Here is a 55504-nt window from a genome sequence, read left to right as displayed (position 1 = left end):
ACCTTCCCGGCCACCACATTAGGCTCACCGCACACCGCCGTGATCGTGGGCGCGAGTCACGGCGACTCACCAGGAGGATCTTCCCCATGGCCATCCAGCAGTCCGATGTTCTCTACACCGCCGTCGCCACCGCCGAGAACGGCCGGGACGGCCGCGTCGCCACCGACGACGGCCTGCTCGACGTCGTCGTGAACCCGCCGAAGGTGATGGGCGGCAGCGGCGCCGGTACCAACCCGGAGCAGCTCTTCGCCGCCGGTTACAGCGCCTGCTTCCAGGGCGCGCTGGGCGTCGTCGCCCGGAACGAGAAGGCCGACATCTCGGGCTCCACCGTCACCGCCGAGGTCGGCATCGGCAAGAACGACGAGGGCTTCGGCCTCATCGTCAAGATCTCGGCCTCGATCCCGAACGTGGACGCGGCCACCGCCAGGGAGCTCATAGCGAAGGCCCACGAGGTCTGCCCGTACTCCAAGGCGGTCCGGGGCAACATCACCGTCGAGCTCGCCGTCTGATCCACCGTTCCCCTGCGGACTGCGGACTGCGGACTGCGGACTGCGGACCGGGTCGGCCTCGGGGTCGGCCCGGTCCACGGCCGCCGGCCGTGGTGGGTGGGAAGCGGCGGGCCGGAAGCGGGTGCGGGTGTGCCCAGGGGCGGGCTCGAACGGGGGTGCGTCTCTCGCCGTAGACTGGCGCCATGCGTGATCTTGCGGGGGGATTCCGGTATCTGCTGGCCGGACAGCGATGGATGTTCGGGCACGGTCGCCAACTGGGCTTCGGGCTGCTGCCCGGCCTGGTCGCGCTGGTCCTGTACGCGGGCGCGCTGGTCGGACTCTTCTACGGTGCCGACGACCTGACCGCCTGGGTCACCCCCTTCGCCGACGGCTGGTCCGCGCTGTGGTCCGGACTCTTCCGGGGTTTCCTGACCGCCCTGGTCATCGGGTTCGGGCTCTTCCTCGCGGTGATCACCTTCACCGCCGTGACCCTGCTCATCGGCCAGCCGTTCTACGAGTCCCTCTCGGAACAGGTCGACCGCAGCGAGGGCGGTGAGATCCCCGAGTCCGGGCTCACGCCCTGGCGGGAACTGTGGATCTCGGCCCGGGACAGCGTCCGGGTGCTCGGACGGGTGCTGCTGTTCGGCGTCCTGCTCTTCGCCCTCGGCTTCGTGCCGGTGATCGGGCAGACGGTGGTCCCGGTGCTCGGGTTCTGCGTGTCCGGCTACTTCCTGACCCAGGAACTCACCTCCGTCGCGCTCCAGCGGCGCCGGGTGGACCTGCCCGGGCAGCTGGCGCTGCTGCGGTCCCGGCGGATGCTGGCCCTCGGGTTCGGGGTGCCGCTGGTGCTGGCGTTCCTGGTGCCGCTGGTCGCGGTCCTCCTGATGCCGGGCGCGGTCGCGGGGGCGACGCTGATGGTCCGGGAGCTGACGGCCTCCGACGACCTGCCCGCCACCGAGGCCCCGGAGGCGGGTTTCGGGCCGCCGCCGCCGGTGTACTCGTGACCTGTGTGACCGTCACTTCCCCCTGACGCGTCACGGACTCTGACGCACCGTGCCGCCCCGGCGCACCCGGCGGCCCGGCCGGCAGCCACGACCTGGTGCCGCGTCGGGCAACGTTCGCCCCGTCGCGGCGCCCGGCACGCACTCCCGCCGTACCGGCCGAAAGCCCAGGTACGTCCCGTACGAGGACGTCCGGCCGGCGCACCCGGACCACGCCCCGGGACCACGCCCCGGACGCCGCTCCTCGACGGGCGAACGTCGCCCGACGCGGCCCTAGTAGACGGCGACCGGGCGCCCCTCGATCCGGTGGACGCGGACCGGGGTGTCGAAGATCTCCGTCAGTGTCTCGTCGCGCATCAGCTCCGCCGGGGTTCCCGACGCCGCGATCCGGCCGTCGCGCAGGGCGATGATCCGGTCGGACCAGGCGGCGGCGAAGTTGATGTCGTGGACGATGAGGACGATCGTCCGCCCGAGTTCGTCGGCGGCCCGGCGCAGCTGGCGCATCATCCGGACCGAGTGCTTCATGTCGAGGTTGTTCAGCGGCTCGTCCAGCAGGATGTAGTCGGTGTCCTGGGCCAGCACCATCGCCACGTACGCGCGCTGGCGCTGGCCGCCGGAGAGCTGGTCCAGGTACCGGTGCCGGAGCGCGCCGAGGTCGAGGAAGTCCAGGGCCTCGTCGACGACGGCCTTGTCCCGGGCCGTCGTCCGCCCCTGGTTGTGGGGGAAGCGGCCGAAGCCGGCCAGTTCCTCCACCGTCAGCCGCGCCGTGAAGTGGTTCTCCTGGCGCAGCACCGAGAGGATGCGGGCCACGTCCCGGGAGGGGGCGGTGTGCACGTCGAGCCCGTCGACGGTCACGGTGCCGGCGGTCGGCTCGGAGATCCGGCCGAGGATCGTCAGCAGCGTCGACTTGCCCGCCCCGTTGGGGCCGACGAGCGAGGTCACCCCGCCCGCCGGGACGGTCCCGGAGACCGGCCCGAGGACGGTGCGGCCCTGGTAGTCCTTGCGGATGCCGGAGAACTCGATCACAGGGAGCCCTTTCGGAGCAGGTGGACGAGGAAGAGGATGCCGCCGAGGAACTCGATGACGACGGTGAGCATGCCGGCGGCGTAGAAGACGTGTTCCATCACGAACTGGCCGGTCACCAGCGTCAGCAGCCCCAGCAGGAAGGCGAGCGGCAGCACCACGGCGTGCCGGTGGGTCCCGGCGAGCTGGTAGGCGAGGGTCGCGATGACGAAACCGAAGAAGGTCATCGGGCCGACGAGCGCGGTGGAGAGCGCCAGCAGGACGGAGACCAGGACCAGCGCGCCGGTCAGTTCCGCCTTGTAGGCGATGCCGAGTCCGGCGGCGGTGTCCCGGCCCAGCAGCAGGACGTCGAGCCGGTGCCTGCGGCGCCAGACCAGGACGCCGACGACCGCGCACACTCCGAGGGCGAGCGGCAGATGGGTCGGGTCGGCCGCGCTGAGCCGCCCGTACAGCCGGGTGGAGAGCACGTCGTACTGGGACGGGGACAGCAGCCGCTGGAGGAAGGTGGAGAGGCTGGCGAAGGCGAGCCCCAGGGAGACGCCGACGAGCAGCATCACCTGGAGGTTGCCGAGCCGGCTCGCGAAGAGCCACCGGAAGAGCACGGTGGCGAAGCAGACCATCAGCGCGGTCTGGGCGAGGAGTTTGGGGAGCCCGTCGGTGGCGGCGAGGACGCTGCCGCCGAACACGAAGACCATCAGGGTCTGCATGAGGGTGTACACGGACTCGAAGCCCATGACCGACGGGGTGAGCAGCCGGTTCTGGGTGACCGTCTGGAAGAGCACGGTGGCCACGGCCTGGCAGAAGGCCGCCACCGCCATCGCGCCCAGCAGCGTGAGCCGCCGGTCGAAGGCGAAGGCGAACGAGCCCCGGACGAAGAGGAGGAGGAAGGCGGCGACGGCGGGCACCAGCAGGGCGGCCAGGATCAGTACGCGGGTGCGCGGTGCCGGCCCGCGCCGGGGCGGGCGCGTGCGCGGGCACCCGGTCCGGGACCACCGCGCCGCCGGGCCCGCGCGAACGCCCGTACGAACGCCCGTGCCCGCGACGGCGCCCGTGCCCGCGCCGTCACCCGCGCCGTCACCTGCCGTCGGGCGCCCGGCCGGGCGCGGGGACAGGAGGGCGGAGAGGTGGGAGCGCAGCCGCAGGCCCGCCCGCCGGGCCGCTGCGGCCGGGGAGAAGTCAGCCATGGAGGGTGTTCCGCTTCCGCAGGATCATGCCGATGAAGAGGGTGGCGCCGACGGCCCCGAGGATCACCGAGGCCGGGATCTCCAGCGGGGAGACGACGACCCGGCCGATCAGGTCGCAGCCGGTCATCAGGGCGACGCTGCCGAGCACCACCCAGGGCAGGTTGGCCCGTACGTCGTCCCCGCGCGTCAGCGAGACCAGGTTGGGGACGACCAGGCCGAGGAAGGGGATGAACCCGACGACGACGGTGGTGACCCCGGTGGCCAGGGCCACCATCGACACCCCGGCGAGCACGATCCGCTCGTGGCGCAGCCCCAGACCGGTGGCCACGTCCCGCCCGAGCCCGGCGATCGTGAACCGGTCGGCGGCGAGGTACAGCCCGGCGACGATCAGGCCGACGATCCAGAGCGGTTCGTACTGGCCGCGCACCACCGAGCTGAAGCCGCCGGAGCGCCAGGTGGCGAGCATCTGCAGCAGGTCGGCGCCGGAGGCGAGGTACAGGGTCACGGCGCTGACCACCGCCCCCAGCATGATGCCGACCAGCGGGACGACCACGGAGGAACGCAGTCGGACGCGGCGCAGCACCCCGAGGAAGACCATCGTCCCGAGGAAGGCGAAGGCGCTCGCGGCGGCCATCCGTCCGAGGACGGGCGCGGCCGGGGCGAACATCGCCAGCAGCAGGACGCCGAGGGCCGCCCACTCGCTCGCCCCGGTGGTCGTCGGCTCGACGAAACGATTCTGCACCAGCATCTGCATGATGACCCCGCAGACCCCCATCGCGGCGGCGGCCAGCACCAGCGCCAGGGTCCGGGGGACGCGCGAGATGAGGAACATGTTCAGCGCGTCGGGGTCGTCGAGCAGGGAGCGGAGGGAGAGGTCGTACCCGCCGACGAACAGCGAGGTGACGACGAGGACGGCCGTGCCGAGGGCGGCGGCGAGGAGCGGGAGTCTGCGCATGGGCGGGGCGGGAGGCGGCGGGGTCGGTTCGGCCGGGTCAGTTCTTGGTGAAGGCCTCGGCGACCTGGCCGAAGGCGGCGGTGTACGCCTGGATGCCCTCGGTGACGTAGAAGTCGGGCGCCAGGTAGACGATCTGGTTCTTCGTCCGGAAGGTGGTCTTCGCCCATGCCTGCTGGCTCTCCACGAGGGCCTGGGCCGGGGTGGTGCCGCTCGTGCCGACGGCGGCGTCCCGGTCGAAGAGGATCATCCAGTCGGGGTTGAGCTGGGCGATCGTCTCCGGGGCGAGACCCGAGTTGTTGTGCACGGAGCTGCTGTCCTGGCCCTCGGCGCCGAGGACGTTCTTCAGGCGGAGCGGGGCCATCAGCCGGCCGATGCGGCTCGCGCCGTTGTCGACCTTGCCGGCGCTCGCGACCCCGAGGAAGACGCTCTCCCCGTTCGTGGCCTTCCCGGCGGCCGAGGTGGCCGCGTCGAGCGCGGCGATGAGCTGCCGGGCCTTCTCCTCCTGCCCGAAGATGGTGCCGAGGGTCGCGGTCTGCTTCTTCAGGGATTCGACGTAGCCGCCCGGGGCCTCGTCGGAGGGGGAGACGTCGATGGTCTTGGCGATCTTGGAGAGCTTCTCCGTGTGCTCCGTGAAGCGGTAGCCGCCGATGATCAGGTCCGGCTCGGCCGCGTTGACGGCCTCGAAGAGCGGTTCGCGGTGGGTGCCCGCGTCCGCGATCTTGCCGTCCTTCGCCCAGTCCTCGTAACCCGCCTTGGGGAGCAGCGGCTTGGGGGCGGCGACGGGGGTCACGCCGAACGCCTTCAGCGTCGCGAAGGAGGTGTTGTCGAGCGCGGCCACCCGTACGGGCTTCAGCGGGACCTCGGTCTTCCCCTTGCTGGTGTCGACGGTGACGACCTGGCCGGAGGCGGCCTTGCCCGCACCCTGGCCCGAGGCGTCGTCCGTGTCCTGGCCCGCGCAGGCGCCGAGCCCGAGCACCGAGCCCATGGCCGCTGCCGTGATGATCGCCGTCTTGCGGAAACGCGGGTGACGCACGTGTGCCCAACTCCTCGGAAAGGGGACGGACCAGGGCACTCACCCTGGAGCTTAGGTGAGCCTAACCTTATTTGATCGTCCGTTCGTGCCATCCGGGGAGAGGAGGGCCTGAAGTCCCGGCAGGAGGGGACCAAGGTCCCGCCCGGGCCCGGCGGGCGCCGATCCCGCACACCTCACACCTCGTACGCCTCGTACGCCTCGCACGCCTCGTGCACCTCGCACACCTTGTGCGCCTCGTCCTCCGCCGGCACCTCCACCGTCACCACGGACGGCGTGCGGTCGTCCGCCTCGGCCAGCAGCGCGCCGCCCGGGGCCCAGACGGCCGCGCCCCCGCAGCCGGTCCACGGTCCCGCCGGGCCGACGTGGTTGGCGAGGACCACGTACAGCCCGTGCTCCCGTGCGATCCCGGGGTGCACGGTCGCCCGCTCGTGGACGCCGCCGCCCGTCCCGTAGAGGGAGGAGGCCAGGTGGACCCGGCAGCCGGCCGCCGCGCCCCGGGCGGCAGGCCCGGGGAAGTGGTTGTCGTAGCAGACGGCCAGGGAGAAGCGGACGCCGCCGAGCGCGAAGTGCCCGTCGCTCCCACCGGCCGCGAAGAACTCCCGCTCGGTGTCGTAGAGGTGCCGCTTCGCGTACGTCGTCACGTGCGCGCCGTCCGCGTCGTGGACCAGGGTCGCGATCAGGGGGCGCGGGCCGCCGGTGCGCAGGGCGACGTTGACCGCGGTGGCGACGCCCGCGGAGCGCACCGGGTCCAGGCGGGGGTCGTCGCGTTCCAGCCACAGTCCCGGGTCGGCAACCAGCGCCCGCGGCTCGTAGCCGGTGAGGGCGAGCTCGGGGAAGACGACGAGCCCGGCGCCCTCGGCGCGGGCCCGGGAGGCGAGGGCGGCGACCAGCGCGGCGTTGGCGGGGACGTCGGCGGGCACACAGGTCAGCTGGGCTGCGGCGATCTTCATGGTGGCCAGGGTGTCAGCACGGGTCTCGACGCGGGCGCGCGGTCCGGGCGATCCTGTGACGGCACGCGTGCGTACGGTAGTTGACGGGGGGTTGTGCGATGCGAAGGCCAGACCGTTCCCCATCTCGTGAGGGCCGTTCCGGATGACGGCCACCGACTGGATCATGCCCGTCCTGACCGCGGCCTTCCTGGCCCTCTCCTACCGCGTGGTCCGGGTCAGCGGCGCCGGGCTGCGGGTGTCGGTGCTCTTCATGGCGGTGATGAACGCGGGTCTGCTGTGGCAGGTGTGGGCCTTCGGCCCGCCCTGGTCCGCACCGGCGGTCGCCGCGGTGTCGCTGGTGGCCGCCGCCGTCAGCGCCCGCACGGCGACCGTCTCGCTGATGGACCGGGTGCAGCGGGTGGACACCGCCGGGTTCCGGGAGCTCGTCCGGTCCGTGACGGAGGCCGAGGGGCCCCAGGTGATGGGGGTGTGCGTGACCTACACCGGGACGCTGGCCCTCACCGCCTTCGCCACCGATGCCCACCCCGAAGGGCGGCAGTTCCATCTCCTGCCCGGCGCGGACTGCCCGTTCTGCCTGGTGGAGGAGCAGATACGGGACTTCCTCGGGCCCGGGGACCCGCTGCTCGGGAGCTACCGCTCCCATCTGGCGCGGGGCAGCAGCCGCCACCTCCTGGTCAAGCGCCGCTCGCGGGCGGAGCCCTGGACGGGCCGCCTGCGCGACCGCGTGTTCTACCGGGTGCCGCGCGGCCGCCCGCCCTGCCCGGTCCACGATCCGCTGCTGAGCGGGAGAACCTCCTAGAGGCGTCTCCCGAGCCACCGTCGCCTCCCGAGCCGTCGCCGCCCGCCCGCCGTGGCCGTCGGCTCAGCGCGTCGGCTCAGCGTGGCGGCTCGGGCGCCGTCACCTGCCGGTGCGCCAGCTCCGCCAGCCGCGCCTGGCCGTCCTTGCCCGGGTGGAACCAGTCCCAGCGGCTCAACTGCTGCGCCGTGAAGGGGTACTGGAAGACCGCGCCGCCGTCGTAGCGGCACAGGGCGTCCCGCCCGCAGACCTCGCGCAGCACCTCGTTGTACTCGACCACCCGCGCCCGCACCTGCTCGCGCCGGGCCGTCGCCTCCGGCGCCGCCGACAGCGGGTCGGCCAGCATCGACTGGCAGATGCCCAGCTTCCAGACCTGCCGGACCATCGGGAGGTCCTTGCCCTGTTCCCACAGCCGCTGGAGGTCCGGCACGCTGGAGACGTACACCTGTGAGGCGGGCGAGGCGGCCCGCAGCCCGGCGAGAGCCTGCTCGAAACCGGACCGGAACTCGGCCACCGGGGTCATCGCGGCGGCGGTCGACCGGCAGACGTCGTTGGAGCCCGCCATCACCGTGACCAGGCCGGGCCGGTGCGCCGCCGCCGAGGCGAGCTGGCCCGGCAGGTCCGCCATCCGGGAGCCGGTCACCGCGTAGTTCCAGCTGAGCGCCGGGGCCCCGCTCTCCCCGAGCAGCCGGACGGCGAGCGAGCGGACCGCGGGGTCGTCACCGGTGGCCCAGGAGACCTCCGGGCAGTCGGCCAGCACCGAACAGGCGTCGAAACCGCGGGTGATGGAGTCGCCCACGGCGGCCACCGAGGCCGGCGCCGTGTTCCAGCGCGGCGCCGCCTGCGCCCCGCGCTCGCCCTCGCCGCCCGCCCCGTCCGCGCGGCATCCGGTCACCGCCCCGGCCAGCAGGAGCACCGCCGCGCCCGCGCCCGTGAGGGTCCGGCGCGCGCGGCGGCGCGCAGCGGTGGTGCCCATCGGGTGGTCCCTCCTCGTCGCCCGCGCGTGGGGCGGGGCGTCCTGCTGCGTGAAAGCTCGGTGTCGACCGGCTCGGGACCGACCGTACGTCACCCTGCGGCCCCTGGGTCACGGTAGCTTTCCCCCGCGGCGTTTCGGCCGCAGGTTCTGCTGCGCGATGCCAGAAAGGTTCCGTGTCCCGGCGGACCGGCTGCGCACCGCCCTCGCCCGGTCCGCCGGTTCCACCCGGTGGTCCGGGCCCCGGCGACGCGCGAGGCCCCGCCCGGCGGCAGCCGGGCAGGGCCTCGGTCCGTACGCGACGCCGGACGGATCACCCGGTCGGACAGGTCGGACAGGTCGGACAGGTCGGCCGGACCGCTCGATCAGACGGATCAGACGGATCAGACGGATCAGACGAAGCGGCCGGAGCGGACGAAGCGGCCGGATCAGACGGAGCGGAACGCCAGCGTGACGTTGTGGCCGCCGAAGCCGAAGGAGTTGTTGATCGCGGAGATCGGGCCGTCGGCCGGCAGCTTGCGCGGCTCGCCGCGCACGATGTCCGCGTCCACGTCGTCGTCGAGTTCCTCGATGTTGATCGTCGGCGGGGCCAGCCGGTGGTACAGCGCCAGGACGGTCGCCACGGTCTCGATGCCGCCCGCGCCGCCCAGCAGGTGGCCGGTCATCGACTTGGTGGCGGAGATCGCGATGTGGTCGAGGTCGGCGCCCAGCACCTTGCGCAGCGCCTTCAGCTCGGCCGTGTCACCCTGCGGGGTGGAGGTGGCGTGCGCGTTCAGGTGCACCAGCTCGGCCGGGTCCAGGCCCGTGTTGTCGAGCAGGTTCTGCACCGCGGCGGCGACGCCCCGGCCGGTCGGCTCCGGCTGCGCGATGTGGTGGCTGTCGGCGGACAGACCCTGGCCCAGCACCTCGCAGTAGACCCGGGCGCCCCGCGCGGCGGCGTGCTCCGCGGACTCCAGGACGACGACGCCCGCGCCCTCGCCGAGGACGAAGCCGTCACGGCCCTTGTCGTACGGGCGCGACGCCTGCTCGGGGTGGTCGTTGTTCTTCGACATCGCCATCATGTTGGCGAACGCGGCGATCGGCAGCGGGTGGATCGCCGCCTCGGTGCCGCCCGCGACGACCACGTCGGCACGGCCGGTACGGATCATCTCGACGGCGTAGCCGATGGCCTCGGCGCCGGACGCGCAGGCGCTGACCGGGGTGTGCACGCCCGCCCGCGCGTTGACCTCCAGGCCGACGTTGGCCGAGGGGCCGTTCGGCATGAGCATGGGAACGGTGTGCGGGGAGACCCGGCGCACACCCTTCTCCTTCAGGACGTCGTACTGGTCCAGCAGGGTCGTCACGCCGCCGATGCCCGAGGCGATGACGGTGCCCAGGCGCTCGGGCGCGATGGACGCGTCCTCGCCCGCCGGGGCGGTGTATCCCGCGTCGGCCCACGCCTCGCGGGCCGCGATGACGGCGAACTGGGCCGAACGGTCCAGCTTGCGGGCCAGCGGCCGGGGCAGTACCTCGCCCGGGTCCACGGCGGCGAGGGCGGCGATACGGACCGGAAGTTCGGCGAAACGCTCGCCTTCCAGGGGCTTTACGCCCGAACGGCCGGCGAGCAGACCGTCCCAGGTCGAAGCGCTGTCGCCACCCAGCGGAGTGGTTGCGCCGATACCGGTGACGACCACGGTGCGATTGGTCTGGCTCACAGGAATTCTTTCTCCACGTCTCAGGGGGTGCTGAATTGTCACGGCGCCACCGCCAGGTGGCGACAAACGCTCGTCAGGCTCAGACGGCCTGGTGCTTCAGGATGTAGTTCGCGGCGTCGCCGACCGTCTTGAGGTCCTTGACGTCCTCGTCCGGGATCTTGACGTCGAAGCGCTCTTCGGCGGCGACGACGACCTCGACCATGGACAGCGAGTCGACGTCCAGGTCGTCGGTGAACGACTTCTCCAGCTGGACGTCCTCCTGCGGGATGCCCGCGATCTCGTTGACGATCTCCGCGAGACCTTCGAGGATCTCTTCCTGCGTGGCGGCCATGTGGCGCTCCTTCTCTGGCTGAACTGGCTTTAGCTGACTGGATAAACAGGGCGGGATCTGCACCCCGGCCCTACGGGAGGGTAACGACCGTCGCGGCGTAGACGAGTCCCGCCCCGAAGCCGATGACGAGCGCGGTGTCGCCGCTCTTCGCCGCTCCGGTCGCCAGGAGCCGCTCCATGGCGAGCGGGATCGAGGCGGCCGAGGTGTTGCCGGTGGTCTCCACGTCACGGGCGACCGTGACGTGCTCCGGCAGCTTCAGAGTCTTCACCATCGAGTCGATGATCCGCATGTTTGCCTGGTGCGGGATGAAGACGTCCAGGTCGTCCGCGGTGATCCCGGCGGCGTCGAGCGCCTGCTGGGCCACCTTGGCCATCTCGAAGACGGCCCAGCGGAAGACCGCCTGACCCTCCTGCGTGATGGCCGGAAACTTCTCCCCGCCGTCCTTGCCGAGGTACTCGTCCCAGGGCACGGTCTGCTTGATCGTCTCGGACTTGTCGCCCTCCGAACCCCACACCGTGGGGCCGATGGCCGGCTCGTCCGAAGGGCCGACGACCACGGCACCGGCGCCGTCACCGAAGAGGAAGGCCGTCGCGCGGTCCTTCAGGTCGGTGAGGTCCGAAAGCCGCTCCACGCCGATGACCAGCACGTATTCGGCCGAACCTTCGACGATGAGACCCTTGGCCAGGGTCAGCCCGTACCCGAAACCGGCGCAGCCCGCGGAGATGTCGAACGCGGCGGGCTTGCCCGCGCCGATGCGGTGCGCGATCTCGGTCGCGATGGCCGGGGTCTGCTTGAAGTGCGAGACCGTCGAGACGATCACGGCACCGATCCGCTCCGGCGACACACCGGCGTCGGCCAGGGCCTTGCCCGATGCCTCCACCGACATCGCGGCGACCGTCTCCTGGGGCGAGGCCCAGTGCCGGGTCGCGATGCCGGAACGGGAACGAATCCACTCGTCGGACGAGTCGATCGTCTCCAGGATGACCTCGTTGGGCACCACCCGGATCGGCCGGTAACCGCCGACGCCGAGGATGCGGGCGTACGGGGAACCCTTGGCCGGTTTGATCTTCGACATGCTGTGGGCTCCTTCTCAGGCCGCGTGCCCGGCGATGAGCGCCGCGGCCTTCTCAAGGTCGTCCGGCGTCTTCAGGGCCACGCCCGGCACGCCCTTGAGCGCGCGCTTGGCCAGACCCGTCAGGGTGCCGCCCGGGGAGAGCTCGACGATCCCGGTGACACCGAGCTCGGCGAACCGCTCCATGCACAGGTCCCAGCGGACCGGGTTCGCGACCTGGCCCACCAGGCGGGCGACGACATCGGCGCCCGAGGTGACGACGTGACCGTCCTTGTTCGAGACGTACACCAGCTCCGGGTCGGCGGGATCGAGGGCCTTCGCGGCCGTCTCCAGCTCGGCGACCGCGGGGGCCATGTGGTGCGTGTGGAAGGCGCCCGCGACCTTGAGGGCGACGACCTTCATGGAGCCCTCGGGCTTGTCCTGCGCCAGGGCGTCGAGCTGCTCCATGGTGCCGGCGGCCACGACCTGGCCCGCACCGTTGATGTTGGCCGGGGTCAGCCCCAGCTTCTCCAGGTGGGCGACGACCACGTCACGGTCACCGCCGAGGACCGCGGCCATCCCGGTCGCGGTGACGGCGGCGGCGTCCGCCATCGCCAGCCCACGCGTACGGACGAAGGACAGCGCCTCGGTCTCGGAGATCACACCCGCGTACGCGGCGGCGGTGATCTCACCGACACTGTGGCCCGCGACGGCCCCGAAGGCCGCACGGGAACCCAGCGCGGAGGCCGCCAGCAGACCCGCCGCGACCAGCAGCGGCTGGGCCACGGCCGTGTCACGGATCTCGTCGGCGTCAGCGTTCGTGCCGTAGTGGGCGAGGTCGAGACCGATGGCCTGCGACCACGCCGCGACGCGGTCGGCGGCACCGGGGAGACCGAGCCAGGGAGTCAGGAAGCCGGGCGTCTGAGCGCCTTGGCCGGGAGCGACGAGTACGAGCACCCTCACACTCTCTCTTGTGGACGGCCCCTGGCGCCCGTGGGGACAGGGACGAAGAACCGTCGGGGTAATTGTTGATGTCCGACAAAAGTCTAGGACTGGGGATCGCCGTCGGCCAGACGTCCCAGGATGAGGGCGATCCGCAGCGTGAACGCCGAACGCACATCAGAGGGTGACCAGCCGGTGACGTCGGTCACACGTCGGAGCCGGTAGCGCACCGTGTTCGGGTGGACGAACAGCATCCGCGCCGCCCCTTCGAGACTGCTCGCCTGCTCCAGGTAGACGCTCAACGTCTCCAGCAGGGCCGACCCCGCCTCCTGGAGCGGTCTGTAGATCTCCTCCACCAGCTGCTCCCGGGCAGCGGGGTCCGAGGCGATCGCGCGCTCCGGCAGCAGATCATCCGCCAGCACCGGCCGGGGGGCGTCCTGCCACGCCGTGCACGCCTTCAGACCGGCCGTCGCGGCCTGCGCCGACCGGGTCGCGTTCAGCAGGTCCGGCACGACCGGGCCCGCCACCACCGGACCGGCCGCGAACGGCCCGATCAGGGACTTGGCCACCTGGATCGGGTTGTCGCTGCCCCCCGCGATGACCACCAGGCGGTCCCCGAGGACCCCGGTGAGGACCTGGAGCTTGTGGTGGCGGGCCGCGCGCCGGATCGCCTCGACCGTCAGCTCGCTGTCCCCCTCCGGCGCGGTGCCCAGGACCACGCACACGTACTCCGGCGAGTTCCAGCCGAGCGCCGCCGCCCGCGACAGCGCGCCCTCGTCGGCCTCGCCCGACAGCACCGCGTTGACGACGAGGGACTCCAGCCGGGCGTCCCACGCCCCCCGCGCCTCGGCGGCCTGCGCGTACACCTGGGCCGTCGCGAACGCGATCTCCCGGGCGTACACGAGCAGCGCCTCCCGCAGGATCGACTCGTCGCCCGGGGCCGCCACCTCCTCGATCGCGGTCTCCATGACCTCGATCGTGGTGCGGACCATCTCGACGGTCTGGCGCAGGGTGATCGCCCGGGTCAGCTCGCGCGGAGCCGTCCCGAAGACGTCGGTGGAGATCGCCTGCGGGGCCTCCGGGTGCCGGAACCACTCCGTGAAGGCGGCGATGCCGGCCTGCGCGACCAGGCCGATCCAGGACCGGTTCTCCGGGGGCATCGCCCGGTACCACGGCAGGGTCTCGTCCATGCGCGCGATGGCGTTGGCGGCGAGCCTGCCGGAGGACTTCTCCAGCCGGCGCAGCGTCGCGGAGTGCGGATGGGCGGGCGCGGAATGCGCGGCGTGTGGCGCGGGGCGATGCTCACGTTCGGGTTGGGGCACGGGACAAGACTGCCTTATCGGGGCGCCGGCGCGGAGTCCGGTCCGGGGCCCGGGGGCTACCGTGGGCACCATGATCGATGTACGCCGTGCCGCCGACCGCTACGAGGGCGGTGACCCCGCCGCCGGGATCACCACCCGGCACGCCTTCTCCTTCGGGCACTTCTACGACCCGGACAACCTCCGCTTCGGCCCGGTCCTGGCCTGCAACGAGGAGGGGATCGCCCCGGGCGCCGGGTTCGACGAGCACCCGCACAGCCACACCGAGATCGTGACCTGGGTGATCGAGGGCGAACTCACCCACCGGGACTCCACCGGCAGGACCACCCTGGTCCGGGCCGGGGACGTCCAGCGCCTGGGCGCCGGTTCAGGGGCCCGCCACGTGGAGCGCAACGACGGCGACCGCCCGCTGCGCTTCGTACAGACCTGGCTCGCGCCGCTCGCCGAGGGCGGGGAGCCCACGTACGAGCTGGTCAGGAACGTCGCCGACGGCACGCCGTACGAGGTCCCGGCGGCCGGGGCCGTGCTGCGCGTGCGGCGGCCCGGCGCGGGCGAGCGGGTCGCCGTACCGGCGGCGGAGCGGGTCTACCTGCACGTGGTCCGCGGGGACCTGCGGCTGGACGGCGAGGAACTCGGCCCCGGTGACGCGGCGCGGATCACCGGGGAGAAGGCGCTGGAGATCATCGCCGGGTCCCCGGGCGAGCTGCTGATCTGGGAACTGCCCGCCGGTCCTTGAGGCCGCCGGTCCTTGAGGCCGCCGGCCCTCGGGTCCGACCGCCCTCGGGTCCGACCGCGCTCAGGGGCGTGACCGGGGGGCGTCGAGTTCGGCCAGGACCGCGTCCGTGAACGGGGTCCAGGCCGCTACGGCCCACGGGCCGAAGGCGCGGTCGGTCAGGGCCACGCACGCGGCCCGCGCGTCCGGGTCCACCCACAGGAAGGTCCCGGACTGCCCGAAGTGCCCGAAGGTACGGGGCGAGGAACGGGTGCCCGTCCAGTGCGGGGACTTGCCGCCCCGGATCTCCAGGCCGAGCCCCCAGTCGTTGGGGGACTGGTGCCCGTAGCCCGGGAGCACGCCCTTGAGCCCCGGGTGCACGACGGCGGTGGCCTCGGCGACCGTACGGACGTCGAGCAGCCGGGGCGCCTGGAGCTCGGCGGCGAACCGGACCAGGTCCGCGACGGTGGAGACGCCGTCCCTGGCCGGCGAGCCCGTCAGGACGGTCGCGGTCATGCCCAGCGGCTCACAGACCGCCTGGTGCAGGTAATCGCCGAAGGGGATGCCGGTGGCCTTGGCGATGTGGTCGCCGAGGACCTCGAAACCGGCGTTCGAGTACAGCCGCCGCTGCCGGGGCTCCGCCGCCGCCCGGTGCTCGTCGAAGGCCAGCCCGCTGGTGTGCGCGAGGAGGTCGCGGACCGTCGCCCCCGGCGGACCGGCCGGCTCGTCCAGCTCGATCGCCCCCTCCTCGTACGCGACGAGGGCCGCGTACGCGGTGAGCGGCTTGGTGACCGAGGCCAGCGGGAAACGGTGCCCGAGCGGCCCGTGGGAACCGGCCAGGCTCCCGTCCGCGCGCACGACGGCCGCCGCGGCGGTCCCCACCGGCCAGTTCTCGATGATCCGCAGGCTTTCCAGGGTCTCCACGCTGTCCATGGCGCCGAGCCTACTTGCCTGGAGTGCACTCCAGGGTTCTAGCGTGGAGTCATGAGCCCGACGCAGACGCGGTACACGATCAGCGAGGTCGCGGCCCGGACCGGTCTGACCCAGCACACCCTGCGCTGGTACGAACGGATCGGCCTGATGCCGCACGTGGACCGCTCCCACTCGGGCCAGCGCCGGTTCAGCGAGCGCGACCTCGACTGGCTCGCCTTCGTCGGCAAGCTGCGCGCCACCGGAATGTCGGTGGCGGACATGGTCCGGTACGCGGAACTGGTCAGGGAGGGCGAGCACACCGTCGCGCAACGGCGCGAACTGCTGGAACGGACACGGCACGACGTACGGGCGCGGATCACGGAACTGAACGACGCGCTCGCCGTGCTGGACCACAAGATCGGGATGTACGCGATGAACGCGGTCGCGGGGAAGGCGAAGTCATGACGGAGAACGGCACCACCCCACTGCGACGCACCGCACTCGGCAAGGACGGCCCCCAGGTGGGCGTCCAGGGCCTGGGCTGCATGGGCATCAGCGAGTTCTACGGGAAGACGGACGAAGCGGCGGCCCGGGAGACCCTGGAGGCGGCCCTCGCCGCCGGGGTCACCCTCTTCGACACCGCGGACATCTACGGGCGGGGCCGCAACGAGGAGTTCCTCGCCCCGTTCGTCGCCGCGCACCGGGACGAGATCACCCTGGCGACGAAGTTCGCCATCGAGCGCACCGACGACCCGCAGTACCGGGCCGTCCGCAACGACCGCGCGTACATCCGCCGGGCCGTCGAGGGCAGCCTGCGGCGGCTCGGGACCGAGGTCATCGACCTGTACTACATGCACCGGCACGACCCGGCCGTGCCCTTCGCCGAGTCGGTGGGCGCCATGGCGGAGCTGGTGCGGGAGGGCAAGGTGCGCCACCTGGGGCTCAGCGAGGTGACCGGCGCGGAGCTGCGCGAGGCGTACGCGGTGCACCCGGTCACGGCGCTCCAGTCGGAGTGGTCGCTGTTCAGCCGGGACGTGGAGCGCAGCGCGGTGGGCGCGGCGGCCGAGCTGGGCGTGGCCTTCGTGCCCTACTCCCCGCTCGGGCGCGGGTTCCTGACGGGCGCGTTCGCCGACGCGGGCAAGGAGCTGGCGGCCGACGACTTCCGGCGCTACCAGCCCCGGTTCACGGGCGACAACGCGAAGGCCAACGCGGCGCTGCTGGCCCCGGTCCGCGAGATCGCCGAGGCGCACGGGGCGAGCCCGGCGCAGATCGCCCTGGCCTGGGTGCAGCAGCGGGCGGCGGTGCACGGGCTGACGGTGGTCCCGATCCCGGGCACCCGCAGGCCGGAGCGGGTGGCGGAGAACACGGCGGCGACGAGGATCACGCTGACGGACGCGGAGCTGGCGCGGCTGGAGCCGATCGCCGGGCGGGTCGCGGGGGACCGCTACCCGGACATGAGCCTCACCTCGGTGGCCCGCGAGCACTGACGCGAGGGCGGACCGGGACACCTCCGCGAGGCCCTGGCCCCCGGCCCCCGGCCCCCGGCCCCCGGGTCGGGGGCCGGCCGGGGCCTGGTGTCAGCGGCCCTCGGCGGCGAAACGGTCCCGCAGCGCCGTGTACTCGGCATCGGTCAGCAGACCGGCGCCGTGCAGCTCGCCCAGGTGCCGCAGCCGGTCGCCGGAGACCCGCAGCGGGGGCACGGAGCCCACGGCGCCCACGGCGGCGACGGGTGCGCGCCCGCGCAGTGCGGCGAGCACGGACGCGGCGAACGGCAGCGACTCGTGCATCGCCCCGTACCCCACGCCGTACCCCGTCCCGAAGACCGCCGTCGCCAGGTCGTGGTCCGGGCGGGGATCGCCGGGGGTGTCCCGGGGGAGCAGCCGCAGATGGCCGCCGGGGCCGGGGCCGTCCGGGGAGACCCACTCGACGCCCGTGAACGCGGCCAGCGGGTAACGCTGGTCACCCGCCCGCCACTTGGTGCCGGTGGCCCCCGTCCGGGACCAGCGGAAGGTGACCGCCGAGCCGTCGAAACCCACCCGCGCGTCGTACGCCTTCAGGCGGACCGGCGGCCGGGGCGCCTCGACGAGGAAGCGCCCGGCCGGTTCGGCGGCCTCCGGCCCGAGCCGGTCGCGCAGGGCCCCGGCGAAGGCGTCGGCGTGCGGCGCCCGCCCCCCCGGCAGCACCAGCCGGTACGGGTCGCAGGAGTCCTTCAGCTGCCCGGCCGCCGCCTCCATCAGCGGATCGGCGCCCGGCCGCGGGACGGCACGCAGCACCACCGTGTCCCGCTTCCCCCCGGTCACGCTCACCCCGGACAGCGCTTCGAGAGGCACCCGCCGCGCACCGAGGGCATGCCAGAGCCGTGGCGTCCGCATCCCCCGAGCGAAGCGGATGAGCACCGATTCCGTATCGGAGTCGAACTCCCAGACGGCATGGTTTCCGGCCAGTACGTCACCCATGCGGCACATCGTAAAGGGAGGCGCCCCCGCGCGTCCCCCTCGTTGCGAAGCCCATTTCGCGGGGTGAGGCGGATGCCGGGCCCCGGGAAGGCCGCCGAAGTCCGGGCGATTTCCCGTCAGTTCTCCTCCAGGCCGAAGATCCCGTGGCGGCAGCCGTGGTCCCCGTCCGCGCAGACGACGGAGGTGAACGCGCCGGTCCCGATCCTGGCGAAGTTCTCCAGCGACCCGGTGCCTGGCTCGAAATAGCCCGTATGGTTCCTGGCCCCGGCCGAGGACAGCAGCCGCGCGCCGAACGCCGGGGAGACCGGATCGGCCCCGTGTCCCAGCCCGCCGACCTCCAGGTGGGGTACGTCCGCGATCCAGTCGCCCTCGTCCCGCGTGGCCCACACCCGGGCCCGGGTGCCCAGCGCGGCGACGCTGTGCGCCCGCATCCCCGGACTCCCCGCCACCACCACGTCCGTCACCCGCCCGGGCAGCGCGTGCGCGGCGACCCCGCACACCACCGACCCGTAGCTGTGGCAGAACAGCGCCACGCTCGCGTCCCCGGGCAGGGCCGCGGTGAGGGACTCCAGCCGGGCGGCGCCGTCGAAGGCCAGCCGGCCGGTGGCCGCGTCCATGCCGACCCCGGCGGGCGCGGTGTAGCCGGCCCAGGCGACGACCGCCGTCCGGCTCTCGGGGGCACTCGCGCGCTGGGCCCCGTACAGGGCCCGCGCCATGCCGGCCGGGGCGGTCAGGCGGCGCTGGGTGCGCTCGAAGGTGATCAGGTCGGTGTCGACGCCGGGGACGACCACCGAGACCCGGCGGGCCCGGTCCAGGTCGCCGAAGACCTCGGCGACGAGCCCGCCCCCGGTGGGGTCGAAGGCCAGGATCTGCCGGCCGGGCGCGGCGAGCGAGGCGAAGCGGTGGGCGCGGCGGGCGGCCGTGGCCCGGTCGGCGGGGGTCAGGGCGACGTCGTGGGCGCGGGCGTTCTCGGCGCGCCCGGCCCGTTCCAGGCCGACCAGGTTGGCCCGGTAGCGGACCGGCGCGGGGACCCCGTCGAGGTTGCCGACGACGAAGGGGTGGCCGTCGGCGAGCCGGGCCCGCCGGTCGGCGTCGAGGCCGGCGAAGAAGCGGGCCACCGTCCGTACGGGGGCGTCCGCGCGCGGCACCGGCCGGCCGTCGACCCGGGCCTTCGCCCAGGCGGCGAGGGCGGCGGTCCGCAGCGGGACACCGCTCTCGGGCCGGTGCACGGCCGTCCAGCCGGTGGTCGCCAGCATGAGGAGGACCACCGCGAGCACGAGCAGGGTGCGCCGGGCGGCCGGACGCGGGACGGTGCCGGTGGTGGTGCCGGTGGTGGTGCCGGTGGTGGTGAGGGGGGCGGGGCCGGGCAGGTTCACCGGGCCAGGGTAGGAGAAGGGCCCCGGCCTGCAGGCGTGGGGTGAGCGGGGTCACGGCGGGCGCGTCCGGGGCGGGCCGCAGGTGGGGGCGGGGCCCGGACGCGCCCCGCCCCGTTCTCGCGCCGGGCGGGTCACGGCCCGCCCTGACGGCCCGTCGGCGGCGCCGCGCCGGGCGGTCCGCCCCCGCGCCGCCGGACGTCCCGTCAGCGCCCGGGTGCCGGAGGAGCGTCGGACCCGGACCGTGGCAGGGGCCGGGTGTGGCCGGGGCGTGGCCGGGGCGCGGTGGGCGCCGGGCCGGTCCGGTCGCGGTGGGCCGAGATCACCCGCCGGACCACGGCCACGCCGGTGTCCGCGCCCCGCCCCCAGGGCCGGGCGGTGACCCGCATCACACCGCAGGGCGCGGCGACGCCCCCCGGGGCCACGGACCGGCCTCCAGGTCCGGGCCCTCACGGTCGGCGACCGTGAGGGAGGTCCGTCCCTCCCGCCCGTCCGGGCGTCCCGGAACCGGTCCGCGCGGGCGGTCGGCGAGGCCGCGCGCGACACGTTCGTGTCCGCCATGGTCCCCGCCGCCGTCGTGTCCCGCTTCACCCAGGGCGACGGGAACACCACCGCGCGGGCGTGCGCAGGCTCGCGGAGGCGTCAATTCCGTACGTACGACAGTCCCGCCGGAGGGTTCCGGCGGGACTGTCGCCTATCAGGGTGGACCCGCCCGCTGCCTCTTCCGTCCGGACGTCTTCGCAGGTCAGCGTGGTGCCAAGGGAGTTCCGGAAACGGTCCGGGGCCCCTTCGTCCACAAGGAGACGAACCGTCATGCGTACGTGGAGCACCTTTTTCGCCGTGACCGCCCTGGCCGCCGCCGCCCTCCTGCCCACCTCCTCCCCGGCCGCCCACGCCGCCGCCGGCCGGGCTCCCGCCGGGCCCTGTGCGGCCGGACAGCTGTGCCTGTGGGCGAAACCGGACTTCCAGGGGACCCGGCACGTCCACGAGCTCTCCACCCTGGAGATCAACAGCTGCACCGCACTGCCTGCGGGCAAGAGCGCCCAGGCCCTCGTCAACCGCACCGGCCGCCCGGTGACCACCTACCAGTCGGCGGAGTGCGCCGAGACCGGAGAGTTCCAGACCTACCCCGGCGACGGCGTCCAGCTCCCCCAGTCGCCCTACCAGATCCGGGCGTTCAAGGTGTGGGAGAACTAGGCCGTCCTAGGCTGAGCCGCCCGTACGCCCGTCCCCCGCCGGGCAGGGGCTCCCGACGCGCACCCCGCTCCGCGCCGGGACCCCGCCCGCACCACCCGCCGCTACCGTGTCGGCCGTCACCACCGCACCGGCGTCCGGACCGGCCGTCGCTCCGCTCAGCCGCGCGATCTCGGCGCGCAGTGCCCTTACCTCCCCGGCCAGTTCGGTGATCGCGGCGGTCTGTGCCCGTTCCACCCGGTCGTCGCGCTCGAAACGGGAGACGAACCAGGCCGCGATGTTGGCGGTGACCACACCGAGCAGGGCGATCCCTGACAGCATCAGACCGACCGCGAGCACCCGGCCGAGCCCGGTGGTGGGGGAGTGGTCCCCGTACCCGACCGTCGTCATCGTGGTGAAGCTCCACCACACCGCGTCGCCGAGGTTGCGGATGTTGCCTTCCGGGGCGTCCCGTTCCACGCTCAGTACCGCCAGCGAGCCGAACATCATCAGCCCGACCACCGCACCCGCCACGTACGTCGTCAGCCGGATCTGCGGCGCCATCCGGGCCCGCCGCCCCACCAGCAGCAGGGTCGACACCACCCGCAGCAGCCGCAGCGGCTGGACGAGCGGCAGTACCACCGCGATCAGGTCCAGCCAGTGGGTCCGTACGAAGACCTTCCGGGCCGGGGACAGGGCCAGCCGGACGAGGTAGTCACCGGCGAAGGCCCCCCACACCGCCCACTCGGTCAGCGTGCAGGCCCGGTGTACGGGCTCCCGCGCGTCGGGGACGACGATGGGCACGGCGTACGCGACGGCGAAGGCCATGGCGCACAGGAACAGCGGGATCTGACTCCGCCGCTCCCACCGCTCCTGCCTGGAGGGTTCCTTCATGCGGAGCATCGTAAGGAGTGCGCCGGGCACGCCGTGCCCCCGGCGGCTGCCGCCTGACGTGCGAAGACCCCGCCACGGCGAGGCGCGCGCGGCGGGGTCCCGTGGGTCGCGGCCTCAGACGGCTCCGAGCGTGCCCGCCTTGACGCTCGCGGTGAACGAGGCGAAGGCGGCGGCGGGGAAGGCGAGCACCGGCCCGCTCGGGTCCTTGGAGTCACGGACCGGGACCACGCCGGTAGCGGCCACGTTCGACGGGGCCCACTCGACGCAGGTACCGCCACCGCCGCTGTAACTGGACTTGACCCAACGGAAGGAGGGGGATTCGGTCGTCACGGGGTGCCCTTTCGTAACTGGCGGATCATGGCCACGGATGCCGCTCGGGGCAGAGCTTCCACTCAGACGGAGCCGGCGGTGCCTGCCTTGATGCTCGCCGTGAACGACGCGAACGCGGCGGAGCGGAAGATCAGTGCGGGGCCGTGGAGGTCCTTGGAGTCACGGACGGGAACCACGCCCGGGTAGTCGGGCGAGACCTCTACACACGACCCGCCGTTGTCGCTGTGAGAAGACTTGAACCAAGAAGCGCCGGTCAGGTCAACGTCGGTCATGGGAACAGTTCCTTCCGTACTGTGCGGATCATTGCCACGGATGCCGCTCGGGGCAGAGCTTCCGCTCAGACGGAGCCGGCGGTGCCTGCCTTGATGCTCGCCGTGAACGACGCGAACGCGGCGGAGCGGAAGATCAGCGCGGGGCCGTGGGGGTCCTTGGAGTCACGGACGGGGACCACGCCGCGCGGCGCGACGAGGTTGACGGCAACCTCGACGCACTGGCCGCCGTTGCTGCTGTAGGAGGAGGTGAACCAACGGGGGGATTCGGTCGTCACGGGGTGCCCTTTCGTAACTGTTTGATCATGGCCACAGATGCCGCTTGGGAGAGCGATTCAGCCTGTAGCTGATGGTAGGCCGTCAACAGGGGCTGTACGAACCTCATATCGCGTTCCAGTCGCCCTTGTTGTGCGGACTCGGCATAGGCGATGTGGGACCTGTCGGTGAGGGTCAACAGCGTTACCGGTAGATCGAATGCCCGCCGTTCGCCGAGGTCGTATGGCGCCACCTGGAAGACCGTAGAGGGCAGCTCCGCGAACGCTGCGAGCCGGTCCACTTGTGCCGCCATGACTTTGGGGCCACCCACTGGCCGCCGTATGCAGCTCTCGTCCAGAACCGCGTAGACCAGTGGTGTGGGAGCCCCCTCCAGGGATGCCTGCCGCCGCGCAAGGAGAGTCAACCGTTCCTCCGCTTGCTGCTCCGTGATTGCTCCCCGACGCACAGCGCCTGCAGCCATGGCAGCGGCATACTCCGGGGTCTGCAGCAACCCTGGGACGATCCCCAGCTCAAAGAGCCTGATCTCCGCTGCGCGCACCTCATGCGCAACGTATTCCGGAAAACCTTCCAGCAGCGCCGTATGGCGAACGGCTTGGCCCTGCCGTTCGAGTCTGTCTCCAGTGCCGAACACTCGGTCAGCACTTGCTGAGAAACGGCGAGTTGGAGCCCTTCGACCAGTTTCCACGGCAGAAATATGCGCCCCGGAGCACCCCATGCGCTCCGCCAGCTCGTCCTGTGTCCAGCCGCGTTCATCCCGCAGGCTGCGAAGTCGTGCCCCGAACGCCGCACGCGGCGACCGCTCGGGGTCCAGTTCCTTTCGGTTCACCATCTGACACCTAACTCGCCTGTCAATCTCCGCCAGTTGAAGACATCCCGACTCTAGACCACGCTGGGCACCCCCGGTAGCGGTATGGCTACGGAGAGGGATGGTCGGTGTCTTGTGGGAGGTCTGATGGCTGAGTACAGGCGTGGTCGGGGTGGGGCGGTGCTGCTGGCGCGGGGGTGGCCGGAGCATCGGTCGGAGGGGGATCTTCTGGCGCGGCTGGCGGTGCTGTTCTCGTCCGGGCATCGTCTCGCGGAGCGGGTGTTCGGTGAGGGGTACGAGGCGCGGTTGCCGGTCCTCGCCGCCCCAGACCCGGCCCCGGCCCCGGCTTCGGCCCCGGTTCTGACCCGGGCGTTCGGCGGGGGTGTCAGGTGAGTGCGGTCAAGGCGGTGTGGCTGCCGGGGTGGGTGCCGGAATCCGGTATCGGACTGTGTGAGGCCGGGGTGGACTTCGATGCGGTGCGGGTGGAGGGCCGTGCGGGTGGGGAGGTGGTGGCGGTGCTGCGCCGTCTGACGGCTGATGCTCCTGGTCCGGTGCTGTCGGAGTACGGCGGGCGCTGGTTCTACTTCCTCGTGGCACCGAGAACGGCGCGGCGGTTGAGCTGGCCGAAGTGGGTGTCGCTCTGTGTCGCGCGGGAGGGCGAGACCACCTACGTCGGGGTGCCCGCTCCGTCCGGTGCCACGGGGTCGCTCCAGTGGCTCACCCCGCCCACACCGGAACGCCCGTACGTGTGCGCGTACCTGCTGGAACGGGTCGTGAAGGAGACCGGCCACGAGGCCTCCGACCTCCCGTGACCTCCCGTGACCTTCCATGATCTCCCGCTCCTGCCGGGCCGGCCCACGGAGCCCCCGGCAGGAGCGGGACACCACCCCCGCCCGGTCGCTGCCCACCGTGGGAGGCGGTCAGCAACCGGACGGGCCCAGAACCGGGGAGGGGACCGGCCGACCGTTCCCCTCCCCCTGTCGACCGGAGGGGCACATGACCGAACGCGTCCAGTGGGAAGACCTGCCGGCCGGGCTTCGTGAAGCCGTCACCGCGCGCACCGGCCCGGTGGTCACGTCGGAGACCGTGGCCGAAGGGCTGAACTGCACCGTCGCGCTGATCATCCACACCCGGCGCGCCGGCCCGCTCTTCCTCAAGGGGGTCCGTACGTCCGACGCGACCGGGACGGCCGGTCTGCGCGCCGAGGAGCACGTCAATGGTGTCGTCGCCGCGCACGGCTCCGCGCTCCGCCACCGGTTCGAGGCGGCCGGGTGGCGCTGTCTGGCATTCGCCCACCTCGACGGTCGCCACGTCGACCTGAGCCCCGGCACGGGGGACCTGGACGCGGTCGCGCGCACGCTGGAGAGGGTCCAGTCACTCGACGCGGGCGGCCTGCGCATCCCCCGGTTCGCCGAGAGGTTCCGGAAGTACCTGGAACCCGGCGAGGCCGAGGCGCTCGAAGGGGCCGCGCTGCTCCACACCGACGCCAACCCGCACAACATCCTGGTGCGCGCTGGCGACGCCTACCTGGTGGACTGGGCGATGCCCGCCACCGGCCCCGCGTGGGTGGACCCGGCGTACACGGCCGTACGCATGATGGAGTGCGGCCAGACCCCGGCCGACGCGCTGCGATGGCTCCACCGGTTCCCGGGCTGGCGCCGCGCGGAACCGGGAGCGGTCCGGGCTTTCGTGAACGGCACCTGCCGGCACTGGACGGCGACCGTCGGCGAGAAGGGCGCGGGCCCGAGCAACGCACGCTTCCGCTCCCTGCTCGGCTGACCCCAGCCGACCCCGCCGGGACCCCGCCGACCCCCGCGCGCGGACGCGGACGCGGTGGCGGGGGTCGGCCCGCCGCCGCGTCCGCGCCGGAGCACGGTCAGGTCAGGCGTCGCCGCCCGCCGAGCCCGGGTCGGCCGCCGCCACGTCCAGCAGCCGGTAGCGGTCGACGGCCTGCTTCAGCGCCGACCGGTCGATCTTCCCGTCCCGGGCCAGCTCGGTCAGGACCGCCAGGACCACCGACTGGGCGTCGATGTGGAAGAACCGCCGCGCCGCGCCCCGGGTGTCCGCGAAGCCGAAGCCGTCCGCGCCCAGCGAGGTGTACGTGCCGGGCACCCACCGCGAGATCTGGTCCGGAACCGACCGCATCCAGTCGGACACGGCCACGAACGGTCCCTGCGCGCCGGAGAGCTTGCGCGTCACGTACGGGACGCGCTGCTCCTCCTCCGGGTGGAGCAGGTTGTGCTCCTCCACCGCGACGGCCTCCCGGCGCAGCTCGTTCCAGGAGGTCGCCGACCAGACGTCCGCCCGGACGTTCCACTCCTCGGCCAGCAGCCGCTGCGCCTCCAGCGCCCACGGCACCGCCACGCCCGAGGCCATGATCTGCGCCCCGATGGTGCCCGCCGTGCCCGCCGACACCCGGTGGATGCCCTTGAGGATGCCGTCCACGTCCACGTCCGCCGGCTCGGCCGGGTGCTGGATCGGCTCGTTGTAGACCGTCAGGTAGTAGAAGACGTCCTCCGCCGCAGGCCCGTACATGCGCCGCAGACCGTCCTGGACGATGTGCGCGATCTCGTAGCCGTAGGCCGGGTCGTACGCCACACAGCCCGGGTTGGTCGACGCCAGGAGCTGGGAGTGACCGTCGGCGTGCTGAAGGCCCTCACCCGTCAGGGTGGTCCGGCCGGCGGTCGCACCGAGGACGAAACCGCGCGCCAACTGGTCGGCCATCTGCCAGAACTGGTCACCCGTGCGCTGGAAACCGAACATCGAGTAGAAGACGTAGACCGGGATCAGCGGCTCGCCGTGCGTCGCGTACGCCGAACCCGCCGCGATCAGCGAGGCCGTGCAGCCCGCCTCCGAGATGCCGTCGTGCAGCATCTGGCCGGTCGGCGACTCCTTGTACGCGAGCAGCAGGTCACGGTCGACCGCCTCGTACTGCTGGCCCAGCGGGTTGTAGATCTTGGCGCTCGGGAAGAAGGCGTCCATACCGAAGGTGCGGTACTCGTCGGGCGCGATCAGCACGAACCGCCGGCCGATCTCCTTGTCCCGCATCAGGTCCTTCAGGATGCGGACGAAGGCCATGGTGGTGGCGATCGACTGCTGGCCCGACCCCTTCTTCGCGGCGGCGTACGTCGCGTCGCCCGGCAGCTGGAGCGGCTTCGCGCGCACCACCCGGGTCGGCACGTAGCCGCCCAGCGCGTTGCGGCGGTCGTGCATGTACTGGATCTCCGGCGACTCACGGCCCGGGTGGTAGTACGGCGGCGCGCCGTCCTCCAGCCGCTGGTCCGTGACCGGGATGTGCAGGCGGTCGCGGAAGCGCTTGAGGTCGTCGACCGTCAGCTTCTTCATCTGGTGCGTCGCGTTGCGGCCCTCGAAGTTCGGGCCGAGCGTCCAGCCCTTGACCGTCTGGGCGAGGATCACGGTCGGCTGGCCCTTGTGCGCCTTGGCCGCCGCGTAGGCCGCGTAGACCTTCTTGTGGTCGTGACCGCCGCGCCCCAGGTGCTGGATCTGCTGGTCGGTCATGTTCTCGACCATCGCCCGCAGCCGCTGGTCACCGCCGAAGAAGTGGTCCCGGATGTACGCGCCCGACTCGGTGGCGTACGTCTGGAACTGCCCGTCGGGCGTGGTGTTCATCTTGTTGACCAGGATGCCGTCACGGTCCTGGGCCAGCAGCGGGTCCCAGGAGCGGTCCCAGATCAGCTTGATGACGTTCCAGCCCGCGCCCCGGAACTGCGACTCCAGCTCCTGCATGATCTTGCCGTTGCCGCGCACCGGGCCGTCGAGGCGCTGGAGGTTGCAGTTGACGACGAAGGTCAGGTTGTCCAGGTTCTCGCGGGCCGCGATGGAGAGCTGGCCGAGCGACTCCGGCTCGTCCATCTCGCCGTCGCCGAGATACGCCCATACGTGGGACTTGGAGGTGTCCGCGATCCCGCGCGCCTCCATGTACCGGTTCATCCGGGCCTGGTAGATCGCACCGAGCGGGCCCAGCCCCATCGAGACGGTCGGGAACTCCCAGAAGTCCGGCATCAGCCGCGGGTGCGGGTAGCTGGAGAGCCCGTACGGGGCCTTCGACTTCTCCTGCCGGAACGCGTCGAGCTGCCGCTCGGAGAGCCGGTCCAGGAGGTAGGCGCGGGCGTAGATGCCGGGGGAGGCATGGCCCTGGAAGAAGATCTGGTCGCCGCCGTCGCCCTCGTCCTTGCCCCGGAAGAAGTGGTTGAAGCCCACGTCGTAGAGGGAGGCGGAGGAGGCGAACGTCGCGATGTGACCGCCGACGCCGATACCGGGACGCTGGGCGCGCGAGACCATGACGGCCGCGTTCCACCGCGTGGCGTTGAGGATCTTGCGCTCGATCTCCTCGTTGCCGGGGAAGAACGGCTCGTCCTTGGTGGCGATCGTGTTGACGTAGTCCGTGGAGCGCATCTCGGGCACGGCCACGCGCTTCTCGCGGGCCCGCTCGATGAGGCGCAGCATCAGGTAGCGGGCCCGCTCACGGCCCCGCTCGTCGACGGCCGCGTCCAGGGAGTCGAGCCACTCCTGCGTCTCCTCCGGATCGAAGTCCGGGACCTGACTCGGCAGGCCGCCAATGATGATCGGATTGCGATCGGATGCGGAAGCCACGCTGTTCCTTCGCTGTCGGGGGAGTCGTGCCTTGGGTTCGCCGCCTCCCATGGTCTTACGCTCGGCCCACATCGTCATCTCTACCACTGGGTAATCCCTGGAGTCGGCGGGGAGCCCGGAGGGAGGGATCGGAGTCGGTCCGGCCGAAAATTCACTTTACGCTCATACCGGTCAGCACCTCCGTAAGGGCGTTCGTCCCTCAAACAGGTAGGAAAGTCCTCAAGCACCGCCGAACGAGCTCCCATGGTGTGGGATGAATCACCAGAGGTTCACGCGGGAAGGCTGAAAGTTGCGGCGAGACGGCCGTAATCGTCACCGTTTCGACGGTCTCGGCCGCCGGGTACTTGCGCGATCCGCCGCGCCCGTGTGGACTACGCCCAATGCTGCGCGTACGCGCGCCGCCGGAAGACATTCACCGAACATGAGCAGGAGGCACCCCGTGAGCGCGACCGCGGACCACGCGGAGAGCCTGGCCGCCCGGCTGGGTTTCCAGTCCGAACAGGTGGTCCAGGAGATCGGCTACGACGACGACGTCGATCAGGAATTCCGTGACGTCGTCGAAAAGCACGTCAGCGAGCTCGTCGACGAGGACTACGACGACGCCGCCGACGCGGTGCTGCTGTGGTTCCGAGAGGACGACGGCGACCTGACGGACGCACTGGTCGACGCCACCGAGCTGGTCGAGGACGGCGCACTGATCCTGCTGCTGACCCCCAAGACGGGCCGCGACGGCTACGTCGAGGCCAGCGACATCAGCGAGGCCGCCGAGACGGCCGGCCTGTCGCAGACCAGGAGCGTCAGTGTGGGCAAGGAGTGGGCCGCCACCAAGCTGGTGACACCCAAGACCGCCGCCAAGACCAAGCGCTGAGCCGCGCCCCGCATCCGAGCGGACAGGCACGTCGCACCCCGCCGACCACGGTGAACCCCGGTCGGCGGGGTGTGCGCGTTCCGGCGCCGCGCACGGGCCCTCACCGGCCGTGCGCCGCGCCCCGGGCGCAGCCGGACGGCACTTCGACGACAGGGCCCGGCCGGAGCCCGTCCAGGGCCTAGGCTTGGGCCACCCGAGCGGTCCACGGCAGGGGCGCGGGGGAGCGAAGGGATGCGAGAGATGGCGATCGAGGTCGGCAGCAAGGCCCCGGACTTCGAACTCAAGGACAACCACGGCGCCACCGTGCGGCTCTCCGACTTCCGGGGGGAGAAGGCCGTGGTGCTGCTCTTCTACCCGTTCGCCTTCACCGGCGTCTGCACCGGCGAGCTCTGCGAGCTGCGCGACCACCTGCCCCGGTTCCAGAACGACGAGGTCCAGCTCCTCGCCGTCTCCAACGACTCCGTACCGACCCTGCGGGTCTTCGGCGAGCAGGAGGGCCTGGAGTACCCGCTCCTGTCCGACTTCTGGCCGCACGGGGAGACCTCCCGCGCCTACGGGGTCCTCGACGAGGAGAAGGGGTGCGCGGTCCGGGGCACCTTCGTCATCGACAAGGACGGCGTGGTCCGCTGGACCGTCGTCAACGGGCTGCCCGACGCGCGTGACCTGAACGAGTACACCAAGGCCCTCGACAGCCTCTGAGCCCCTGACCCCCCCCGGGTCCGCGAGCCTGCGGGCTCCGGGTCCGCGAGCCGGTCCCAGGCAATGAATTCGCAATTACCTGCGAAAACCGCATACAGGTGGGAACCCGTCACTAGGATCGGCACGTTGATCCGTAGCAACCGCATGACGGGGCCCCGCCCCACACAGAACCCAATGGAGGAGCCGTGGGAGTCAGCCTCAGCAAGGGCGGCAACGTCTCGCTGACCAAGGCCGCGCCCAACCTGACGGCGGTCATCGTCGGTCTGGGCTGGGACGCTCGCACCACCACCGGTGTCGACTTCGACCTCGACGCCAGCGCGATCCTGACCAACGATCAGGGCAAGGTCGCCAACGACTCGAACTTCGTCTTCTTCAACAACCTCAAGAGCCCGGACGGTTCGGTCGAGCACACCGGCGACAACACCACCGGCGAGGGCGAGGGCGACGACGAGGCGATCAAGGTCAACCTCGCGGGCGTCCCGGCCGAGGTCGCCAAGATCGTCTTCCCGGTCTCGATCTACGAGGCCGAGAGCCGCCAGCAGAGCTTCGGCCAGGTCCGCAACGCCTACATCCGCGTCGTGAACCAGGCCGACAACACCGAGCTGGCCCGCTACGACCTCTCCGAGGACGCCTCGACCGAGACCGCCATGGTCTTCGGCGAGCTCTACCGCAACGGCGCCGAGTGGAAGTTCCGCGCCATCGGCCAGGGCTACGCCTCGGGCCTGCGCGGCATCGCACAGGACTTCGGCGTCAACGTCTGAGTCCCGGGGCGTGTCCTCGAAGCCCCGTCCGGCGCCGTGCACCGCGTGTACGGCGCCGGACGGGCTTCACCGCCCGTGCGACCCGTACCGCCCGTGCACGACCCGTACAACGCGAACCGCCCGCACCGCCGTACCGCCCGTACAACGCGCACCGCCGTACCGCCCGTACCGTCACCGCGTCACACCGTCGTCCGGGGAGGACCACAGCATGGGCGTCACACTCGCCAAGGGGGGCAATGTCTCCCTCTCCAAGGCCGCACCGAACCTCACCCGGGTCCTGATCGGCCTCGGCTGGGACGCGCGCTCGACCACGGGCGCCGACTTCGACCTCGACGCCAGCGCGCTGCTGTGCGGCAACGGCCGGGTGCTCGGGGACGACTACTTCGTCTTCTACAACAACCTGAGGAGCCCCGACGGTTCCGTCGAACACACCGGGGACAACCTCACCGGTGAGGGTGACGGGGACGACGAGTCGGTTGTCATCGACCTCGCCAGGGTGCCGGAACGGGTCGACAAGATCGTCTTTCCCGTCTCGATCCACGAGGCGGACGCCCGCCGCCAGAGCTTCGGCCAGGTCAACAACGCCTACATCCGCGTGGTCAACCAGGCGGACGGCCAGGAACTCGCCCGCTACGACCTCTCCGAGGACGCCTCCGGCGAGACCGCGATGATCTTCGGCGAGGTCTACCGGTACGGCGGCGAGTGGAAGTTCCGGGCCGTGGGACAGGGGTACGCGTCGGGCCTGCGCGGCATCGCTCTAGACTTCGGCGTCAACGTCTCGTAGAGCCGTCCAACGATGGGGTGCCAGTGGTTCTGAAAACCTTCGGCTGGTCGTTCGCAGTCACTGCGCTCGGACTGGTCGCAGCGGTGTTCTACGGAGGATGGGCCGGGTTCGGGGTCGTCGCGATCCTCTCGATCCTGGAAATCTCGCTGTCCTTCGACAACGCGGTGGTCAACGCCGGAATCCTGAAGAAGATGAACGCCTTCTGGCAGAAGATCTTCCTCACGATCGGTGTCCTCATCGCCGTCTTCGGCATGCGACTGGTCTTCCCCGTCGCGATCGTGGCGATCAGCGCCAGGATCGGACCCATCGAAGCCGTCGACCTCGCCATGACCGACAAGGACATGTACCAGCAGCTCGTCACGGACGCCCACCCGTCCATCGCCGCCTTCGGCGGCATGTTCCTGCTGATGATCTTCCTCGACTTCATCTTCGAGGACCGTGACATCAAGTGGCTCGGCTGGCTGGAGCGTCCGCTCGCCAAGCTCGGCAAGGTCGACATGCTCTCGGTCTGCATCGCGCTGATCGTGCTGCTCGTCTCCGCCATGACCTTCGCCGCCAACGCCCACCAGCACGGCGGGACCCACGTCGACAAGACGGAGACCGTCCTGCTCTCCGGCATCGCCGGCCTGATCACCTACCTCATCGTCGGCGGGCTCTCCGGCTTCTTCGAGAACAAGCTGGAGGAAGAGGAGGAGGCCGAGCACGAGGCGGAGGAAGCGGCGCGCAAGAGCGGCAAGCCGGTCACGGCCGTCGCCATGGCGGGCAAGGCCGCGTTCTTCATGTTCCTCTACCTCGAAGTCCTCGACGCCTCGTTCTCCTTCGACGGGGTCATCGGCGCCTTCGCCATCACCAACGACATCGTGCTCATGGCGCTGGGCCTCGGCATCGGTGCCATGTACGTCCGGTCGCTCACGGTCTACCTCGTCCGCGAGGGCACCCTCGACGACTACGTCTACCTGGAGCACGGCGCCCACTACGCCATCGGCGCGCTCGCCGTCATCCTGCTCATCACCATCCAGTACCAGATCAGCGAGTTCATCACCGGCCTCGTCGGTGTGGTCCTGATCGGCTGGTCCTTCTGGTCCTCGGTGCGCCGCAACAAGCGCCTGGCACAGGAGGGCGTCGCCGTCGAGGCATGACGGCGGCGGTAATGCGGAACGCTCATCTGCGGGGCGGCCGGGCGGGTCCACGGACCCGGCGGGCCGCCCCGCCCGCGTGGCAGGCCGTGAGCGGTACACCGGACACCACGCATCACACGTCAGACATCACAGGGGACCAGGGATCAGGGGGGCAGGAGGATGGGTTTCTTCGACGGCATCTTGGGCAGCCGGGCCGCGCATTTCCAGTCGGGCAACGCGTCGTCGAACGCGATCGAGCTGACCAAGCGGCGCCCGACGGTGTCGCTCACCAAACAGGGAGCGGTCCACGGCAACCTGCGCGTCAACCTCTCCTGGCGCATGCGCACCACGGACTTCGACGGCCGCACCGGCCAGGGCAGCAGGCTGCTGCGCCACCCCCTCAAGCTCTTCAAGCCCGACATGGTGCAGGCGCACACCCAGGGCATGGTCAACGTGGACCTCGACATCGGCTGCCTCTACGAACTGGCCGACGGCAGCCGGGGCGTGGTCCAGCCGCTGGGCAACCTGCACGGGGACATCAACAGCCCGCCGTACGTGAAACTCAGCGGTGACGACCGGTTCGGGGCGCCCTCGGGCGAGACGGTCTTCGTCAACCTCGACCACGCCGACGAGATCAAGCGGCTGCTGGTCTTCGTCTACATCTACGACCAGACCCCCGCCTTCGACCGCACCCACGCCCTGGTCACCCTCTACCCGATCACCGGCCCCCGGATCGAGATCGCGCTGGACGAACGCCAGCCGGAGGCCCGGTCCTGCGCGGTCGTCTCCCTGGAGCGGATCAAGGGCGAGCTCATCGTGCGGCGCGAGGTGAAGTTCGTGTACGGGTTCCAGGCCGAGCTGGACCGGCTCTACGGCTGGGGGCTCCAGTGGGGGCGGGGCTACAAGAGCACCAAGACATGACCGCCCGCCGGGACCCACGGAAGGACCCCTGGACGGACCCACGGGCCGCCCCCGGTCCCGGCCCCGCCCCCGGTCGGCTGCCGGGGGCCGGGGGCGGCGGGGCTCAGCGGCGGATGAACTGCGGGCCCTGGGCCGGCAGCCGGAAGGACGGGTCACCGCCCGGCCCCGGCGCCGGGGAGACCGGCTGCGGGTACCCGTAGGCGGGCTGGACGTCCGGCGGGGCCTGCGTCGGCGGTACGGGCGGCGCCTGGGGCGCACGGTGCGACGGAGGCCGCTGGGGGTGGGGCTGCGTCGTCCGGGGCGACGGCGGCCGGGGCGCGGCCGTCCGCTCGGCGCCGTCCCCGGCCCCGGCGGACCCCGCACCGGCCCCGGCGGGCTCCGGGCCCGCCTCGGCCGCGTTCTCGTCGACCGAGATCCCGTGGTCGGTCGCCAGCCCCACCAGCCCGTCGGAGTAGCCCTCGCCCAGCGCGCGGAACTTCCACCCCTCGCCCCGGCGGTACAGCTCTCCGCAGATCAGCGCCGTCTCGCCGCCGGTCTCGGGCCGCACCCCGAAGGAGGCCAGCGCCTCGGAGCCGGCGGCCGGGGAGGCGTCGTAGAGCAGGATGCGCAGATCGCGTACACGCTGGAAGGGAACATCCTCGGCGGAGGCGACCACCAGAATGCGGTCCACCGCCGGGGGCACCGCGCGCAGGTCCGCCTGGACCGCGTCGGTGATCTCGTTGCCGAGCTGCTTCTTGCCCAGGCGCCAGACGGCCCCCGAAGGGTGCCGGGGCTGGTTGTAGAACACGAAGTCCTCGTCCGAACGCACCCGGCCGTCCGGACCCACGAGCAGCGCGGAGGCATCCACGTCAGGTACCTCGGGGCCGCCGGTCCAGCGCAGTACAGCCCGGACCGACACGGCGGCCACCGGGATGTTCGAGCCCTTCTGCATCGCGTGCGTCATGCCCGTCATCCTGCCCTCCCGGGGCGGAGCGGGACAATGCGGCCCCCCGTGCGACCTTGTCCCGGAAGCGGCGGCTGGGCATGGTGCAAGAGGCTCACCCGGAATCCATCCACTTGAGGAACTCTTGACCCTTGTTCGTACGTACTATTACCGGCTATTACCGGCCATCTCAGTGGGGCCGCCGAAGCAGTACGGGGGAAGCACATGCGTCACTTCGGGTACCTGACGCCCACCGTCCGCAAGGCCCTCTTCCACCAGGAACCGGCCGAGTTCACCGCCGCCTCACCGGCCCGCACCCTCGCCGCCGCCCTGGGTGCCACGCTCTACAGCCCGGCCACCCGCCCCCACCTCGCCGCCGACATCCGCAAACAGGCCGGCCGCGGAGTGGTCTCCATGGTCCTCTGCCTGGAGGATTCCATCAGCGACGCCGATGTCGGAGGCGCCGAGGAGAACCTCGTCCGGCAGTTCGCCGCACTCGCCGGCAGCACCGGTACCGCCGGTACCGCTGACAGCGCCACCGACACCGCCGCCGACGGTGACGGGCAGCTCCCCCTGCTCTTCATCCGGGTGCGCACCCCCGAGCAGATACCCGACCTGGTGCGCCGCCTCGGCGGCTCCGTCGCGCTGCTGGCCGGATTCGTACTCCCCAAGTTCGACGAGGACCGCGGTGTCGCCTTCCTCGACGCCGTGGCCCAGGCCGAGGCGGAGAGCGGACGGCACCGCCTGTACGCCATGCCCGTCCTGGAGACCCCCGGGCTGCTCCACCTCGAAACCCGGGCCGAGGCCCTGGCCGGGATCTCCCGCACCGTCGACAAGTACCGCGAGCGGGTGCTCGCCCTGCGGCTCGGGGTGACCGACTTCTGCTCCGTCTACGGACTGCGCCGCACCCCCGACATGACCGCCTACGACGTCCAGATCGTGGCGGGCGTGATCGCGGACGTCGTCAACGTGCTCAGCCGGGCCGACGGCACCGGATTCACGGTCACCGGACCGGTGTGGGAGTACTTCCGCAGCCAGCAGCGCCTCTTCAAGCCCCAGCTGCGCCGCAGCCCCTTCCTGGAGGAGGGCGTGGAGGACCTGCGCACCTCCCTGATCGCCCACGACCTGGACGGGCTGCTGCGCGAGATAGAGCTCGACCGGGCCAACGGACTGCTCGGCAAGACCTGCATCCACCCCGCCCACGTCGGCCCCGTCCACGCCCTGTCGGTCGTCTCCCACGAGGAGTTCAGCGACGCCCAGGACATCCTGCGCCCGGAGCGCGAAGGCGGCGGAGTGATGCGTTCCGCCTACACGAACAAGATGAACGAGGTGAAGCCCCACCGGGCCTGGGCCGAGCGCACCATGCTGCGCGCCGAGGTCTTCGGTGTGGCGAGGGAGGAGGTCGGCTTCGTCGACCTCCTCACGGCCGGGCTCCAGCTGTGAGCGGGCCGCCGGACACGAGGAAAGGCAAGACGATCGACGCGGTGTGGTCGGGAACCTGGGTCGCGGACCGGCTGGGCGTACGCCTGGACGAAACGCATGACGAAACGCATGACGAAACGCATGACGAAACGGACGGTGGCACGGGCAGTACGCGCGGTGCGGCTGGTGCGGCTGGTGCGGGAGGTGCGGACACGGCCCCCGGTACGGGAGCCCCGGGGGGCCCGGGAGACCCCGGCCCCCCCGTACCGGCGCCGCCGCGCCTCACGGACCTGCTCGGGCTCGCGCTGCGCCGCAACCCCCGGCGCGCGCACCTGCTGGTCTCGCAGGTGCTGGGCAAGCACGTCCCGCAGTCCCCGGAGACCGTCTACCGCGCCGGACACGGGCTCGGGGTCCGAGTCCGGGAACTGCTCGGCGACGACGCGGCCCGCACCGCACTGGTCCTCGGGTACGCCGAGACCGCCACCGGCCTCGGCCACTGCGTCGCGGACGGCCTCGCCCTCGCCCCCTACCTGCACTCCACCCGGCGGCCGGTGGCGGGCACGGAACCGGCGGGCGGCTTCGAGGAGGCCCACTCGCACGCCACCTCGCACCTGCTGCTGCCCGAGGACCCCGCCCTGCTCGCCGGGGACGGACCGCTGGTCCTCGTCGACGACGAGTTCTCCACCGGCAACACCGTCCTGAACACCATCCGCGACCTGCACGCCCGCCACCCCCGCGCGCACTACGTCGTCGTCGCCCTCGTCGACATGCGCTCCCCGGCCGACCGCGACCGGCTCACCGCCTTCGCCACCGGACTCGGCGCCCGCGTCGACCTCGTCGCCCTGGCCTCGGGCACGGTCCGGCTCCCCGAGGACGTCCTCGCCCGGGGCCGGGCCCTGGTCGAGGAGTACGAGGCCCGTGCCGCGCCCGCCGCCCCCGCGGAGCCCGCACCCGGGGCAGGAGCCGGACCCGTACCCGTGGTCGAGCGGGTCCGGCTCGACTGGCCCGCCGGGGTCCCGGACGGCGGACGGCACGGCTTCACCCCCGCGCACCGCGCCCGGCTGGACGCCGAGCTGCCCCTCCTGGCGGGGCGGCTCGCCGAGGCGCTCGGACCCCGGCCCGGACGGGTCCTCGTCCTCGGCAACGAAGAGCTGATGTACGCCCCGCTGCGGCTGGCGAAGGACCTGGAGAGCGCCGGAGCCGCCCGCGAGGTCCGGTTCTCGACCACCACCCGCTCGCCCGTGCTGGCCGTGGACGACCCCGGCTACGCCATCCGCACCCGGCTCGTCTTCCCCGCCCACGACGACCCGGCCGACGGGCCCGGCGACCGCTACGCCTACAACGTCGCGGGCGCGGGCTTCGACGCGGTCGTCGCCGTCGTCGACTCGGCCGGGGACACCCCGGAACTGCGCACGGGCCTGCTGGCCCGCCTCGCCCCGCACACCGGCCGCGTCCTGCTCGCGGTCGTCCCCTCCTACGTCCCCTCCCACACCCCCGCGTCCGCCCCCGGGCCTGCCGCACCCCTGGCCGGGCCCCTGCGCGGGCCCGCCTTCTCCTCCTACCCCGCCGAGGACGTCGGCTGGCTGCTCCAGGACCTCTCCGACGTGGCCCTGGAGGCCCCGACCGAGGAACGCGAGGAAGCCGTCCAGGCGGGCGGCGCGCACTACGCCGAGTCGCTGCCCGTCGAGTACCAGCCGTCCCCCGGATACCAGGAGCTCTACCGGAGCGCGCTGACCACCTCCGCCGCCCGCATCGCCCGCGCCGTGGGCACCGTCACCGAGACCGTCCTCGCCGAACGCTCCCCGCGCCTTCGGCCCGGCCACACCCCCGTCCTGGTCTCCCTGGCCCGCGCCGGCACCCCCGTGGGCGTGCTGATGCGCCGCTGGGCACAGACCCGTCACGGCCTGGACCTGCCCCACTACGCCGTCTCCATCGTGCGCGGGCGCGGCATCGACGCCAACGCGCTGCGCTGGCTGGCCGCCCACCACGACCCGGCCGACATCGTCTTCGTCGACGGCTGGACCGGCAAGGGCGCCATCACCCGCGAACTGAAGGCGGCCCTGGGCGAGTTCCCCGGCTTCGACCCGGAGATCGTGGTCCTCGCCGACCCCGGCTCGTGCGTGTCCACCTACGGCACCCGCGAGGACTTCCTGATCCCCTCCGCCTGCCTCAACTCCACCGTCTCCGGACTCGTCTCGCGCACGGTCCTGCGGGCCGACCTGGTCGGCCCCGCCGACTTCCACGGCGCGAAGTTCTACCGCGAACTGGCCGGCGCCGACGTCTCCACCGACTTCGTCGACACCGTCGCCGCCCACTTCGACGACGTGGCCGAAGCGGTCGCGGCCGAGGTCAAGGAGATGCTCGCCGCCGACCGCACCCCGACCTGGGAGGGCTGGGCCGCCGTCGAACGCATCAGCCGGGAGTACGGCATCCACGACGTCAACCTCGTCAAGCCCGGCGTCGGCGAGACCACCCGGGTCCTGCTGCGCCGGGTACCGTGGAAGATCCTCGCCCGGCGGGGCGCCGGGGCCGACCTGGACCACGTACGCCTCCTCGCCGAACAGCGCGGGGTCCCGGTGGAGGAGACCGACGGACTCCCCTACACCTGCGTCGGACTCATCCACCCCCGCTTCACACGCGGCGCCACCGGCGCCGACGGAAAGGCCGTGGCCTCCCAGTGACCGTCCTCATAGCCAGTGACCTCGACCGCACCCTCATCTACTCGGCGGCGGCCCTCGGCCTCACCATGCCCGACCCGCAGGCCCCCCGGCTGCTCTGCGTCGAGGTGCACGAGAGCAAGCCGCTGTCGTTCATGACGGAGACGGCCGCGGCGCTCCTCACGGCGCTGACCACCGACCCGGCGGTGGTCTTCGTCCCGGCCACGACCCGGACCCGCAAGCAGTACCAGCGCATCCGCTTCCCCGGCCGCCCGGCCCCGTACGCGATCTGCGCCAACGGCGGCCAGCTCCTGGTCGACGGGGTCCCGGACCGGGACTGGCGGCGCGAGGTCGCCGCACGGCTGGAACGGGAGTGCGCCCCGCTGGAAGAGGTCCACGCCCACCTCCTGGCGACCGCCGACCCGGTGTGGCTGCGCAAGGCCCGGGTGGCGGAGGACCTCTTCGCCTACCTGGTCGTGGAACGCGACCTGGTCCCGCAGGAGTGGCTCAAGGCCCTGACGGCCTGGGCGGACGCGCGCGGCTGGACGGTCTCGCTCCAGGGCCGCAAGCTCTACGCCGTCCCGCGCCCGCTGACCAAGAGCGCGGCCATGCGCGAGGTGGCCCGCCGCACGGGCGCCACGGCCACCCTCGCCGCCGGTGACTCGCTCCTCGACGCCGACCTGCTGCTCGCGGCCGACGCGGCGTGGCGGCCGGGCCACGGCGAACTCGCCGACGCCTCCTGGACCGCGCCATCCGTGACGGCCCTGACCGGGGCGGGCGTCCTGGCGGGCGAGGAGATCCTCCGGGAGTTCACCCGCGAAGCGGCGGCACTCGGCAGACTGACCCCATGACCAAGGGCAACAGCACCAGGATCACCGACGAGCTCTACCAGTACGTGCTCGCGCACAACCCCCCGCTGGACACGGTCCAGCAGGCGCTGGTCGCGACGACGTACGAGAAGTTCCCGGACTCCGCCGGCATGCAGTCGGCGCACGAACAGGGGCCGCTGCTGGCCTTCCTCGTCCGGCTGACCGGCGCGCGCCACATCGTGGAGGTCGGCACGTTCACGGGCTTCTCGGCCCTGTCGATGGCCCAGGCCCTGCCGGCGGACGGCCGCCTCATCGCCTGCGACGTCTCGCGGGAGTGGACGGACTACGCACGCGAGGCGTGGGAGGCGGCGGGCGTCGCCGACCGGATCGAGCTGAGGATCGCCCCGGCCCTGGACACCCTCCGCGCGATGCCCGCCGAGCCGCACATCGACCTGGCGTACGTGGACGCGGACAAGGAGAGCCAGATCGCCTACTGGGAGGAACTGGTGCCGAGGCTGCGTCCGGGCGCCCTGATCGTCACGGACAACACGCTCTTCCACGGCCGGGTCCTCGACGAGGCGGCCACCGGCGCGGCGGCGGGCGTCCGCGCCTACAACGACCACGTCGCGGCGGACACCCGCATGGAATCCGTCCTCCTGGCGATCTCGGACGGCCTGACCCTCTCGCGCAAGCGGTAGCGACGGCGCGGGCTGCGGTCGGCTGGCGGCCGGGGGATGCGGGGCCGGCCGCCGCGGCGCCCGGCCCGCGGCGCCCGGCCCGGGGCGCCCGGGTCGGTCAGCCGCAGCCCCCTCCGCCACAGCAGCCCCCGCCACCACCCCCGCCGCGCATGGCGGGCGCGGGCGCGCCACCGGTGCCGCCCACGGCGACGGCGGAGAGCAGCTTGACGGTGTCGGCGTGCCCGGCGGGGCAGTCGGCGGGTGCGGAGGACTCGGCCATCGGACGGCTGACCTCAAAGGTGTCGTCGCAGGTCCGGCAGCGGTATTCGTAACGAGGCATGGCCCCAGGCTAAGGCCGTTCTACCCGGATCAGGCGGCGCGGACCGCAGACGGCCCGAAAGAGGCGGTCCGGAGGAGACCGTCCGGAAGAGACCGTCCGGAAGAGACAGCCCGCGCCACCTGTCGGCGTACGGGCCCCGGCTGCACGTTCCCGCCGCCGCCTCAGCCGCCTCAGCCGCCTCAGCCGTGCCCGCGCTGGGCGCGGATGCCGGAGACCACCCGGTTCACGGCCACCCGTACGTCCTCCAGCTCCTGGAGGAACGCCCAGTAGTCCGGATGGAGCCCCTCCAGCCGGGTCACCGCCCGTCCCACCCGGGCCACCGCCTCGTCCAGCGGCCCCGCGTCCTTCGGGTCGGGGACCGTACGGCCCTCCATCGCCAGCCGCTGGGCGTCCCGGATCGCGAACCGGGTCCGCTCCACCTCCGCCTGCGGGTCCCGCGCCACCGCCTCCAGCCGCGTCAGCCGGTCCTGCGCCGCCGACACCGCCTCGTCCGTCGCGTCCAGCGCGCCCCGGACCTCCTCGATCAGCTCCCCGACATCCGCCCAGCGCTGCTCCTCGCGGGCCCGGGCCGCCTCCCGTAGCTGGTCCCCGGCCCGCGCGAGATCCCGTACCGCCTGGTCCGGCACCTGCTGGAGGTCCTGCCAGCACGCCGCGCTGAACCTGCGGCGCAGCTCACTGAGGACCGGCTCCACCCGGCCGGCCCGGTTGTGCAGCGCCTGCGCCCGGGTCCGCAGGCTCACCAGCCGCCGGTCGATCTCCGCGGCCCGCTCCGGCAGCCGCGCGGCCTCGGCCCGCACGGCCTCCGCGTCCCGCAGGATCCGGTCCGCGCGCCGCACCGTCTCCTGCACACCGTGCCGTCCCGCGCCCTCGTTCAGCTTGGTCAGCTCCGGCCCCAGCGCGGCCAGCCGCGCCGCCAGCTCGTCGGCCCGCATCCCCGTGGCCCGTACGGCGTCCAGCGCGTCGCTCGCCGCCAGCAGCGCGGCCCGCGCCCGCTCCCGCGCCGGCGCCACTCGCGCCAGCCGCGTCTCGGCCTGCTCCAGCAACGGCCGCAGCCCCAGCGCGAACCGGTCCAGCTCCGCCTTGGCCCGGTCCAGCTCCTCCCGCGCCCCGGTCAGCTCCCGAGTGGCCCGCGCGGCGACCGAGGCGTCCAGCTCCGGCCGGTCCAGGTCGTGCGCGTCGACCGCCTCGATGTACACCCGGCTGACCTGGTCGATCCGCTCCCCGAGCGCGACGAACCCGTCACCGGCCTGCCGCGCGGCGGGCGAACCGTCCGCCGCCGCGATGGTCTCGACGGAGATCCGCAGCTCCCGCTGCGCACTGTCCAGCTCGTAGAACGCGGCGGCGGCGGCGTCCTTGGCCGCCTGCGCGTCCGCCCGCCGACTCTCGTCCCGCCCACCGAACCATCGCCGGGATGCCGTCGTCACAGTCCCTCTCCCGCTGCCACCCGTCCACCGTGCCCCACTCCCGGCCCATTCTCCCTCACCAGAACGGGTTTGCGTGGGGGGTGCGCCACCCATGTACGCTGTTCCCTCATCCACGGGTGTGTAGCTCAGGGGTAGAGCGCTGCTCTTACAAAGCAGATGTCGGCGGTTCGAAACCGTCCACGCCCACCAGCGGAAACACTCGAAGGCCCTGTTCGGACGGCATACCGTCCGAACCGGGCCTTCGGCGTTCACGGGTGTTCGCGTGGGTCCGGGCGGACCGGGCCGGGGTGTGCGTCCCCCAAGGATCTCCCAGACGGTCAGGGGTGGACCCTCCCCGGCCGGGGTCAGTGGCCTGCGGGGTGGGTGGGGTCGTCGAGCCAGGTGTGCTGGCCCTGGGGGGTGGACGTGACGCCGAAGCGGGTGAGGTGGGGCCGGCCCTGTTCCTCGTACCAGGTCCAGGCCGCCGTCACCTCCGCCCAGAGGTCACGCGGCCCCCACGCGCGGACCGCCCCCGGCTCCCACCAGTCGGCGTACGTGACGACGGTGGCCGACGTGCCGGACTCGTCCACGAACTGGACCCGCCGCCGCGCGCCCTCCCCCCGGTGCGAGTACGACACGTCCGGCACCTGGAGGCCGATGGCGAAGTCCTGGAGGTAGGTCCCCCCGAGGACCTGCTCCGGATCGACCGGCGACGGCCGGACGGCCGGGTTCCCCGAGATCCGCAGCCCGGTGGCCGGCCGCTCGCCGCGGACCCACATGTACGCGGCCTCGCCGACGAACCGGCCCTCGGCCCGGTCCCCGTCGACGGTCAGTCTCAGCAGCCCCGCATTGCTGTACGCCGTACCGAACGGGGTCAGGACCAGGCCGCCCCGTGCGACCTGCCCGACCCAGGCGCGGGGAACACGGCGCAGCGACGCCGTGCTGATGATCCGGTCGAACGGCGCCCGCGGAGGGACGCCCAGGAGGCCGTCGCCCCGGACCAGCTCCGGCGTGCAACCGGCCGCCTTCAGGTTGGCCGCGCCCTGGTCCGCGAGCTTCTCGTCGACCTCCACGGCCGTGACCCGCTCCGACGTGACCCGCTCGCACAGCAGCGCGGTGTGATAGCCGGAGCCGTAGCCGATCTCCAGGACACGGTGGTGTTCCCGCAGGTCCAGGTGGTGGAGCTTGCGCATCACGATGTCCGGCGCCGACACCGAAGACGTGAAGTCGCCCGCCGCGGGGCCCGGCGGCGTCCGCCCGTCGTCCAGCTGGGTGATCACCGACCGGTACGGGTCCCACACGGCCCGCGCCCATGACCGCGGGTCGGCGTCGCGGTCGACGAACTGCCACAGGCCGTCGCCGTCCTGCACGGGCAGCCACACCGCGCGGGGCACGAACGCCTCCCGGTCGACGGAGTCGAAGGCCCGCGCCAGCCACGGTTCACGGAGCAGAGCCCCCGTCACCAGGGCCTCACGGCAGACCGTCCGGTTCACGGCTTGCCCGGCGACGCTGACGGCGACGGCGACGGCGATGGCGGGGCCGGAGCCGGTGAGGCCGGCGGCCTACTGCCGTCGGAGCTCGGCGGGGTGGGCGGCGGTGTCCACGGCTGGTCCTCCGGTTCTCCGGCGTGCTTGCCCTCGGACATGCTGCTCTCCTGTCGATTCGCGGGTTCGCGGGTTCGCGGGCTCGCGGGCTCGTGGGTTCGTGGGTTTTCGGTGGTCCGCCGGTCCGCCGGGCGGCCTCACCGGAGGTGGCCGCAGGGGCGCTCCCGGGCGCGCGGGGACAGCCCCGGCCGCCCGGCGGAGCACCCCTGCGGGTGACCGGCCGCCTCGGCCAGGCGCGCCGTTCCCGCGCGGACGAGGAGCGCCACGGAGGCCGGGTCGCAGTGGCGCCGCCGGGTGGTGGCCGCGGTCCAGTGGACGGGATGGGCCGGGTGGTACTCCAGCAGTCCCTCGGCGGGGACACCGAGATGGGTGCCGGGGCCGAGGCACGTGACACCGGGAGCGGCGGCGCGCCAGGTGGTCGCGGTACCCGGGGGCACGAGGGCGTAGTACGTACGGCCGCGGCCGTCGTGGATGACCGGGCCGTCGAGGTGCCCCGCCAGGCCGGTTCCGGCCGGTGCCCGGCAGGGCCCGGCCGGGGCGCCCGCCGCGTGGACGGCCGGGTGGACGGCGGCGTGGACGAGTGGCTCGGGCAGGCGGACGGCGTCGAACCGGTGGCCGACGGGGAGCACGGAGATCCCGCGCTCCCGCCACTCGGCCCGGACCTGGCCGGGCTGGTGGTGGCTGCCGGCCAGCCAGTCCGTCATCGTGCGCCTGCTCACGGTGAGACTCCCTCTCGTCGGCGGCGGTCTCGACTGCCGCACGGTCACTGCCGGATACACCGAGGTAACCGCAGGAGCCGCCCGCGCGAGTACCGTTGGAGGGTCGGAGACGTATGCAAGCCATGCAATGTCGGGAGTTGCTCATGGCGCGACACTCACGCACCCCCAACACTGGTCTGCCGGTCCTGCTTGAACAGGCCGGATGGTCTCGAAGCCAGTTCGCGTCGATCGTCAACCGGATCGGCGCCGAGGCGGGGCTCACCCTGAAGTACGGCCAGCCCGCGGTCTCCCAGTGGGTCGCCGGTCATCAGCCCCGTCCGCAGGTCAGAGGGCTGATCGTCGAAGCGTTCGAGCGGAAGCTCGGACGGCCCGTCACGTATGCGGAGACAGGCCTCACACAACCGGGTGCGGTCGAGGAGGCGGACACTGTCCGGGACCTCGTAGACCTCGGAAGGGCCGACATGGAGCCATCCCGACGCCGCGTGATCGCGGCAGGTGTCTTCTCCGCAGCGCTCGCCATCCCGTTGTTCCCGACTCTCGCCCGCGCCGACGGCCCGGAACCGATAAGGCCCGGCAAAGTGACCACCCGGGTCGGCCGGGCCCAGGTCACGGCGGTGCGGACGATGACCGACCGCATCGCGGACATCCTCGACGAACTCGGCGCGGGTCACGCGCGCCCCATGGCCGCCGCCTTCCTCGTCAACACGGTCGGACCGTGGCTGAAAGCGGAATCGACGGTGCCCGTCCGGCGGAGCATGCTCGCCGCCGCGTCCGACCTCGTCTACCTGACCGGGTGGATGGCGATGTACGAGCGCCAGCACCGCCTCGGGCAGGACTACTACCTGTCCGCGCTCAAGCTCGCCGGGGAGGCGGAGGAACACCTCGCCTACTGCCGCACCCTGCGCGGGATGTCCCTCCAGGCGTCCCACCTCGGCTACGGACGGCGGGCCCTGGAACTCGCCGACTCCGCCGCAGAGGCGGCTCCGGCGGCCGGGCCGCGGCTGGTCGCCTTCCTGCGGGGGCAGCAGGCCCACGGCGCGGCGATGGTCGGGGACCGGCGGCAGGCGTTCGGCCGGCTCCGGGAAGCGGAGGAGGCGCTCGGGCGCGCGGACGACCGGCGGGAGAGCGTCGGGGGCTACGACCGGACGGCGTACCTCTTCCACGTGGCGCACGTGCAGAACGAGACGAGAGACGTGGCCGGCTCGGTGAAGACGCTCCGGGAGTCGATCCGTCTGCAGCCCGCGCACGAGCGGCAGGGACGCCTGCACGCGTACGGACTCCTCGCCCAGCGGCAGTTGTCGATCGGGCACGTGGAGGCCGCCTGCGAGTCGTGGGGCCGCTTCCTCGACGACTACGAGGAACTGTCCTCCGCGCGTGGTGACGAGCACTTCGAAGTGATGAACCTGCGGCTCCGCCCGCACCACGGTGTCCGCGCCGTCCGTGACCTGAGCGAACGCGGGCGCCTCGTCGGAGCGTTGAAGGGGTGACAGGCATGACAGGCATGACAGGCATGACTTGGGGGACTTGGGGGACAGGGGGGTGAGGCGGCCGGGCCCCCGCTCGCGCGGGCGGGGGTACGGGGCCCTGGGTACGGGGTTTCGTGGGGTGCGGGGATCGGGATCGTCCGGGGTGGGGGTGCGGGATGGCCGGGGCCGGGGAGTGGCTGTGGGGCGTCGGGGCGGCGGCGGTGCTCGCCGCCGGGCAACTGGTGGCCGGGCGGCTGGGCGCCGACGGGTTCGAGCGCCGACGGGCCCAGGAACGCGACCGGCTGCTCGGGCAACTGGCGGCACGGACCGGGGCGGTACCGGTACCGGCTGCGCCGCCGGGGCCGGTTCCCGGGGCGGGGCCGGGGGAGCGGGACCCGAAGTACGGGGACGCCGGCGCGGCCCGGCCGAGGACGAGACCCGCCGGCCGGTACGACGACTTCACCCCGGTCCTCGTCGAGTACTACGCCTACGGACTGACCCAGGCCCGCAGTAGCTTCGTCACCAGCCAGCGGTTCGCCGGGGCCGGGGCGATGATCCTCCTGTTCGGCGTCGGGCTGGCCGTGTGGAAGGCCGAGACCAGCGGAGACCTCTACCTCGGGATCGTGACCAGCTCGGTCGGACTGGTCGTCGCCCTCGTCGGGCAGCTCTTCCACCGGCGGGCCGACATCGCCCTGAAACACATGGCCGACCAGACCGCCTCGCTCCGGGACGACCGGCGCGCCGCCGAGAACACGCGGCAGGCCGTCGCGCTCCTGGACGAGGTCGGTGATCCCGTCCTGCGGTCCCGGCTGCAGGCCGGGCTGATTATGAAACTTTCGGGGGCCGAGCTGCCCCCGGTAGCGGGATAGTAGACGTATGTGCCGATCGATCAAGACCCTGCGCCCGCCCGTCATCCCCGAGAAGGCCACGGAGGAGGAGATCCGTGCCGCAGCGCTCCAGTACGTACGGAAGGTGTCCGGATTCCGGGCACCCGCCGCCCACAACCGGGAAGTCTTCGAAGCCGCCGTGGACGCCGTCGCCGAGGCGACCCGCGCACTCCTCGACGGCGTCCACGTACGGGGACAGACCGCCTCCACGGCCGCCTCCACCGTGTGACCGGCCGACCCGTACGGTCACCCCCGGTGAGGTCCGGGCCGGGGGTGCCGGGTGCTACGCCGCCGGGGCCGTGGCCGCGATCGGGCGGCGGATGAGGAAGGCGGCCAGGGCGCCCGCCGCGAAGAGGGCGATGACGGACACGGCGGTGCCGAGCCAGGTGGTGCCCAGCCACTGGGCACCGAAGTAGCCGAGGGCCACGCTGTACCCGGCCCAGACCATCCCCGCCAGGACCGACCAGGGCAGGAACTCCCGGACCTTGCGCTGGGTCTTGCCCGCACCCAGCGAGACCACCGAGCGCCCGGCCGGGGCGAAACGGGCGATCACCACCAGGGCGCCGCCGCCCCGGGCCAGGGCCGTGCCGAGACGGTCCTGCGCCCGGGTCAGCCGACGGGAACGGGCGATGGCCCGGTCCAGCCGGGCCCCGCCACGCCGGGCCAGCCGGTACGCCGCCATGTCACCCAGGACCGAGGCGGTCGTGGCGATCACCAGCAGGGCCAGGATGTCCGGCACCCGCGCGGGCACGGGTACGGGACCCGCCGCCCCGGCGGCCGCGGCGGCAGCCGCCGCGGTGATCACCAGAACCCCGCTCGGCAGCACCGGCAGGAACACGTCGAGCACGATGGACAACGCCACGAGGGCGTAGATCCATGGGCTCGTGGTCAGTGACCCAAGAGTCTCAAGCAAAGCGGGACTCCCCAGTCCGGTCGGCGTGCTGCGGCGTGGAACACCGCGATGTCGCGGGAGCGGCAGGGGCGGCTTTACAGCCATACAGCGTACGCCGCGCGCCTGTACCCTGCCGCCCCGGGGCGGTTCCCGCATCCCGGTGTGTCAGGTCCCACCCGCCCCGCCACCGGCCGGTCCGGCGGACGGGGGCGTCACGGGCCGGTGAGGTCCCGGTCCAGCACGGTGACCAGGACGGCCGCCTTCCGCTTCTTGCGGGCCTGGTCCAGCCGCAGCCGGGCGGTCCGGCCCGAGAGCGCCAGCGTCATCAGCTGGTTCCCGAACCACGGCCCACCCGTACGCCGCCAGCTCAGCGGCGGCCGGCCCGTCCGCCCGTGCCGGGAGAAGCCGCGGCCCAGCCACCGCCCCGTCCGCGACCAGCCCAGCCGGAAACCCAGCTTCACCGCGGTGTGGATGGAGTTGTGCACCGGCGAGCACGTCAACTGGAACACCCCCGCCGTACTCGGTATGCGGGGCTCGGCCACGTACGCGTGGTGCACGTCGCCCGACAGCACGCAGATCGTCGCCGGCGCCCGGGGCCCCGTCCCCACCTCCTCGATCAGATCACTGAGCGCCGCGAACGACGCCGGGAACGCCGCCCAGTGCTCCAGATCGCTGCGCCGCCGCAGGTTCTCCCCGATCCGCGCCCACCGGGGCCCCCGCTCCCCCCGGCACAGCGCGGCGTTCCAGGTCTCCGCGTCATGGATCAGTGGCGGCATCAGCCACGGCAGTGAGGAGCCGATCAGCAGATGGTCGTAACCCCCGTGCCCGGCGAGCGCGTTGTCCCGCAGCCACTGCTGCTCCGCCGGGTCGAGCATGGCCCGGCCCTCCTCGGCCAGCACCCGCGCGGCCCGCGTGTCCACCATCAGCAGCCGGTACCGGCCGAAGTCACGCCGGTAGCTCCAGCGCACCGAGGCCGGATCGGCATCGGCCCGCGCCGCGAAGGCCCGTAGTGCCTCGGTGCCGTCCGGGGCCTCCCGGACCGCCCGGTACAGCTCGTCCGCCGCGAGTTCGGCGGGCGAGAGATTGCCCAGGTGCTGGTAGACCCAGTACGACATCAGCCCGCTGAGTATCCGCTCCCGCCACCACGGCGTCGCCCGGATCTCCGCCAGCCACGCCGCGCTCGTGTTCCAGTCGTCGATGACGTCGTGGTCGTCGAATATGTGCAGGCTCGGCACGGTCGACAGCAGCCACCGGATCTCCGGATCGGTCCAGGACTCGTCGTACAGCCGCGTGTACTCCTCGTAGTCCGCGACCTGGGCCCCGGGGGCGTCCCGCAGGTTCCGCCGGGCCGCGATCCACCGCCGGGTCTCCGGCGACAGCCGGTCCGCGTACACCTGGTCACCCAGGAGCAGCAGCACGTCCGGACGGGTCGCCTCCGGCTCGGCGGCCAGCCGCGCCGCGAGGGTGTCGAGCGCGTCCGGACCGTGCGGCCCGCGCCGGCCCGCGGGCGGCACGGCCTCCCGGCAGGAACCGAACGTGACGCGCAGCCCGGGAGCGGGCCGCCCGGCGCCCGCCACGGCCGGGGTGCTGATCGTGCTCGGCGGGAAGGCGCTGCCGGGCAGCGGCCACACCGGGACACCGTCGAGCAGCACCTCGTACGCCGTGGTGGCCCCCGGGGACAGGCCCGTCACCGGTACCAGCGCGTAGTGGTGCCCGGCTATCTGGAAGGTGTGCGCGGTGCCGCCGGCGCCGTCCGCGCACCGCACCTCGGCCGTGCACGGGCGGTCCGCCTCGACCCATATGGTGGCCGATCCGCCGGTGTCCCAGTCGACATGGCGCAGCAGTGGCCCCAAACGCAGTCCGGCCATGCAACTCCCCCCTCTTCCGTAGCCCCTTCGCTCACGGTACGACGGTGCGGGGGAGCCCCGCCTCCCCCGCACGGGGGAAAGATCAGCAACCGGCGAGGACACCGTCCAGGGCCGCCTTCTCGCCGGAGTCCATGCTCAGGGCCCAGTACTGCTTCACATCCACCCACATCCGGGCATAGGTGCAGCGGTAGGCGGTCCGTGAGGGCAGCCACTTGCCGGGGTCGAGGTCGCCCTTGGCCTGGTTGACGTTGTCGGTGACCGCGATCAGCTGCGGGCGGGTGAGGTCGTTGGCGAACTGCTGGCGCTTGGCGGTGGTCCAGGTCCCGGCGCCGGAGCGCCACGCCTCGGCGAGCGGAACGACGTGGTCTATGTCCAGGTCGGAGGCGACGGTCCAGGTGGCGCCGTCGTACTCGGAGTACCAGCTGCCGCTCACCGCGGCGCAGGCGGAGTCCTGGACGACGCCCACCCCGTCCCGCTTGAGGACGGTCTCGCGGGTGTTGCAGGTGCCGGAGACGGTGCTCCAGTGCGGGAAGAGGCTGCGGCTGTAGCCGCTGGTGGAACCCTCGGGCCGCGGGGTGACCGTCGCCAGGTAGGAGCGGGCGGCGGCGGCGCTGAGGGGGGCGGGCGGGGCGGCCTGGGCCGCCGGGGCGGTGAGGAGGGAGGTGAGGGAGGCGAGCGCGGCGGCGGACGCGAGCACGCCGATTCGACGCGCGTAGATGCTGGTGGTGCTGGTGGTGGTGCGTGTCATGGGGGACTCCCTGGGTGCGCGGGGGTGGTGGCCGTGCGGCCCCGGCGGGCGGTGGCGGTGGTCGTGGTCATGGTCGCGGCGCCGGGTTTCGCGGGGATGGGCGCCGGATGGCCATGTGGCGACATGGACACGTCACATTAGGGCGCGGAACGGCCCCCAGGGAAGAGGAAGTTGGGATTCCGCAGAAGCGGCCGGGGCCGGGCGCGGAAGCCCGGGGGGAAATGGCCTATTCCGGGAGCGCGCGGGCGTCCCGTACTCTGTACGGAGCAGAAGGGGAGTAGCTCTTCGCCGGAACGTCGACATACTGCTGGGTCACCCCAGCCGGCGCCCGGAGGCAGGCCGCGGAAAGCGGCAGGCCAGCGAGACCTTCGGCCGCAGTGTCCTGTTCAGGTGGAGGCGCGCTCACGCGCGCGTACATCACGTCAGGGCGCCGTCGAGCCGGAGCGACCCCTGAAACACCCCAGGTCTCTCGGTACGGATGGCGTCCTGCCCGACCGATCGAGGTTTCACCCCCGTGTTCAGCTTCAGTGTCACGGCGATCGCCTTCGGCGTCGTCTTCCTTGCCGAACTCCCCGACAAGACGGCCCTCGCCGGCCTGATGCTCGGCACCCGCTACCGCGCCTCCTACGTCTTCGCCGGTGTCGCCGCGGCCTTCGCCGTCCACGTCGCCCTCGCCATCGCCGCGGGCAGCGTGCTCACGCTGCTCCCGCACCGGCTCGTCCAGGCCGTCGTCGGCATCCTCTTCCTCGCGGGCGCGGTCATGCTGCTCCTGAAGAAGACGGACGAGGAGGAAGAGGTCAAGGAGCCCGCCGACCAGTCCTTCTGGAAGGTCTCGGGGGCCGGGTTCATGCTGATCCTGGTGGCCGAGTTCGGCGACCTGACCCAGATCATGACCGCCAACCTCGCCGCGCGGTACGACAACCCCGTCTCGGTCGGCCTCGGTGCCGTGCTGGCGCTGTGGGCCGTCGCCGGCATCGGCATCCTGGGCGGGCGCACCCTGATGAAGTACGTGCCGCTGCGGCTCATCACCAGGATCGCCGCTGCCGTCATGGCGGCGCTGGCCGTGTTCTCGCTCTACGAGGCGATCGCGGGCTGACGTCCGGGCCGGACACCCCATCCGGACCGGCTGTCCGGATGGGGTGTCCGGCCCGGGGTTCGGCCAGGGTCCGGCACCCCTGATACGTCGACGGCCGCGTCGGCTCCTGGCCGACGCGGCCGTCGATGTATCGGTCGATGTATCGGCGCTCGCCCCTCCGGCGCCAGAGGCCGGGCGTCCGGGCAGCAGGGGTGGGCAGCAGGTCAGGCGGCCGGGAACGAGTCGACGGCGACGTGGAACGAGCCGTCCGGGGCGGCGGTGACGCGCAGGGCCGTCAGGTCGGGGACGTGGGCCGTGGGGCCGTGGGCGGCGGCGCGCGGGCCGACGCCGATCACGCGCATGCCGGCTGCCTGGCCTGCGGCGATGCCTGCGGCAGAGTCTTCGAGGACGATGCAGTCGGCCGGATCGACGCCCAGCGCGGCGGCGCCCTTGAGGAAGCCCTCGGGGTGCGGCTTGCTGTCCGCGACGGACTCGGCGGTCACCCGGACGGCGGGCATCGGCAGGGCGGCGGCGGTCATCCGGGCCGTGGCCAGGGCCACGTCGGCGGAGGTGACCAGGGCGTGCGGCAGGCCGGCTATGGCCGCCATGAACTCCGGGGCACCCGGTACCGGCACCACGCCTTCGGTGTCGGCGGTCTCACGGGCGAGCATCACCGTGTTCTCGGCGCGGTTCTCCTCCATCGAGCGGTCCGGCAGGAGGATGGCCATCGTGGCGTAGCCCTGGCGGCCGTGGACCACCTTCAGGACCTCCCGCGGGTCCAGCCCGTGGGAGACGGCCCACTCGCGCCAGCAGCGCTCGACCACCGCGTCGGAGTTGACGATGGTGCCGTCCATGTCCAGGAGCAGGGCCCTGGCGGTGAGGACGACGGGTTCGGTGGCGGTGCTGGTCGGCATCGGCGGTACTCCAGACGGTGCGGGAGAAGAGAACAAGCGGTTCCGTCCACCGGTCAGGGAGAGAGGACGGAACCACTTTGTTTACACACGATACAAAACCGGGGGCGGTCCGCGCCACCACGAGGCCCCACGGCCTCCCGGACACCCGCCGCCCACCCCTGCGGCCCGGACACCGCCCGCACCCCCTTCCGGGGCCGGCCGGTGGCTCCTATCCCTCCATGGCCCGCCGGGTCCGAGGACCGTAGACGCCCCAGCCGTCCTCGTGGATGCCGTTGCGCCGCTGGAAATCCGCCACCGCCCGCTCCACCCGCCCGTCGAACGTCCCGTCGATCCGGCCCCAGTACAGGTGCCGGGCCGCCAGCAGCCGCTGGAGGCGCTCCACCTCCGGGCCCGAGTCCCCGTACCGCAGCACGACGGCCTGCGGGGGCGACGGCGGCGGGGGGCTGGGGGAGCGTCGCGTCGTACTCGGCGACGGGCTCGGGGAGGCGGCCTCCGACGAGCGGGACGCGCTCGGGGAAGCGGACGGCGACGGCGACCGCGAGGCACCCGGCGACGGCGACGGTGACGGCGAAGGAGACGCCGAGCGCGACGCCGAGGGGGACGGGCCGCCCGACGTTCCGGCCGGGGACGGCGACGGCCCGGCCGGAGCCGTGCTCACCAGGGGCGCCGGGGGCTTCGGGTCCGACAGGGTACGGTCCGGCGTGCCCGGACCCAGCACCCCCAGGGCCAGGGCAGCCGACCCGAGGACGACCACCGCACCGGTCGCGGCCAGCACCACCGGCAGCCGCCGCCGGGAGGCCGGGCCGTCCGTCCGCTTCTCGGGGCCCCCACCCCCACCCCCGCCCCCTCCGCCACCCGGATTCCCGACCCCGGTCCCGCCTCCGGCGCTGCCGCCCTCGCCCCCGGTCCAGGCCATGCCACCCGGATTCCCGGCCCCGGCCCCGGCCGGTGGCTCCGGGGGGACGGCCCGGAGCCGGACCGTCTCGTCCGGCCATGGCTGACCCACCGGCGGTACGGGTCTCCCGTACGCCGGGGTGTCGTCCGCCAGCGGCGCCGCCGACGCGGGAGGGACCGGCGGCGCGGGGACGGGCTCCGCCACGGGCAGCAGTTCCGTCGCGGCGCCACCCTCCGGGCCGTACGGGCCGTCGCCCACCGCTCCCTCGCCCGGCCCATCCGCAGCCACCGCGCCCGCGCCCGGCGGCGGCGAAGGAACCGACGGCGAAGGAACCGGCGCCGGAGGGCCCGCTGCCGGAGGGCCCGGTGGTATCTGGGCCGGTGGGTCGTCCGGGGTCGGCCGTGTCATGTACGGGCGGATACGCAGGGAGTCGAACCCCGCACCCCCCGCGCACTCGCAGCCGACGCCCATGGCGCCGCAGTCCGGACAGCGCTCAGCGCTCACTGACACACCCCTCCCTGGCTTGCCTGCGATTATGCAGAACCCGTCGGCCCTCCCCGGCCCTCCCCGGCCCTCCCCGGTCCGCCCGAGAGGCCATAACCGGACACACCACTCAGGATGGAGATGTTGATCCGGCCCGAGGAGGAGCCGATGGCTCAGGATGTGACCACCGAGGCCGTAGGACCCGGTCCCGACCCGCAGAACAGCGGCCCCGCCGCCGAACATCCCTCCCGCGGGGTGCTCGTCTCCATCGGCGCCCTGCTGCTCGGCATGCTGATCGCCTCACTCGACCAGACGATCGTCTCCACCGCCCTGCCGACCATCGTCAGCGACCTCGGCGGCATGGCCCACCTGTCCTGGGTCGTCACCGCCTACATCCTCGCCTCCACCGCCGCCACCCCGCTGTGGGGCAAACTCGGTGACCAGTACGGCCGCAAGAAGCTCTTCCAGTACGCCATCGTCCTCTTCCTCATCGGCTCCGCCCTCTGCGGCATCGCCCAGAACATGCCCCAGCTCATCGGCTTCCGCGCGCTACAGGGACTGGGCGGCGGCGGCCTGATCGTGCTGTCCATGGCGATCGTCGGCGACATCGTCCCGCCCCGCGAGCGAGGCAAGTACCAGGGACTCTTCGGCGCGGTCTTCGGCACGAGCAGCGTGCTCGGACCCCTGCTCGGCGGCCTGTTCGTGGACCACCTGTCCTGGCGCTGGGTCTTCTACATCAACCTCCCCATCGGACTCGTCGCCCTCGTCGTCATCGCTACGGCCCTGCACATACCGGCGCGCTCCGCGAAGCACACCATCGACTACCTCGGTACCGCCCTCATCGCCTCCGTCGCCACCTGCCTCGTCCTGGTCGCCTCCCTCGGCGGCACCACCTGGGCCTGGAGCTCGCCCGAGATCATCGGCCTCGCCGTCCTCGGCGTCGTCCTCCTCGCCGCCTTCCTGTACGTGGAGAGCAGGGCCGCGGAACCCGTCCTGCCGCTCAAGCTGTTCCGCATCCGCACCTTCACCCTCGCCTCGGTGATCAGCTTCGTCGTCGGCTTCGCGATGTTCGGCGCGATGGTCTACCTGCCGACCTTCCTCCAGATCGTCCGGGGCGTCTCCCCGACCATGTCCGGCGTCCACATGCTGCCGATGGTCCTCGGGCTGCTCATCGCCTCCACGGTCTCCGGCCAGATCGTCAGCCGCACCGGACGGTGGAAGGTCTTCCCCGTCGCCGGCACCGGGATCACCGCCCTCGGCCTGCTCCTCATGCACCAGTTGCAGCGCACCAGCAGCGACTGGGAGATGAGCCTCTCCTTCTTCGTCTTCGGTACCGGTCTCGGCCTGGTCATGCAGGTGCTCGTCCTGGTGGTGCAGAACGCGGTCAGTTACGCCGACCTCGGCGTCGCCACCTCCGGTGCCACCTTCTTCCGCTCCATCGGCGGCTCCTTCGGCGTCGCGATCTTCGGAACGCTCTTCACCGACCGGCTCGACGAGAAGCTGTCCACCGCCCTCGCGGGCGTCCCGCTGCCACCCGGTGCCGCCATCGCCCGGCTGGAGGCCGACCCCCGGGCGCTCGCCGAACTCCCCGCCGTGCTGCGCCCCCGGGTGCTCGACGCCTACGCCTCCTCCATCACCGACGTCTTCCTCTACGCGGTGCCCCTCGTCCTCGTCGCCTTCGTGGTCGCCTGGTTCCTCAAGGAGGACAAGCTCCGCGGCTCGGTCACCGCACCCGATGTGACCGAGACCCTCGCCTCCAACCCCGTCCATCGCTCGTCGCGCGAGGAGGTCGCCCGCGCGCTGTCGGTCCTCGGCACCCGCGAAGGCCGCCGCCACGTCTACGAGAAGATCACCGAGAAGGCCGGTTACGACCTGCTGCCCGCCTCCAGCTGGCTGCTGCTGCGGATCAACAAGTACGGCTCCGCCGACCCGGGGATGCTCGCCGAACGCACCGCCGTGCCGCTGAGGGCCATCACGGACGCCGCCCGCCAGATCGAGGGACACGGGCTCGCCGTCCGGGACGGAATGCCGCTGGTCCTCACCGAGAAGGGCCGGGAGGCCGCCCTGAAGCTGAGCGCGGCCCGGCAGGATTCCCTCGCCGAGCTGCTGGGCGACTGGTGGGGTCCGGACCGGCCGACCGACCTGGCCGACCTGGTCGCCGAACTCAACGCCGAGCTGTGCGGTTCGGACGCCGAGGAGCCCTACGACGGCCCGCCGCCCCGGGACCACTCCGCGCGCTGAGCGCGCTCCGGACCGGCCGTCCCGGGACCGGTTCGGGCGAGGCGCTTCTCGAACCAGTGCTCCGCGTACGGGCCCGAGCCGTACGCCGGTATCTCCTCGTACCCCTGACGCGCGTACAGCGCGCGGGCCTCGACGAGGTCCGACCGGGTGTCCAGGCGGACCCGCTCGGCGCCCAGCGTGCGGGCCTCCCGCTCCAGAGCTTCGAGCAGCGCCGCCCCGCCTCCGGTACCGCGGGCGCGCCGGTCGACGTACACCCTGGTCAGCTCCGCGGTGGCCGGGTCCAGCAGACGTATCCCGCCGCAGGCCGGCGCCGGGCCGGCACGCGGGCCGACGACGAACCGGCCCGTGGGCGGGGTCAGGCCGTCGTCAGGGAAGTCCAGGAGTCCCTGGTCGGTCTCGGCCTCGGTGACCGGCCGGTACCGGTACCGGTACCGGTACCGGTACCGGTACCGGTACCGGCCCGCGACCTCGGCGTAGTGGGCGCGGCGCGGGGTCGTCGGGTCGGGGGTGGTGAAGGACTCGGGGACCACGGTCCACGTGTCGCTGTTCCTCGTACCGTCACTGTTCATGGCGTCATTGTGGAGCCGGGGCCGGACGGCTCGCGGGAAGTATCCACATCGACGGTCCGATGATGGGAAGAGCGGATGATCCCCTCGTTCCGGCGAATTCCGGGGGGGGGGGGGGGGTCGCGCCCCCCCCCCCCCGGGATTAGCCGGCACGAGGGCCTCCGGCCCATACGGGTCAGGGCTGCTTAGGCGCCGCCCGCGGCCCCACCAC

At 72.6% G+C, this 55504-nt stretch carries 55 protein-coding genes and 1 tRNA gene; 25 read left to right on the top strand and 31 right to left on the bottom strand.

Features of this window, described 5'->3' with window-relative positions; translation table 11 throughout:
* Window positions 1-86 precede the first annotated feature (86 nt).
* Together ACIA5F_RS09070 and ACIA5F_RS09065 are read left to right on the top strand one after the other, a co-directional pair.
* Window positions 87-509 (top strand): organic hydroperoxide resistance protein, encoded by a 423-nt coding sequence (locus ACIA5F_RS09070; protein WP_399350756.1) that lies wholly within the window; start codon window positions 87-89, stop codon window positions 507-509.
* 182 nt (window positions 510-691) lie between these two features.
* Window positions 692-1492 carry an EI24 domain-containing protein gene (locus ACIA5F_RS09065; RefSeq protein WP_399350754.1) on the top strand — a complete coding sequence of 267 codons (801 nt, stop codon included), beginning with the start codon at window positions 692-694 and terminating at the stop codon, window positions 1490-1492.
* A 270-nt stretch (window positions 1493-1762) separates the two neighbouring features.
* Here ACIA5F_RS09065 and ACIA5F_RS09060 read toward each other — a convergent pair whose 3' ends face one another.
* From ACIA5F_RS09060 to ACIA5F_RS09040, 5 genes are all read right to left on the bottom strand, one after another.
* Window positions 1763-2515: an ABC transporter ATP-binding protein gene (locus tag ACIA5F_RS09060; RefSeq protein WP_399350752.1), complete on the bottom strand. Its 753-nt coding sequence runs from the start codon at window positions 2513-2515 to the stop codon at window positions 1763-1765.
* Window positions 2512-3696 (bottom strand): iron chelate uptake ABC transporter family permease subunit, encoded by a 1185-nt coding sequence (locus ACIA5F_RS09055; protein ID WP_399350750.1) that lies wholly within the window; start codon window positions 3694-3696, stop codon window positions 2512-2514. The genes ACIA5F_RS09060 and ACIA5F_RS09055 overlap by 4 nt, the downstream gene beginning before the upstream one ends.
* The gene (locus ACIA5F_RS09050; RefSeq protein ID WP_399350748.1) at window positions 3689-4651 is read right to left on the bottom strand and encodes an ABC transporter permease; all 963 of its coding nucleotides are present in this window, start codon (window positions 4649-4651) and stop codon (window positions 3689-3691) included. Before ACIA5F_RS09050 ends, ACIA5F_RS09055 begins: the two co-directional genes overlap by 8 nt.
* A gap of 37 nt (window positions 4652-4688) precedes the next feature.
* Window positions 4689-5684, bottom strand: coding sequence for an ABC transporter substrate-binding protein (locus ACIA5F_RS09045; protein ID WP_399350746.1), 996 nt, complete (start codon window positions 5682-5684; stop codon window positions 4689-4691).
* Window positions 5685-5857: 173 nt separating this feature from the next.
* The gene (locus ACIA5F_RS09040; RefSeq protein ID WP_399350744.1) at window positions 5858-6634 is read right to left on the bottom strand and encodes a carbon-nitrogen hydrolase family protein; all 777 of its coding nucleotides are present in this window, start codon (window positions 6632-6634) and stop codon (window positions 5858-5860) included.
* A gap of 142 nt (window positions 6635-6776) precedes the next feature.
* Here ACIA5F_RS09040 and ACIA5F_RS09035 point away from each other — a divergent pair, with 142 nt between their 5' ends.
* The gene (locus ACIA5F_RS09035; RefSeq protein ID WP_399350742.1) at window positions 6777-7433 is read left to right on the top strand and encodes a hypothetical protein; all 657 of its coding nucleotides are present in this window, start codon (window positions 6777-6779) and stop codon (window positions 7431-7433) included.
* Between the two features lie 76 nt (window positions 7434-7509).
* Here ACIA5F_RS09035 and ACIA5F_RS09030 read toward each other — a convergent pair whose 3' ends face one another.
* From ACIA5F_RS09030 to ACIA5F_RS09005, 6 genes are all read right to left on the bottom strand, one after another.
* Window positions 7510-8406, bottom strand: coding sequence for an SGNH/GDSL hydrolase family protein (locus ACIA5F_RS09030; protein WP_399350740.1), 897 nt, complete (start codon window positions 8404-8406; stop codon window positions 7510-7512).
* A gap of 425 nt (window positions 8407-8831) precedes the next feature.
* Window positions 8832-10097, bottom strand: coding sequence for a beta-ketoacyl-[acyl-carrier-protein] synthase family protein (locus ACIA5F_RS09025; RefSeq protein WP_399350738.1), 1266 nt, complete (start codon window positions 10095-10097; stop codon window positions 8832-8834).
* A 79-nt stretch (window positions 10098-10176) separates the two neighbouring features.
* Entirely contained in the window at window positions 10177-10428 is a 252-nt protein-coding gene (locus tag ACIA5F_RS09020) for an acyl carrier protein (protein WP_399350737.1), read from the bottom strand.
* Between the two features lie 70 nt (window positions 10429-10498).
* Window positions 10499-11503, bottom strand: a complete 1005-nt coding sequence (locus ACIA5F_RS09015; RefSeq protein ID WP_399350734.1) for a ketoacyl-ACP synthase III — start codon at window positions 11501-11503, stop codon at window positions 10499-10501.
* A 15-nt stretch (window positions 11504-11518) separates the two neighbouring features.
* On the bottom strand, window positions 11519-12436 hold the full coding sequence (locus ACIA5F_RS09010) for an ACP S-malonyltransferase (protein ID WP_399350732.1): 918 nt from the start codon (window positions 12434-12436) through the stop codon (window positions 11519-11521).
* An 89-nt stretch (window positions 12437-12525) separates the two neighbouring features.
* Window positions 12526-13743, bottom strand: coding sequence for a PucR family transcriptional regulator (locus ACIA5F_RS09005; RefSeq protein WP_399350730.1), 1218 nt, complete (start codon window positions 13741-13743; stop codon window positions 12526-12528).
* 70 nt (window positions 13744-13813) lie between these two features.
* On the opposite strand from ACIA5F_RS09005, the gene ACIA5F_RS09000 reads away from it, so the two are divergent.
* On the top strand, window positions 13814-14476 hold the full coding sequence (locus ACIA5F_RS09000; protein ID WP_399350728.1) for a pirin family protein: 663 nt from the start codon (window positions 13814-13816) through the stop codon (window positions 14474-14476).
* A 60-nt stretch (window positions 14477-14536) separates the two neighbouring features.
* Here ACIA5F_RS09000 and ACIA5F_RS08995 read toward each other — a convergent pair whose 3' ends face one another.
* A complete protein-coding gene (locus tag ACIA5F_RS08995; protein WP_399350806.1) occupies window positions 14537-15367 on the bottom strand; it encodes a serine hydrolase domain-containing protein in 831 nt (276 codons plus the stop codon).
* Window positions 15368-15436: 69 nt separating this feature from the next.
* Between ACIA5F_RS08995 and ACIA5F_RS08990 the strand changes: the two genes are divergently transcribed.
* Window positions 15437-15829 (top strand): MerR family transcriptional regulator, encoded by a 393-nt coding sequence (locus tag ACIA5F_RS08990; protein WP_399350726.1) that lies wholly within the window; start codon window positions 15437-15439, stop codon window positions 15827-15829.
* The gene (locus ACIA5F_RS08985; RefSeq protein WP_399350724.1) at window positions 15826-16851 is read left to right on the top strand and encodes an aldo/keto reductase; all 1026 of its coding nucleotides are present in this window, start codon (window positions 15826-15828) and stop codon (window positions 16849-16851) included. The genes ACIA5F_RS08990 and ACIA5F_RS08985 overlap by 4 nt, the downstream gene beginning before the upstream one ends.
* A 90-nt stretch (window positions 16852-16941) precedes the next feature.
* Here ACIA5F_RS08985 and ACIA5F_RS08980 read toward each other — a convergent pair whose 3' ends face one another.
* Window positions 16942-17829 (bottom strand): DUF4429 domain-containing protein, encoded by an 888-nt coding sequence (locus ACIA5F_RS08980; RefSeq protein WP_399350721.1) that lies wholly within the window; start codon window positions 17827-17829, stop codon window positions 16942-16944.
* 107 nt (window positions 17830-17936) lie between these two features.
* Complete coding sequence (locus ACIA5F_RS08975; RefSeq protein ID WP_399350804.1) at window positions 17937-19088, bottom strand: alpha/beta hydrolase; 1152 nt, start codon at window positions 19086-19088, stop codon at window positions 17937-17939.
* 918 nt (window positions 19089-20006) lie between these two features.
* Here ACIA5F_RS08975 and ACIA5F_RS08970 point away from each other — a divergent pair.
* Window positions 20007-20390, top strand: coding sequence for a peptidase inhibitor family I36 protein (locus ACIA5F_RS08970; protein ID WP_399350719.1), 384 nt, complete (start codon window positions 20007-20009; stop codon window positions 20388-20390).
* A gap of 6 nt (window positions 20391-20396) precedes the next feature.
* Here ACIA5F_RS08970 and ACIA5F_RS08965 read toward each other — a convergent pair whose 3' ends face one another.
* The 5 genes from ACIA5F_RS08965 to ACIA5F_RS08945 all read right to left on the bottom strand — a co-directional run bounded on the left by ACIA5F_RS08965 (window position 20397) and on the right by ACIA5F_RS08945 (window position 22964).
* Window positions 20397-21260, bottom strand: a complete 864-nt coding sequence (locus tag ACIA5F_RS08965) for a potassium channel family protein (RefSeq protein WP_399350717.1) — start codon at window positions 21258-21260, stop codon at window positions 20397-20399.
* 114 nt (window positions 21261-21374) lie between these two features.
* Window positions 21375-21590: a DUF397 domain-containing protein gene (locus tag ACIA5F_RS08960; RefSeq protein WP_399350715.1), complete on the bottom strand. Its 216-nt coding sequence runs from the start codon at window positions 21588-21590 to the stop codon at window positions 21375-21377.
* Between the two features lie 62 nt (window positions 21591-21652).
* Window positions 21653-21862: a DUF397 domain-containing protein gene (locus ACIA5F_RS08955; RefSeq protein WP_399350713.1), complete on the bottom strand. Its 210-nt coding sequence runs from the start codon at window positions 21860-21862 to the stop codon at window positions 21653-21655.
* Window positions 21863-21927: 65 nt separating this feature from the next.
* Window positions 21928-22137, bottom strand: a complete 210-nt coding sequence (locus ACIA5F_RS08950; RefSeq protein WP_399350711.1) for a DUF397 domain-containing protein — start codon at window positions 22135-22137, stop codon at window positions 21928-21930.
* Entirely contained in the window at window positions 22134-22964 is an 831-nt protein-coding gene (locus ACIA5F_RS08945) for a helix-turn-helix domain-containing protein (protein WP_399350709.1), read from the bottom strand. The genes ACIA5F_RS08950 and ACIA5F_RS08945 overlap by 4 nt, the downstream gene beginning before the upstream one ends.
* 365 nt (window positions 22965-23329) lie before the next feature.
* Between ACIA5F_RS08945 and ACIA5F_RS08940 the strand changes: the two genes are divergently transcribed.
* Together ACIA5F_RS08940 and ACIA5F_RS08935 are read left to right on the top strand one after the other, a co-directional pair.
* A complete protein-coding gene (locus tag ACIA5F_RS08940) occupies window positions 23330-23752 on the top strand; it encodes a hypothetical protein (protein ID WP_399350707.1) in 423 nt (140 codons plus the stop codon).
* Between the two features lie 184 nt (window positions 23753-23936).
* Window positions 23937-24719 carry a phosphotransferase family protein gene (locus tag ACIA5F_RS08935; RefSeq protein WP_399350705.1) on the top strand — a complete coding sequence of 261 codons (783 nt, stop codon included), beginning with the start codon at window positions 23937-23939 and terminating at the stop codon, window positions 24717-24719.
* 102 nt (window positions 24720-24821) lie between these two features.
* Here ACIA5F_RS08935 and aceE read toward each other — a convergent pair whose 3' ends face one another.
* Window positions 24822-27554, bottom strand: coding sequence for a pyruvate dehydrogenase (acetyl-transferring), homodimeric type (gene aceE / locus ACIA5F_RS08930; protein ID WP_399350703.1), 2733 nt, complete (start codon window positions 27552-27554; stop codon window positions 24822-24824).
* 439 nt (window positions 27555-27993) lie between these two features.
* Between aceE and ACIA5F_RS08925 the strand changes: the two genes are divergently transcribed.
* The 6 genes from ACIA5F_RS08925 to ACIA5F_RS08900 all read left to right on the top strand — a co-directional run bounded on the left by ACIA5F_RS08925 (window position 27994) and on the right by ACIA5F_RS08900 (window position 32705).
* Window positions 27994-28422 carry a DUF3052 domain-containing protein gene (locus ACIA5F_RS08925; RefSeq protein ID WP_399350701.1) on the top strand — a complete coding sequence of 143 codons (429 nt, stop codon included), beginning with the start codon at window positions 27994-27996 and terminating at the stop codon, window positions 28420-28422.
* Window positions 28423-28662: 240 nt separating this feature from the next.
* Window positions 28663-29121, top strand: a complete 459-nt coding sequence (locus tag ACIA5F_RS08920; RefSeq protein ID WP_399350802.1) for a peroxiredoxin — start codon at window positions 28663-28665, stop codon at window positions 29119-29121.
* A gap of 185 nt (window positions 29122-29306) precedes the next feature.
* The gene (locus ACIA5F_RS08915; RefSeq protein ID WP_399350699.1) at window positions 29307-29882 is read left to right on the top strand and encodes a TerD family protein; all 576 of its coding nucleotides are present in this window, start codon (window positions 29307-29309) and stop codon (window positions 29880-29882) included.
* A gap of 208 nt (window positions 29883-30090) precedes the next feature.
* On the top strand, window positions 30091-30666 hold the full coding sequence (locus ACIA5F_RS08910; protein ID WP_399350697.1) for a TerD family protein: 576 nt from the start codon (window positions 30091-30093) through the stop codon (window positions 30664-30666).
* A gap of 23 nt (window positions 30667-30689) precedes the next feature.
* Complete coding sequence (locus tag ACIA5F_RS08905) at window positions 30690-31805, top strand: DUF475 domain-containing protein (RefSeq protein ID WP_399350695.1); 1116 nt, start codon at window positions 30690-30692, stop codon at window positions 31803-31805.
* A gap of 159 nt (window positions 31806-31964) precedes the next feature.
* Window positions 31965-32705 carry a Tellurium resistance gene (locus tag ACIA5F_RS08900; protein ID WP_399350693.1) on the top strand — a complete coding sequence of 247 codons (741 nt, stop codon included), beginning with the start codon at window positions 31965-31967 and terminating at the stop codon, window positions 32703-32705.
* Window positions 32706-32808: 103 nt separating this feature from the next.
* On the opposite strand, the gene ACIA5F_RS08895 is transcribed toward ACIA5F_RS08900, so the two are convergent.
* The gene (locus ACIA5F_RS08895; protein ID WP_399350691.1) at window positions 32809-33648 is read right to left on the bottom strand and encodes a TerD family protein; all 840 of its coding nucleotides are present in this window, start codon (window positions 33646-33648) and stop codon (window positions 32809-32811) included.
* 204 nt (window positions 33649-33852) lie between these two features.
* Here ACIA5F_RS08895 and ACIA5F_RS08890 point away from each other — a divergent pair, with 204 nt between their 5' ends.
* The 4 genes from ACIA5F_RS08890 to ACIA5F_RS08875 are packed head-to-tail and all read left to right on the top strand — an operon-like array spanning window position 33853 to window position 39213.
* Window positions 33853-35070, top strand: coding sequence for an HpcH/HpaI aldolase/citrate lyase family protein (locus ACIA5F_RS08890; RefSeq protein WP_399350689.1), 1218 nt, complete (start codon window positions 33853-33855; stop codon window positions 35068-35070).
* A complete protein-coding gene (locus ACIA5F_RS08885) occupies window positions 35067-37730 on the top strand; it encodes a phosphoribosyltransferase (RefSeq protein ID WP_399350688.1) in 2664 nt (887 codons plus the stop codon). The genes ACIA5F_RS08890 and ACIA5F_RS08885 overlap by 4 nt, the downstream gene beginning before the upstream one ends.
* Window positions 37727-38557: an HAD family hydrolase gene (locus ACIA5F_RS08880; RefSeq protein ID WP_399350686.1), complete on the top strand. Its 831-nt coding sequence runs from the start codon at window positions 37727-37729 to the stop codon at window positions 38555-38557. Before ACIA5F_RS08885 ends, ACIA5F_RS08880 begins: the two co-directional genes overlap by 4 nt.
* Window positions 38554-39213 (top strand): O-methyltransferase, encoded by a 660-nt coding sequence (locus ACIA5F_RS08875; RefSeq protein ID WP_399350684.1) that lies wholly within the window; start codon window positions 38554-38556, stop codon window positions 39211-39213. The genes ACIA5F_RS08880 and ACIA5F_RS08875 overlap by 4 nt, the downstream gene beginning before the upstream one ends.
* A 97-nt stretch (window positions 39214-39310) precedes the next feature.
* On the opposite strand, the gene ACIA5F_RS08870 is transcribed toward ACIA5F_RS08875, so the two are convergent.
* Both ACIA5F_RS08870 and ACIA5F_RS08865 read right to left on the bottom strand, forming a co-directional pair.
* Window positions 39311-39532, bottom strand: a complete 222-nt coding sequence (locus ACIA5F_RS08870; protein ID WP_399350682.1) for a zinc ribbon domain-containing protein — start codon at window positions 39530-39532, stop codon at window positions 39311-39313.
* Between the two features lie 179 nt (window positions 39533-39711).
* A complete protein-coding gene (locus tag ACIA5F_RS08865; RefSeq protein WP_399350680.1) occupies window positions 39712-41049 on the bottom strand; it encodes a hypothetical protein in 1338 nt (445 codons plus the stop codon).
* 21 nt (window positions 41050-41070) lie between these two features.
* Between ACIA5F_RS08865 and ACIA5F_RS08860 the strand changes: the two genes are divergently transcribed.
* A tRNA-Val gene (locus ACIA5F_RS08860) sits at window positions 41071-41145 on the top strand.
* A gap of 155 nt (window positions 41146-41300) precedes the next feature.
* On the opposite strand, the gene ACIA5F_RS08855 is transcribed toward ACIA5F_RS08860, so the two are convergent.
* Entirely contained in the window at window positions 41301-42398 is a 1098-nt protein-coding gene (locus ACIA5F_RS08855) for a methyltransferase domain-containing protein (RefSeq protein WP_399350678.1), read from the bottom strand.
* A gap of 278 nt (window positions 42399-42676) precedes the next feature.
* Window positions 42677-43258, bottom strand: coding sequence for a hypothetical protein (locus ACIA5F_RS08850; RefSeq protein ID WP_399350676.1), 582 nt, complete (start codon window positions 43256-43258; stop codon window positions 42677-42679).
* 143 nt (window positions 43259-43401) lie between these two features.
* On the opposite strand from ACIA5F_RS08850, the gene ACIA5F_RS08845 reads away from it, so the two are divergent.
* The 3 genes from ACIA5F_RS08845 to ACIA5F_RS08835 all read left to right on the top strand — a co-directional run bounded on the left by ACIA5F_RS08845 (window position 43402) and on the right by ACIA5F_RS08835 (window position 45840).
* Window positions 43402-44745, top strand: coding sequence for a hypothetical protein (locus ACIA5F_RS08845; protein WP_399350674.1), 1344 nt, complete (start codon window positions 43402-43404; stop codon window positions 44743-44745).
* A 155-nt stretch (window positions 44746-44900) separates the two neighbouring features.
* The gene (locus ACIA5F_RS08840) at window positions 44901-45593 is read left to right on the top strand and encodes a hypothetical protein (protein ID WP_399350672.1); all 693 of its coding nucleotides are present in this window, start codon (window positions 44901-44903) and stop codon (window positions 45591-45593) included.
* A 7-nt stretch (window positions 45594-45600) separates the two neighbouring features.
* Window positions 45601-45840: a DUF2277 domain-containing protein gene (locus tag ACIA5F_RS08835; RefSeq protein ID WP_399350670.1), complete on the top strand. Its 240-nt coding sequence runs from the start codon at window positions 45601-45603 to the stop codon at window positions 45838-45840.
* Between the two features lie 54 nt (window positions 45841-45894).
* Here the strand turns inward: ACIA5F_RS08835 and ACIA5F_RS08830 are convergent, their stop codons facing one another.
* The 3 genes from ACIA5F_RS08830 to ACIA5F_RS08820 form a co-directional block, all read right to left on the bottom strand.
* Complete coding sequence (locus ACIA5F_RS08830; protein ID WP_399350668.1) at window positions 45895-46524, bottom strand: DedA family protein; 630 nt, start codon at window positions 46522-46524, stop codon at window positions 45895-45897.
* A 191-nt stretch (window positions 46525-46715) separates the two neighbouring features.
* Window positions 46716-48371, bottom strand: coding sequence for an alkaline phosphatase D family protein (locus tag ACIA5F_RS08825; protein WP_399350666.1), 1656 nt, complete (start codon window positions 48369-48371; stop codon window positions 46716-46718).
* 82 nt (window positions 48372-48453) lie between these two features.
* A complete protein-coding gene (locus tag ACIA5F_RS08820; protein WP_399350664.1) occupies window positions 48454-49119 on the bottom strand; it encodes an HNH endonuclease family protein in 666 nt (221 codons plus the stop codon).
* A 514-nt stretch (window positions 49120-49633) separates the two neighbouring features.
* On the opposite strand from ACIA5F_RS08820, the gene ACIA5F_RS08815 reads away from it, so the two are divergent.
* Window positions 49634-50215 (top strand): TMEM165/GDT1 family protein, encoded by a 582-nt coding sequence (locus ACIA5F_RS08815; RefSeq protein WP_399350662.1) that lies wholly within the window; start codon window positions 49634-49636, stop codon window positions 50213-50215.
* Between the two features lie 203 nt (window positions 50216-50418).
* Here ACIA5F_RS08815 and ACIA5F_RS08810 read toward each other — a convergent pair whose 3' ends face one another.
* Together ACIA5F_RS08810 and ACIA5F_RS08805 are read right to left on the bottom strand one after the other, a co-directional pair.
* Window positions 50419-51108 (bottom strand): HAD-IA family hydrolase, encoded by a 690-nt coding sequence (locus ACIA5F_RS08810; protein WP_399350660.1) that lies wholly within the window; start codon window positions 51106-51108, stop codon window positions 50419-50421.
* Window positions 51109-51316: 208 nt separating this feature from the next.
* Window positions 51317-51520, bottom strand: a complete 204-nt coding sequence (locus ACIA5F_RS08805; RefSeq protein ID WP_399350658.1) for a peptidoglycan-binding protein — start codon at window positions 51518-51520, stop codon at window positions 51317-51319.
* Between the two features lie 1134 nt (window positions 51521-52654).
* Between ACIA5F_RS08805 and ACIA5F_RS08800 the strand changes: the two genes are divergently transcribed.
* Window positions 52655-54727: a DHA2 family efflux MFS transporter permease subunit gene (locus tag ACIA5F_RS08800; protein WP_399350656.1), complete on the top strand. Its 2073-nt coding sequence runs from the start codon at window positions 52655-52657 to the stop codon at window positions 54725-54727.
* Here ACIA5F_RS08800 and ACIA5F_RS08795 read toward each other — a convergent pair.
* The gene (locus ACIA5F_RS08795) at window positions 54688-55296 is read right to left on the bottom strand and encodes a GNAT family N-acetyltransferase (RefSeq protein ID WP_399350654.1); all 609 of its coding nucleotides are present in this window, start codon (window positions 55294-55296) and stop codon (window positions 54688-54690) included. The two genes, ACIA5F_RS08800 and ACIA5F_RS08795, sit on opposite strands and share 40 nt — an antisense overlap.
* Between the last annotated feature and the right edge of the window lie 208 nt (window positions 55297-55504).

The sequence above is a fragment of the Streptomyces sp. NPDC051567 genome, from assembly GCF_044454165.1.
GTDB lineage: Bacteria > Actinomycetota > Actinomycetes > Streptomycetales > Streptomycetaceae > Streptomyces.
The sequence above is the reverse complement of the archived record's forward strand: the minus strand, read 5'-3'. Positions and strand labels throughout refer to the sequence as shown.

What these genes read in the sequence shown, in the direction of transcription:
- ACIA5F_RS09070 (WP_399350756.1), top strand. Translation starts at nt 87, where the DNA reads ATGGCCATCCAGCAGTCCGATGTTCTCTACACCGCCGTCGCCACCGCC.
- ACIA5F_RS09065 (WP_399350754.1), top strand. Translation starts at nt 692, where the DNA reads ATGCGTGATCTTGCGGGGGGATTCCGGTATCTGCTGGCCGGACAGCGA.
- ACIA5F_RS09055 (WP_399350750.1), bottom strand. Translation starts at nt 3,696, where the DNA reads ATGGCTGACTTCTCCCCGGCCGCAGCGGCCCGGCGGGCGGGCCTGCGG.
- ACIA5F_RS09050 (WP_399350748.1), bottom strand. Translation starts at nt 4,651, where the DNA reads ATGCGCAGACTCCCGCTCCTCGCCGCCGCCCTCGGCACGGCCGTCCTC.
- ACIA5F_RS09040 (WP_399350744.1), bottom strand. Translation starts at nt 6,634, where the DNA reads ATGAAGATCGCCGCAGCCCAGCTGACCTGTGTGCCCGCCGACGTCCCC.
- ACIA5F_RS09035 (WP_399350742.1), top strand. Translation starts at nt 6,777, where the DNA reads ATGACGGCCACCGACTGGATCATGCCCGTCCTGACCGCGGCCTTCCTG.
- ACIA5F_RS09030 (WP_399350740.1), bottom strand. Translation starts at nt 8,406, where the DNA reads ATGGGCACCACCGCTGCGCGCCGCCGCGCGCGCCGGACCCTCACGGGC.
- ACIA5F_RS09020 (WP_399350737.1), bottom strand. Translation starts at nt 10,428, where the DNA reads ATGGCCGCCACGCAGGAAGAGATCCTCGAAGGTCTCGCGGAGATCGTC.
- ACIA5F_RS09015 (WP_399350734.1), bottom strand. Translation starts at nt 11,503, where the DNA reads ATGTCGAAGATCAAACCGGCCAAGGGTTCCCCGTACGCCCGCATCCTC.
- ACIA5F_RS09000 (WP_399350728.1), top strand. Translation starts at nt 13,814, where the DNA reads ATGATCGATGTACGCCGTGCCGCCGACCGCTACGAGGGCGGTGACCCC.
- ACIA5F_RS08990 (WP_399350726.1), top strand. Translation starts at nt 15,437, where the DNA reads ATGAGCCCGACGCAGACGCGGTACACGATCAGCGAGGTCGCGGCCCGG.
- ACIA5F_RS08985 (WP_399350724.1), top strand. Translation starts at nt 15,826, where the DNA reads ATGACGGAGAACGGCACCACCCCACTGCGACGCACCGCACTCGGCAAG.
- ACIA5F_RS08980 (WP_399350721.1), bottom strand. Translation starts at nt 17,829, where the DNA reads ATGTGCCGCATGGGTGACGTACTGGCCGGAAACCATGCCGTCTGGGAG.
- ACIA5F_RS08970 (WP_399350719.1), top strand. Translation starts at nt 20,007, where the DNA reads ATGCGTACGTGGAGCACCTTTTTCGCCGTGACCGCCCTGGCCGCCGCC.
- ACIA5F_RS08965 (WP_399350717.1), bottom strand. Translation starts at nt 21,260, where the DNA reads ATGAAGGAACCCTCCAGGCAGGAGCGGTGGGAGCGGCGGAGTCAGATC.
- ACIA5F_RS08955 (WP_399350713.1), bottom strand. Translation starts at nt 21,862, where the DNA reads ATGACCGACGTTGACCTGACCGGCGCTTCTTGGTTCAAGTCTTCTCAC.
- ACIA5F_RS08945 (WP_399350709.1), bottom strand. Translation starts at nt 22,964, where the DNA reads ATGGTGAACCGAAAGGAACTGGACCCCGAGCGGTCGCCGCGTGCGGCG.
- ACIA5F_RS08935 (WP_399350705.1), top strand. Translation starts at nt 23,937, where the DNA reads ATGACCGAACGCGTCCAGTGGGAAGACCTGCCGGCCGGGCTTCGTGAA.
- ACIA5F_RS08920 (WP_399350802.1), top strand. Translation starts at nt 28,663, where the DNA reads ATGGCGATCGAGGTCGGCAGCAAGGCCCCGGACTTCGAACTCAAGGAC.
- ACIA5F_RS08910 (WP_399350697.1), top strand. Translation starts at nt 30,091, where the DNA reads ATGGGCGTCACACTCGCCAAGGGGGGCAATGTCTCCCTCTCCAAGGCC.
- ACIA5F_RS08900 (WP_399350693.1), top strand. Translation starts at nt 31,965, where the DNA reads ATGGGTTTCTTCGACGGCATCTTGGGCAGCCGGGCCGCGCATTTCCAG.
- ACIA5F_RS08895 (WP_399350691.1), bottom strand. Translation starts at nt 33,648, where the DNA reads ATGACGCACGCGATGCAGAAGGGCTCGAACATCCCGGTGGCCGCCGTG.
- ACIA5F_RS08890 (WP_399350689.1), top strand. Translation starts at nt 33,853, where the DNA reads ATGCGTCACTTCGGGTACCTGACGCCCACCGTCCGCAAGGCCCTCTTC.
- ACIA5F_RS08875 (WP_399350684.1), top strand. Translation starts at nt 38,554, where the DNA reads ATGACCAAGGGCAACAGCACCAGGATCACCGACGAGCTCTACCAGTAC.
- ACIA5F_RS08870 (WP_399350682.1), bottom strand. Translation starts at nt 39,532, where the DNA reads ATGCCTCGTTACGAATACCGCTGCCGGACCTGCGACGACACCTTTGAG.
- ACIA5F_RS08865 (WP_399350680.1), bottom strand. Translation starts at nt 41,049, where the DNA reads ATGGGTGGCGCACCCCCCACGCAAACCCGTTCTGGTGAGGGAGAATGG.
- ACIA5F_RS08845 (WP_399350674.1), top strand. Translation starts at nt 43,402, where the DNA reads ATGGCGCGACACTCACGCACCCCCAACACTGGTCTGCCGGTCCTGCTT.
- ACIA5F_RS08840 (WP_399350672.1), top strand. Translation starts at nt 44,901, where the DNA reads ATGGCCGGGGCCGGGGAGTGGCTGTGGGGCGTCGGGGCGGCGGCGGTG.
- ACIA5F_RS08835 (WP_399350670.1), top strand. Translation starts at nt 45,601, where the DNA reads ATGTGCCGATCGATCAAGACCCTGCGCCCGCCCGTCATCCCCGAGAAG.
- ACIA5F_RS08825 (WP_399350666.1), bottom strand. Translation starts at nt 48,371, where the DNA reads ATGGCCGGACTGCGTTTGGGGCCACTGCTGCGCCATGTCGACTGGGAC.
- ACIA5F_RS08820 (WP_399350664.1), bottom strand. Translation starts at nt 49,119, where the DNA reads ATGACACGCACCACCACCAGCACCACCAGCATCTACGCGCGTCGAATC.
- ACIA5F_RS08810 (WP_399350660.1), bottom strand. Translation starts at nt 51,108, where the DNA reads ATGCCGACCAGCACCGCCACCGAACCCGTCGTCCTCACCGCCAGGGCC.
- ACIA5F_RS08800 (WP_399350656.1), top strand. Translation starts at nt 52,655, where the DNA reads ATGGCTCAGGATGTGACCACCGAGGCCGTAGGACCCGGTCCCGACCCG.
- ACIA5F_RS08795 (WP_399350654.1), bottom strand. Translation starts at nt 55,296, where the DNA reads ATGAACAGTGACGGTACGAGGAACAGCGACACGTGGACCGTGGTCCCC.